The sequence below is a fragment of the Nocardia sp. NPDC056564 genome, assembly GCF_042793755.1.
Lineage (GTDB): Bacteria > Actinomycetota > Actinomycetes > Mycobacteriales > Mycobacteriaceae > Nocardia.
The window spans coordinates 1-55,554 of sequence record NZ_JBHTUR010000001.1 but is presented as its reverse complement, the minus strand read 5'-3'; the positions used below and the strand labels follow the sequence as shown (position 1 = coordinate 55,554).

General features: G+C 68.0%; 58 protein-coding genes and 1 rRNA gene (1 of these 59 only partly in view). 21 read left to right on the top strand and 38 right to left on the bottom strand.

Going from position 1 to position 55,554, the window contains the following annotated elements; all coding sequences use genetic code 11:
- On the top strand, positions 1-708 hold the 3' portion of the coding sequence (locus ACFQ9K_RS00295) for a TetR/AcrR family transcriptional regulator C-terminal domain-containing protein (protein WP_378718691.1). The gene continues 225 nt to the left of window position 1, outside the view; 708 of the gene's 933 nt are visible here — the last part of the coding sequence; the start codon falls outside the window, past its left edge; it ends in the stop codon at positions 706-708.
- A gap of 21 nt (positions 709-729) precedes the next feature.
- Here the strand turns inward: ACFQ9K_RS00295 and ACFQ9K_RS00290 are convergent, their stop codons facing one another.
- Positions 730-1,605 (bottom strand): haloalkane dehalogenase, encoded by an 876-nt coding sequence (locus ACFQ9K_RS00290; protein ID WP_378718689.1) that lies wholly within the window; start codon positions 1,603-1,605, stop codon positions 730-732.
- Between the two features lie 670 nt (positions 1,606-2,275).
- Here ACFQ9K_RS00290 and ACFQ9K_RS00285 point away from each other — a divergent pair.
- The gene (locus tag ACFQ9K_RS00285; protein WP_378718688.1) at positions 2,276-3,001 is read left to right on the top strand and encodes an HNH endonuclease family protein; all 726 of its coding nucleotides are present in this window, start codon (positions 2,276-2,278) and stop codon (positions 2,999-3,001) included.
- Here the strand turns inward: ACFQ9K_RS00285 and ACFQ9K_RS00280 are convergent, their stop codons facing one another.
- Positions 3,002-4,021, bottom strand: a complete 1,020-nt coding sequence (locus ACFQ9K_RS00280; protein WP_378718687.1) for an NAD(P)-dependent alcohol dehydrogenase — start codon at positions 4,019-4,021, stop codon at positions 3,002-3,004.
- Positions 4,018-4,464, bottom strand: coding sequence for a hypothetical protein (locus ACFQ9K_RS00275; protein WP_378718686.1), 447 nt, complete (start codon positions 4,462-4,464; stop codon positions 4,018-4,020). Before ACFQ9K_RS00275 ends, ACFQ9K_RS00280 begins: the two co-directional genes overlap by 4 nt.
- 129 nt (positions 4,465-4,593) lie before the next feature.
- On the opposite strand from ACFQ9K_RS00275, the gene ACFQ9K_RS00270 reads away from it, so the two are divergent.
- A complete protein-coding gene (locus tag ACFQ9K_RS00270) occupies positions 4,594-5,385 on the top strand; it encodes a helix-turn-helix domain-containing protein (RefSeq protein ID WP_378718685.1) in 792 nt (263 codons plus the stop codon).
- A gap of 91 nt (positions 5,386-5,476) precedes the next feature.
- On the opposite strand, the gene ACFQ9K_RS00265 is transcribed toward ACFQ9K_RS00270, so the two are convergent.
- From ACFQ9K_RS00265 to ACFQ9K_RS00230, 8 genes are all read right to left on the bottom strand, one after another.
- The gene (locus ACFQ9K_RS00265; RefSeq protein WP_378718683.1) at positions 5,477-6,400 is read right to left on the bottom strand and encodes a LysR family transcriptional regulator; all 924 of its coding nucleotides are present in this window, start codon (positions 6,398-6,400) and stop codon (positions 5,477-5,479) included.
- A gap of 111 nt (positions 6,401-6,511) precedes the next feature.
- A complete protein-coding gene (locus ACFQ9K_RS00260; RefSeq protein ID WP_378718681.1) occupies positions 6,512-8,077 on the bottom strand; it encodes a hypothetical protein in 1,566 nt (521 codons plus the stop codon).
- Entirely contained in the window at positions 8,062-8,829 is a 768-nt protein-coding gene (locus tag ACFQ9K_RS00255) for an ABC transporter ATP-binding protein (RefSeq protein WP_378718680.1), read from the bottom strand. The genes ACFQ9K_RS00260 and ACFQ9K_RS00255 overlap by 16 nt, the downstream gene beginning before the upstream one ends.
- Positions 8,830-8,902: 73 nt before the next feature.
- A complete protein-coding gene (locus ACFQ9K_RS00250; protein ID WP_378718679.1) occupies positions 8,903-10,108 on the bottom strand; it encodes an FAD-dependent oxidoreductase in 1,206 nt (401 codons plus the stop codon).
- A 183-nt stretch (positions 10,109-10,291) separates the two neighbouring features.
- A complete protein-coding gene (locus ACFQ9K_RS00245) occupies positions 10,292-10,951 on the bottom strand; it encodes a PadR family transcriptional regulator (protein WP_378718677.1) in 660 nt (219 codons plus the stop codon).
- 83 nt (positions 10,952-11,034) lie between these two features.
- Positions 11,035-13,068: a DHA2 family efflux MFS transporter permease subunit gene (locus tag ACFQ9K_RS00240; protein WP_378718675.1), complete on the bottom strand. Its 2,034-nt coding sequence runs from the start codon at positions 13,066-13,068 to the stop codon at positions 11,035-11,037.
- Positions 13,069-13,123: 55 nt separating this feature from the next.
- Positions 13,124-14,059, bottom strand: coding sequence for a sigma-70 family RNA polymerase sigma factor (locus ACFQ9K_RS00235; protein ID WP_378718674.1), 936 nt, complete (start codon positions 14,057-14,059; stop codon positions 13,124-13,126).
- 74 nt (positions 14,060-14,133) lie between these two features.
- The gene (locus ACFQ9K_RS00230) at positions 14,134-14,412 is read right to left on the bottom strand and encodes a hypothetical protein (RefSeq protein WP_378982619.1); all 279 of its coding nucleotides are present in this window, start codon (positions 14,410-14,412) and stop codon (positions 14,134-14,136) included.
- A 102-nt stretch (positions 14,413-14,514) separates the two neighbouring features.
- Here ACFQ9K_RS00230 and ACFQ9K_RS00225 point away from each other — a divergent pair, with 102 nt between their 5' ends.
- Positions 14,515-15,150 carry a TetR family transcriptional regulator gene (locus ACFQ9K_RS00225; protein WP_378720439.1) on the top strand — a complete coding sequence of 212 codons (636 nt, stop codon included), beginning with the start codon at positions 14,515-14,517 and terminating at the stop codon, positions 15,148-15,150.
- Here ACFQ9K_RS00225 and ACFQ9K_RS00220 read toward each other — a convergent pair.
- A complete protein-coding gene (locus tag ACFQ9K_RS00220; protein WP_378720438.1) occupies positions 15,135-15,779 on the bottom strand; it encodes a TetR/AcrR family transcriptional regulator in 645 nt (214 codons plus the stop codon). The genes ACFQ9K_RS00225 and ACFQ9K_RS00220 overlap by 16 nt on opposite strands.
- A 196-nt stretch (positions 15,780-15,975) precedes the next feature.
- Between ACFQ9K_RS00220 and ACFQ9K_RS00215 the strand changes: the two genes are divergently transcribed.
- The 4 genes from ACFQ9K_RS00215 (at position 15,976) to ACFQ9K_RS00200 (ending at position 19,404) form a co-directional block, all read left to right on the top strand.
- Positions 15,976-17,382, top strand: coding sequence for a lipase family protein (locus tag ACFQ9K_RS00215; RefSeq protein WP_378720437.1), 1,407 nt, complete (start codon positions 15,976-15,978; stop codon positions 17,380-17,382).
- 200 nt (positions 17,383-17,582) lie between these two features.
- Entirely contained in the window at positions 17,583-18,458 is an 876-nt protein-coding gene (locus ACFQ9K_RS00210) for an oxidoreductase (protein ID WP_378720435.1), read from the top strand.
- A 98-nt stretch (positions 18,459-18,556) separates the two neighbouring features.
- The gene (locus tag ACFQ9K_RS00205) at positions 18,557-19,012 is read left to right on the top strand and encodes a transcriptional regulator (RefSeq protein WP_378720434.1); all 456 of its coding nucleotides are present in this window, start codon (positions 18,557-18,559) and stop codon (positions 19,010-19,012) included.
- Positions 19,013-19,065: 53 nt separating this feature from the next.
- Positions 19,066-19,404 (top strand): DUF3817 domain-containing protein, encoded by a 339-nt coding sequence (locus tag ACFQ9K_RS00200; protein WP_378720445.1) that lies wholly within the window; start codon positions 19,066-19,068, stop codon positions 19,402-19,404.
- Between the two features lie 75 nt (positions 19,405-19,479).
- Here the strand turns inward: ACFQ9K_RS00200 and rdgB are convergent, their stop codons facing one another.
- The 10 genes from rdgB to clpS form a co-directional block, all read right to left on the bottom strand.
- Positions 19,480-20,091, bottom strand: a complete 612-nt coding sequence (rdgB, locus tag ACFQ9K_RS00195; protein ID WP_378720433.1) for an RdgB/HAM1 family non-canonical purine NTP pyrophosphatase — start codon at positions 20,089-20,091, stop codon at positions 19,480-19,482.
- Between the two features lie 2 nt (positions 20,092-20,093).
- The gene (gene rph, locus ACFQ9K_RS00190) at positions 20,094-20,864 is read right to left on the bottom strand and encodes a ribonuclease PH (RefSeq protein WP_150403632.1); all 771 of its coding nucleotides are present in this window, start codon (positions 20,862-20,864) and stop codon (positions 20,094-20,096) included.
- 42 nt (positions 20,865-20,906) lie between these two features.
- Complete coding sequence (locus ACFQ9K_RS00185) at positions 20,907-21,671, bottom strand: cyclic nucleotide-degrading phosphodiesterase (RefSeq protein ID WP_378720432.1); 765 nt, start codon at positions 21,669-21,671, stop codon at positions 20,907-20,909.
- Positions 21,672-21,740: 69 nt separating this feature from the next.
- The gene (locus ACFQ9K_RS00180) at positions 21,741-22,433 is read right to left on the bottom strand and encodes a rhomboid family intramembrane serine protease (protein WP_378720444.1); all 693 of its coding nucleotides are present in this window, start codon (positions 22,431-22,433) and stop codon (positions 21,741-21,743) included.
- A 132-nt stretch (positions 22,434-22,565) separates the two neighbouring features.
- Positions 22,566-23,528 carry a PLP-dependent cysteine synthase family protein gene (locus tag ACFQ9K_RS00175; RefSeq protein ID WP_378720431.1) on the bottom strand — a complete coding sequence of 321 codons (963 nt, stop codon included), beginning with the start codon at positions 23,526-23,528 and terminating at the stop codon, positions 22,566-22,568.
- A 7-nt stretch (positions 23,529-23,535) separates the two neighbouring features.
- Complete coding sequence (locus ACFQ9K_RS00170; RefSeq protein ID WP_378720430.1) at positions 23,536-23,808, bottom strand: MoaD/ThiS family protein; 273 nt, start codon at positions 23,806-23,808, stop codon at positions 23,536-23,538.
- Between the two features lie 33 nt (positions 23,809-23,841).
- Positions 23,842-24,264, bottom strand: a complete 423-nt coding sequence (locus ACFQ9K_RS00165) for a Mov34/MPN/PAD-1 family protein (RefSeq protein ID WP_150403637.1) — start codon at positions 24,262-24,264, stop codon at positions 23,842-23,844.
- Positions 24,265-24,364: 100 nt separating this feature from the next.
- Positions 24,365-25,429: a P1 family peptidase gene (locus ACFQ9K_RS00160; protein WP_378720429.1), complete on the bottom strand. Its 1,065-nt coding sequence runs from the start codon at positions 25,427-25,429 to the stop codon at positions 24,365-24,367.
- Between the two features lie 75 nt (positions 25,430-25,504).
- Positions 25,505-26,074, bottom strand: coding sequence for a DUF2017 domain-containing protein (locus ACFQ9K_RS00155; RefSeq protein WP_378720428.1), 570 nt, complete (start codon positions 26,072-26,074; stop codon positions 25,505-25,507).
- Positions 26,075-26,096: 22 nt separating this feature from the next.
- A complete protein-coding gene (clpS, locus tag ACFQ9K_RS00150) occupies positions 26,097-26,447 on the bottom strand; it encodes an ATP-dependent Clp protease adapter ClpS (protein ID WP_378720427.1) in 351 nt (116 codons plus the stop codon).
- Positions 26,448-26,678: 231 nt separating this feature from the next.
- Here clpS and ACFQ9K_RS00145 point away from each other — a divergent pair, with 231 nt between their 5' ends.
- Entirely contained in the window at positions 26,679-28,034 is a 1,356-nt protein-coding gene (locus ACFQ9K_RS00145; protein WP_378720425.1) for a nicotinate phosphoribosyltransferase, read from the top strand.
- A 4-nt stretch (positions 28,035-28,038) separates the two neighbouring features.
- Here ACFQ9K_RS00145 and ACFQ9K_RS00140 read toward each other — a convergent pair whose 3' ends face one another.
- Entirely contained in the window at positions 28,039-28,224 is a 186-nt protein-coding gene (locus ACFQ9K_RS00140) for a hypothetical protein (protein WP_378720424.1), read from the bottom strand.
- A 180-nt stretch (positions 28,225-28,404) separates the two neighbouring features.
- On the opposite strand from ACFQ9K_RS00140, the gene ACFQ9K_RS00135 reads away from it, so the two are divergent.
- The 3 genes from ACFQ9K_RS00135 to ACFQ9K_RS00125 all read left to right on the top strand — a co-directional run bounded on the left by ACFQ9K_RS00135 (position 28,405) and on the right by ACFQ9K_RS00125 (position 31,942).
- On the top strand, positions 28,405-28,971 hold the full coding sequence (locus ACFQ9K_RS00135; RefSeq protein ID WP_378720443.1) for an isochorismatase family protein: 567 nt from the start codon (positions 28,405-28,407) through the stop codon (positions 28,969-28,971).
- A 55-nt stretch (positions 28,972-29,026) separates the two neighbouring features.
- A complete protein-coding gene (locus ACFQ9K_RS00130; RefSeq protein WP_378720423.1) occupies positions 29,027-31,069 on the top strand; it encodes an ATP-dependent DNA helicase in 2,043 nt (680 codons plus the stop codon).
- Positions 31,070-31,246: 177 nt separating this feature from the next.
- Complete coding sequence (locus ACFQ9K_RS00125; RefSeq protein ID WP_378720422.1) at positions 31,247-31,942, top strand: methyltransferase domain-containing protein; 696 nt, start codon at positions 31,247-31,249, stop codon at positions 31,940-31,942.
- Here ACFQ9K_RS00125 and ACFQ9K_RS00120 read toward each other — a convergent pair whose 3' ends face one another.
- The 7 genes from ACFQ9K_RS00120 to glgP all read right to left on the bottom strand — a co-directional run bounded on the left by ACFQ9K_RS00120 (position 31,943) and on the right by glgP (position 40,587).
- On the bottom strand, positions 31,943-32,710 hold the full coding sequence (locus tag ACFQ9K_RS00120; RefSeq protein WP_378720421.1) for an ESX secretion-associated protein EspG: 768 nt from the start codon (positions 32,708-32,710) through the stop codon (positions 31,943-31,945).
- Positions 32,707-34,041, bottom strand: coding sequence for a hypothetical protein (locus ACFQ9K_RS00115; RefSeq protein WP_378720420.1), 1,335 nt, complete (start codon positions 34,039-34,041; stop codon positions 32,707-32,709). Before ACFQ9K_RS00115 ends, ACFQ9K_RS00120 begins: the two co-directional genes overlap by 4 nt.
- Entirely contained in the window at positions 34,041-34,451 is a 411-nt protein-coding gene (locus ACFQ9K_RS00110; protein ID WP_378720419.1) for a hypothetical protein, read from the bottom strand. The genes ACFQ9K_RS00115 and ACFQ9K_RS00110 overlap by 1 nt, the downstream gene beginning before the upstream one ends.
- Before the next feature lie 14 nt (positions 34,452-34,465).
- Complete coding sequence (locus ACFQ9K_RS00105) at positions 34,466-35,038, bottom strand: DUF3558 domain-containing protein (RefSeq protein ID WP_378720417.1); 573 nt, start codon at positions 35,036-35,038, stop codon at positions 34,466-34,468.
- A 793-nt stretch (positions 35,039-35,831) separates the two neighbouring features.
- Positions 35,832-36,371: a DoxX family protein gene (locus tag ACFQ9K_RS00100; RefSeq protein WP_378720415.1), complete on the bottom strand. Its 540-nt coding sequence runs from the start codon at positions 36,369-36,371 to the stop codon at positions 35,832-35,834.
- 148 nt (positions 36,372-36,519) lie between these two features.
- Positions 36,520-37,881, bottom strand: coding sequence for an NCS2 family permease (locus ACFQ9K_RS00095; RefSeq protein WP_378720414.1), 1,362 nt, complete (start codon positions 37,879-37,881; stop codon positions 36,520-36,522).
- Positions 37,882-37,998: 117 nt separating this feature from the next.
- Complete coding sequence (gene glgP, locus ACFQ9K_RS00090; RefSeq protein ID WP_378982615.1) at positions 37,999-40,587, bottom strand: alpha-glucan family phosphorylase; 2,589 nt, start codon at positions 40,585-40,587, stop codon at positions 37,999-38,001.
- A 224-nt stretch (positions 40,588-40,811) separates the two neighbouring features.
- Between glgP and ACFQ9K_RS00085 the strand changes: the two genes are divergently transcribed.
- Positions 40,812-41,009: a hypothetical protein gene (locus tag ACFQ9K_RS00085; RefSeq protein WP_378720411.1), complete on the top strand. Its 198-nt coding sequence runs from the start codon at positions 40,812-40,814 to the stop codon at positions 41,007-41,009.
- The gene (locus ACFQ9K_RS00080) at positions 41,003-41,329 is read left to right on the top strand and encodes a type II toxin-antitoxin system PemK/MazF family toxin (protein ID WP_378720410.1); all 327 of its coding nucleotides are present in this window, start codon (positions 41,003-41,005) and stop codon (positions 41,327-41,329) included. Before ACFQ9K_RS00085 ends, ACFQ9K_RS00080 begins: the two co-directional genes overlap by 7 nt.
- Before the next feature lie 165 nt (positions 41,330-41,494).
- Here the strand turns inward: ACFQ9K_RS00080 and ACFQ9K_RS00075 are convergent, their stop codons facing one another.
- Positions 41,495-42,070, bottom strand: a complete 576-nt coding sequence (locus ACFQ9K_RS00075; RefSeq protein WP_378720409.1) for a hypothetical protein — start codon at positions 42,068-42,070, stop codon at positions 41,495-41,497.
- 117 nt (positions 42,071-42,187) lie between these two features.
- Here ACFQ9K_RS00075 and ACFQ9K_RS00070 point away from each other — a divergent pair, with 117 nt between their 5' ends.
- Genes ACFQ9K_RS00070 through glgB form a run of 3 tightly spaced genes read left to right on the top strand, consistent with a single transcriptional unit; the run spans position 42,188 to position 47,038 of the window.
- Positions 42,188-42,829, top strand: coding sequence for a LysE family translocator (locus tag ACFQ9K_RS00070; RefSeq protein WP_378720408.1), 642 nt, complete (start codon positions 42,188-42,190; stop codon positions 42,827-42,829).
- 55 nt (positions 42,830-42,884) lie between these two features.
- On the top strand, positions 42,885-44,885 hold the full coding sequence (locus ACFQ9K_RS00065) for a maltotransferase domain-containing protein (RefSeq protein ID WP_378720407.1): 2,001 nt from the start codon (positions 42,885-42,887) through the stop codon (positions 44,883-44,885).
- Between the two features lie 14 nt (positions 44,886-44,899).
- The gene (gene glgB / locus ACFQ9K_RS00060; RefSeq protein ID WP_378720442.1) at positions 44,900-47,038 is read left to right on the top strand and encodes a 1,4-alpha-glucan branching protein GlgB; all 2,139 of its coding nucleotides are present in this window, start codon (positions 44,900-44,902) and stop codon (positions 47,036-47,038) included.
- Positions 47,039-47,059: 21 nt separating this feature from the next.
- Here the strand turns inward: glgB and ACFQ9K_RS00055 are convergent, their stop codons facing one another.
- From ACFQ9K_RS00055 to ACFQ9K_RS00045, 3 genes are all read right to left on the bottom strand, one after another.
- Positions 47,060-47,911: a tetratricopeptide repeat protein gene (locus ACFQ9K_RS00055; protein WP_378720406.1), complete on the bottom strand. Its 852-nt coding sequence runs from the start codon at positions 47,909-47,911 to the stop codon at positions 47,060-47,062.
- A gap of 61 nt (positions 47,912-47,972) precedes the next feature.
- Entirely contained in the window at positions 47,973-48,350 is a 378-nt protein-coding gene (locus ACFQ9K_RS00050; RefSeq protein ID WP_378720404.1) for a DUF3817 domain-containing protein, read from the bottom strand.
- A 161-nt stretch (positions 48,351-48,511) separates the two neighbouring features.
- Positions 48,512-49,690, bottom strand: coding sequence for an acetyl-CoA C-acetyltransferase (locus tag ACFQ9K_RS00045; protein ID WP_378720403.1), 1,179 nt, complete (start codon positions 49,688-49,690; stop codon positions 48,512-48,514).
- Positions 49,691-49,796: 106 nt separating this feature from the next.
- On the opposite strand from ACFQ9K_RS00045, the gene mce reads away from it, so the two are divergent.
- Together mce and ACFQ9K_RS00035 are read left to right on the top strand one after the other, a co-directional pair.
- Positions 49,797-50,258: a methylmalonyl-CoA epimerase gene (gene mce, locus ACFQ9K_RS00040; RefSeq protein ID WP_378720441.1), complete on the top strand. Its 462-nt coding sequence runs from the start codon at positions 49,797-49,799 to the stop codon at positions 50,256-50,258.
- 86 nt (positions 50,259-50,344) lie between these two features.
- Positions 50,345-51,343: a hypothetical protein gene (locus tag ACFQ9K_RS00035; RefSeq protein WP_378720402.1), complete on the top strand. Its 999-nt coding sequence runs from the start codon at positions 50,345-50,347 to the stop codon at positions 51,341-51,343.
- A 353-nt stretch (positions 51,344-51,696) separates the two neighbouring features.
- On the opposite strand, the gene ACFQ9K_RS00030 is transcribed toward ACFQ9K_RS00035, so the two are convergent.
- Complete coding sequence (locus tag ACFQ9K_RS00030) at positions 51,697-52,005, bottom strand: ATP/GTP-binding protein (RefSeq protein ID WP_378727011.1); 309 nt, start codon at positions 52,003-52,005, stop codon at positions 51,697-51,699.
- Between the two features lie 246 nt (positions 52,006-52,251).
- On the opposite strand from ACFQ9K_RS00030, the gene ACFQ9K_RS00025 reads away from it, so the two are divergent.
- The gene (locus tag ACFQ9K_RS00025; RefSeq protein WP_378727013.1) at positions 52,252-52,968 is read left to right on the top strand and encodes a rhomboid-like protein; all 717 of its coding nucleotides are present in this window, start codon (positions 52,252-52,254) and stop codon (positions 52,966-52,968) included.
- A 37-nt stretch (positions 52,969-53,005) separates the two neighbouring features.
- On the top strand, positions 53,006-53,692 hold the full coding sequence (gene nucS, locus ACFQ9K_RS00020) for an endonuclease NucS (protein ID WP_378727015.1): 687 nt from the start codon (positions 53,006-53,008) through the stop codon (positions 53,690-53,692).
- A 15-nt stretch (positions 53,693-53,707) separates the two neighbouring features.
- On the opposite strand, the gene rd is transcribed toward nucS, so the two are convergent.
- The 3 genes from rd to rrf all read right to left on the bottom strand — a co-directional run bounded on the left by rd (position 53,708) and on the right by rrf (position 55,392).
- Positions 53,708-53,920 carry a rubredoxin gene (gene rd, locus ACFQ9K_RS00015; protein WP_378727018.1) on the bottom strand — a complete coding sequence of 71 codons (213 nt, stop codon included), beginning with the start codon at positions 53,918-53,920 and terminating at the stop codon, positions 53,708-53,710.
- Positions 53,917-55,017, bottom strand: coding sequence for a fatty acid desaturase (locus ACFQ9K_RS00010; protein ID WP_378727020.1), 1,101 nt, complete (start codon positions 55,015-55,017; stop codon positions 53,917-53,919). Before ACFQ9K_RS00010 ends, rd begins: the two co-directional genes overlap by 4 nt.
- 258 nt (positions 55,018-55,275) lie before the next feature.
- Positions 55,276-55,392: ribosomal RNA gene (gene rrf, locus ACFQ9K_RS00005) — 5S ribosomal RNA — on the bottom strand.
- Positions 55,393-55,554 lie beyond the last annotated feature (162 nt).

The following is a 55,554-nucleotide window of genomic DNA, read 5'->3' as shown; positions in this document are numbered from 1 at the left end:
GTGGTGGACAGCTCACAGGGCGCTCCCGCGCGCGAGCCCGACACCGAACTGACCGCGGCGTCGATCGTGCGCGCGGGCATGGCGATCGCCGACGCGGAAGGCCTGCCCGCGCTGTCGATGCGCCGGGTCGCCGCCGAACTCGGCGTGCCGACGATGTCGCTGTATCGCCATGTGGGCGGCAAGGATCGGCTGGTGCTGCTGATGGCGGACGAAGCCTTCGGCGAGGCCGAACTGCCCGACCCGCCGCCCGCGGGTTGGCGGGCGCGCCTGGAAGTGCTGGCCCGCCTGCAATGGGCGATGTACCACCGGCATCCCTGGGTGGTCGCCGCGCTCTGGGTGAATCAGCCGAAGCCGGCGCCGAAGTTGCTGGCGCACACCGAATGGGCCGTGCGCGCGTTCGACGAGCTCGGCCTCGATCCAGACGCCATGATGTACGCGCACGTCTCGCTGTACAGCTACGTGCGCGGGATCGCGGTGAACCTCGAGCTGGAGGCCGGGATCCGGCGGGCGGGTACCCCGATGGAACCGTGGGACGTACTCGAGCCGGAGTACGCGCAGTTCCTGACCAGTGGCCACTATCCCACGCTGGCAAGCCTGAACGAGCGCAACGACTTCCAGTTCGACATCGACAAGCTCTTCGATTTCGGCCTGCACCGGCTGCTGGACGGGTTCGCCGCCTTCATCGCGCCGGGTGCGAGACCGGAGTAGCCCGGTCCCGCTCGCCGCCCGTCAGGAGATCGCGGCCGCTGCGTCGACCAGCGCGTGCCGGCGCGCCCAGTCGGCCACCGCGGCACCGATCTCGTCCGGCCGGTCCTCGGGCGCATGATGCCCGGCCGGACCGATCGACACGACTTCGGCACTCGCGAAAGTCGTTGCAGCCCAATCTATCGCCTCCGGGGAGCCGAGGCCGACGCCGTTCTCCAGGCCCATCACCAGCTTCGGGACCTCCGGGGATCGGGCGGCCCACTGCCCGTAGTTGTCCACGATCGCGACCACATCCGCGGGTTCGCCGTCGAGTGGGAACTCGCGCGGCCACACCAGCATCGGCTTGCGCGACTCCGGCGTCGGGTACGGCGCGCGGTACACGTCGTGATCCGCGGGCGACAGCTTCGCCACGCCCTTGGGCAGGTTGAACTCGATGAACATATTCTCCTCCAGCACCATTCGCTCCCCCTCCGCGCTGCGGAACTTGCGGAACAGCTCGGCGCCGAGCGGCGGCAGTTCGGTCCAACGCAGCGGCCGCAGGAACGTCTCGATCAGCGCGATGCCGCGCACCCGGCCCGGATGGCGTGCGGCCCAGTCCAGCCCGAGCGCGCCGCCCCAGTCGTGGCCGACGATCACCACCCGGTCCAGCTCCAGCGCGTCGAACCAGGCGTCGAGGTAGCGGGCGTGATCGACGAACCGGTAGTCGCCGTCCGGCTTGCCGGACTCCCCCATGCCGATGAGATCGGGTGCCAACGCCCGGGTTTGACCGGTGACGTGCGGAATCACGTTGCGCCACAGGTACGAGGAGGTGGGGTTGCCGTGCAGAAACACCACCGGCACCGCGCCGGTGCCCGCTTCGCGGTAGTAGATGAACGAGTCGAGGACGTCGACGGTGGCCATGATCTATCCTTCCGAGGTCCGGCTTGCTTGCCTTCACCCGGTTTGGACACGGGATATCACCGCACTGTGACCGCGCGGAGAAGTGACCCTCGCCACCTCCCTGGCCGCCCGTGCGCGCACTACACAAATCCCGCAACCGACCGGCACATCCGTAAGAATCCAGTAGATATAACTACCAGCCTGAAATGAACCTGAGAATACTCCCGAATCAGGCATATCTACTTGCCAAGATCAACGCCGGTTATCTACTGTCTCAATACGTAGCAACGAGCAGGATTCGGGACGGAGCGAAGCGGTGCAGCAGCGAGAGGCGAATTCCCAGTCGCGGGTAGCACTCTCGGCCGGCACCGATCGAATCCCGATCTGCCCCTAGTCATCACGAACGAGTACGCCCGGCGCGGCGCGACATCTCGGGTCCTCCCTCATCGGCCCTGCGGTGTCGGCGGGTGCGGTAACGGACTGGACAACCAGCCGCACCACCGCGCGACGGACGATCTCCTTCGTGATCTGCCACCCTCGAGTCGGCGCCGGCACGGCGACTCGAGGGTGGTTTCATATCAAGCCCCCTTGGCTGTGCGGAACGTCATACCCCGCAATCACTTCCGCGACCTCGGCCTCCGGATACGTTGGCGCCCGATATAGTTCAGGGTGGTTGGCGTTAGGAAGCTCGATGAAGTTCACAGTTCAGCGGCTCGCTCTGATCGGGCTGGCCATCGCGACATTCATCGGAGTGTCCTACTACTACGTGAACCGAGTCGAATCTCCCAGGGCGAACGCGGGCTGCGGCACCGCGCAGGTCTGCGCCAACGCACCGGCCAGCATGCCCAGCCACGACGCACTCACCCTGCTCGACACCATCCGGGTCGCCGGGCGCGCGGCCAAAACCGGTTACACCCGTGAGCAATTCGGTACCGCCTGGACCGATGACGTGTCGGTTCCCGGCGGCCACAACAAGTGCGACACCCGCAACGACATCCTGCAACGCGACATGACCGAGGTCACGTTCAAGGACAACAGCCGCTGCGTCGTCGCCACCGGCACGCTCAACGATCCGTACACCGGCAAGACGATCAAGTTCGTCCGCGGCCCGAAGACCTCCGACGATGTGCAGATCGACCACATCATCCCGTTGTCGGACGCCTGGCAGAAAGGCGCGCAACAGCTTTCCGCCGAGCGGCGCCAGGACCTGGCCAACGATCCGCTGAACCTGCAGGCCGTGGACGGTCCGACCAACCAGTCCAAGAGCGACTCCGACGCCGCCACCTGGTTGCCGCCGAACAAGGGCTACTGGTGCGCCTACCTGACCAGGCAGATCCAGGTCAAAGCGGCCTACCAGCTCTGGGTGACCCAGGCCGAGAAGGACGCCATGACGCGGGAACTCAGCGGCTGCCCCTAGTCAGGCCATGGTCACGACGACCTTGCCGAACGGGTTGCCGTCGCGGAAGTAGCGGTACGCGTCCACCGCCTGATCGAGCGGGAACACCCGATCGATGAGCGGCCGCATCCGGTGCTCGGTGATCGTCCGGTTCATCGCCTCGAAGTCGGTGCGGCTGCCGACGGCGATCCGGCGGATCGACACATACTGCGTGCCGAACACGTCGCCGACCGACTCGACCAGCGGCGTCCTTGCCGCTCCGATCATGGTGACCTGCGTGTTATATCCGCCGGAGCGAACGGATTTCGACAGGGTCGGCAGGCCGACCGCGTCGACCACGTGCTCGACGCCGAGGCCACCGGTCAGGTCCTGCACCGCCTGATCCCAGTCAGGTGTCTCGGTCGAGACGATCACCTCGTCCGCCCCGAGCTTGCGCAACCCGTCGGCCTTGCCCGGGCTGGAGGTGACGGAAAAGACGCGCGCGCCCAGCATTTTCGCGTGCTGCACGGCGAACAGGGCGACCGCTCCGCTACCGACGGTCAGCACCGTCTCGCCGGGCGCGACCGGCACCGGCTTCGTGAGTGCCGCCCACGCAACGACTCCCGCGCAGGTCAGCGTCGCCGCCTCCACGTCGGTCAGATGCGCGGGCACGTGCACCACCGAATCCTGCTCGACCACCGCGTAAGTGGCGAGCATGCCGTCGACATTGGCGCCGTACTGCTCGGCCGCCATGGCCAGCCGCTGCGGGCCGTCGACCCACCGGACGAAGTAACTGGCGGTGATCCGATCGCCGAGCGCGGCCCTGGTCACGTTCGCGCCGACCGCGATCACCTCGCCGACGCCATCGGAGAGCGGGACGATCCTCGGTGTCGCGGGCAGCGGGTAGACGCCGTCCATCAGCATCAGGTCGCGGCGATTGATCGAGGCCGCGCGCACCCGGATCACGACCTGATCCGGGCCGGGCCGGGGAATCTCCTGCGCGGCGGCGCCGAGTCCGTCGAGGCCGCGCAGCGGATCCAGATGGTAGGCAACGCCGTTCATCGGACACCCACGATGAACTGGTGATCGGACAGGATCCGGCCCTCGTCGTCGAGGCCGATGACGTCGAAGCCGCCGCCGGCCACCGTGCCGTCGGCCCTGGCCACCATCGTCCAGCTCACGCCGATCAGCCCGGCGGGCAACCGGACCGGCGCCGACTCGACCGCGAATTCGTATTCGCCCGACTCGATGAACATCTCGTAGGCCCGGGTCACCCTGCGGTCCAGCGCATCATGGCCGCGGACCTCCAACGGCGGCATCGGGAATTGCAGCCGTTCCGCCGCTTCGCGCAGCTCGACCGGCGGGTCGACCAGGGTCTGCGCACCGGTCGGCGCCCACAGTTCGCGGATCGCCTTGCCGCGTGCCGCCGGGTCGGACTCGTTCCACTGCGCCGCGTACTGCTCGGCGAAGCGGGCCAGTTCGTTGTCGTTCAGTTGCTTGCTCATGACCCAGAGTTTTGCGATCGCGGCGATTCCGCGCGATTCCCGGCAGGGAATAGCCGAATCGCGCCCCACCTGCGTGCTCATACCCTGCACGGAATAGCGCTGCTCCGCAGGTCAGATAAGAATGTGCACATGACAACGGCGATAGCGGCACCTGGGTTCGCCCGTGAGCTCAAGCACTGGCGGACCCTGCGTCGGGTCAGTCAGCTGGATCTGGCCATCCGGGCGGACACCACGCAGCGACATCTGAGTTTCCTGGAACAGGGGCGGTCGCGACCGGGTCGCACGATGGTGGTGCGGCTGGCGGAGTCGCTGGAGCTGTCGCTGCGGGAGCGCAACGATCTGCTGCTCGCCGCGGGCTACGCGCCCGCCTTCCCCGAATCCGATGTGGACGCACCGGAATTGGGGCCGGTGCGGGAGGCGTTGACGACGATTCTCGACGGCCACCTGCCCTATCCGGCGATCGTGGTGAAACCGCGCGGAGTGCTGCTCGCCGCCAACGCGGCGTTCCCGGTACTGACCGACGGCGCCGCCCCCGAGCTGTTGAAACCGCCGATCAATGTCTTGCGCCTCGCGCTGCATCCGGAGGGGCTGGCGCGCCGGGTGGTGAACCTGCCCGAGTGGGGCAAGCACGTGACCGAGGCCCTGCGCGGTCGGATGTCGCGCAGCCCCGACCCGGCGCTGGCCGACCTGATCACCGAACTGGAAGGCTATCTCCCGCAAGCGGATCCCGGACCGGACCACCTCGGCTTCGCGGTACCCCTGCGGCTGCGCAGCGACGACGGCGAACTACGACTGATCACCACCCTCACCTCGTTCGCCACCGCCACCGACATCACCCTCGCCGAACTGCACCTCGAGGCGTTCCTCCCCGCCGACGCGCAGACCGCGGAGATCCTGCGCAAGCGCGCGGCACGCGACTGACCGACCGCATCGGCAACCGACGCACCACTCCTGATTTCCCGCACCGAAATTCGCATGCGATTCTCGGTGCGGGAAATCAGACCTGGTGCGGCTACCAGGTTCGCGCGGCGCTGCGGAGGCGGGTGTGGACCAGGTCTACGTGGGGGCGGGTGTCGGTGCCCGCGCGGCGGACCAGGAATCCGGTGTTGATCGGCGGGTCCGGTGGGTCGAGCAGGGTGACCAAAGCACCCGAATCCAGTTGGGGCGCACAGAGATAGCGCGGTAGCACGCTGATGCCCGCACCCGCGACGACCGCGCCGGCGACCGCACGCAGGTCGGCGACGATGACGGCCGCTTCACCGGTCAACCGGATCCCGAAGACGTGCCGCCAGTACCGGCGCAGAATCGGCAGGTCGGGTGCGTAGCTGACGAGCGGCACCGTGGCCAGCGCGACCGGGCCTTCGGTGCGCAGCCGCGCGGTATCGATCCGGCCTGCCACGGCGGGCGCGGCGACCAGCACGAACTCCTCGTCGGACAGCGCCTCCGCGACCACGGTCCGGCCGCGCGGACGCACGGTCGACACCACCAGGTCGTAGTGCCCCGCACGCAGCCCGGTCAGCAGATCCTCCGAGAGCCCGGAACTCACGGTCAGCCGCACGCCGTGCACGATCAGCGGTGCGAGCGCCGGAAGCGCCTGTACCGCAAGCAGTTCCGCGGGGCCGGCCAACCGGACCGGCGGCTGCGGTTCGTCCGCATCCGTGATCGACCGCCCGGCGACCGCACTCAACGCGTCCAACGGTTCGGCGATCCGCGCGGCCAGCTCCGCGGCGGCCGCGGTCGGCGTCACCCCGCGCGGCAGCCGCTCGAACAACCGCTGCCCGAGCCGCTTCTCCAACGCCTGCAACTGCGCGGTCACCGTCGGCTGCGACAACCCGATCAGCCGCGCCCCGCCGGTAATCGACCCCGCCCGATGCACGGCCAGGAACGTGCGCAACTGATTCAGATCCAAACTGCCATCGGAATCCCTATCGCTCACCCACCTAGTCTATTGCCCCGCCGATACAACCGCCGCACCACTTCTGATTTCCCGCACCGAAAATCGCATGCGATTCCAGGTGCGGGAAATCAAGAGTGGTGCGGGGGCCGGTCAGCGGGGGCGCACCGCGTCGAGGAGTTCGGGGCCGTGGGTGGTGAGGCGTTTTTCGGCGACGTGGGCGGCGATGATCGCGGCGGCGACGCCGGTGGCGATGCCGATCGGGACGGCGAGCCATTCGACTGCCTTCAGTTCGGTGAAGTGGCCGATCAGCAGGACGGCCAGCACCGGAAGCACCGCGAACAGCTGGCCGAAGAGCACGACGAACTGGAGCAGCACCTTCGCGCAGCCGGGGTTGCCCGAACCGGAGAATGGATTCCCGGTGCGCTGCGGAACCGGATACGGCGCGTGCGTGGAGATGAACATGGCCGCGCCGACGCCGACGCCGAGCGCGGCGAAATACAGCGCGAGCACCCAGGGGTACTGGTCCGCGTGGCCGAACGCACCCGGCAGGATCAGCGCGAGCAGCAGCGTGGGCAGCCCGAGCACGATCCCCAGCGCCAGCAGGCGGCCGCGCACGTCCGCGCGCACCGCGCCGGGGGTGACCAGGGCCTGCCAGACGGCGGTGCCGTCGTAGCCGTACAGGTTGGCCCCGGCGAGCGCGGCGAACGAGACCGAGGTGACCCCGGCGAACGGCACACCGCCGGTGCCGCCACCCTGGAACGCCGGGAAGACCGGCATCAGGATGCCGACCACCAGCACCGGCAGCAGCGCGGCGCGGCGGCGACTGTCCCGCGACCAGGTGCGCAGTTCCTTGATCAACACGGCGCCGACCGGCCCGCGCTGACGGACCCGGCCGAGCACGCCGCCGCCGGTGCCACCGGCCACGGAGTTCATCGGCGCGGCCAGCCGCCGGGCCAGCAGCACCGCCCAGGCCTGCCACAGCCCGAGCGAGACCACCACCAACCCGGCCAGCGGCAGCAGCGCGAGCAGCCAATTCCCCTGTGCCGCACCCTCTACCGCGACCGGCGCCCAGCCGGACGGAATCCAGCGCACCCCCGCGGACGCCCAGGGCGGGAGGTCGCGCAGCGCGCTCACGTGCGACATCAGCCAGCTCATCGGGTAGTAGGCGACGCCGAGCAGCCCGGCCAGCAACACGCCGATGTCCCGGCCCCGCCGCGACCGCATGGCCGCGCCGATCCAGGCGAGCACCACCCGGGACAGCAGCACCACGAACACCAGCTGCAACACGATCCCGATCACCGCGACCAGCGTTGCCGCCCAACCCAATTGGGCCGCAAGAAGGATCAAACCGCCGAAGGCGACCAGGTTGATCACCGGCGCGGGCCCGGCGAACGCCGCGGCGAGCAACCCGCCGGCCAGCTGCCTGCTGCTGATCGGCAACAGGCGCAGATGCTCCGGCTGAATCGTCTCGTCGCTGCTGCCGATCAGCACCGGGCCGCACATCCAGCCGAGCGTCCAGATCCCGAAAATGGTTGCGGCGATGGTGATTCCGTTAGCGACGTCACCATCGCGCACGGCGAACCCGATCAGTGCCGCGGTGATGACCGCGAACACGGCGCCGAACAGGACACCGATCACGAAGCTGAAACCCTGCCACCCGTTGCTCAGCGCGCGCCGGGTCAGCAGCAGCCGCATGCGGATCAGGATGCCAGCCACGACAATCCGTCCTCTCCGCCGACGCGGCCGCCGACCAGCCGGACGAACGCCTCCTCCAGGGTGGTCTCGCCGCGCACCTCGTCCACCGTGCCCGCCGCGACCACGCGCCCGCCGGTGATCACCGCGACCCGGTCGCACATGCTCTGCACCAGCGCCATCACGTGACTGGACAGCACCACCGAGCCGCCGGCCGCGACGAAGCGTTGCAGGATGACCCGGATCGTGCTGCCGGACACCGGATCCACCGCCTCGAACGGCTCGTCGAGCACCAGCAGTTTCGGCGCGTGCAGCAGCGCGGTCGCCAGGCCGATCTTCTTGCGCATGCCCGCGGAGTAGTCGACCACCAAAGTCTTTTCCGCGCCGGTCAATTCGAAGACGCCGAGCAGTTCGTCGGCGCGCTCGGCGACGGTGGCCTCCGGCATGCCGCGCAAAAGGCCGGTGTAGGTGAGCAATTCGCGGCCGGTGAGCCGCTCCGGCAGGGCAAGACCGTCCGGCAGCACGCCGACCAGGGTCTTCGCCCGGATGGGGTCGGCCCACACGTCGGCGCCGAAGATCTCGGCGCGGCCGGCGTCCGGTCGTAGCAGTCCACAGGCCATCGACAGGGTGGTCGTCTTGCCCGCCCCGTTCGGGCCGACCAGGCCGAAAAAGGAGCCCGGCGGTACCGCCAGGCTCACGTTGTCGACGACCCATGGTCCGCCGAAGCGTTTACACAGGCCGGTCAGGTGCAGTGCGGGCTGATGGTCTGGTCGCATGTTCCCCCGGAGTCCTTTCGGATCGATGTTTCTCCAAAGGGTACGGACCATCAGCCCGCGCGGTTCGAGCGAATCAGGCAGCTACCGCGAGTTCTTTCTGCACGGGGGCGTCCCAGTCGATCCGGTAGCGCTGCTCGGTTCCCATGCTCTTCTCCGGGTTCATCAGCTTGACGAACATCGGCGCCATCAACTGCATCAGCTTGCGCCCGACCGGCCCGAGGGTCTTGCTGTGGTTGGCCTTGGCGGCGCGCGCCGCGACGGCCTCCACCCGTGGCCTGCGCAGCTGCTCATAGGTGGCGAAGGCGGCCTCCGGCGTCGGCAGATCGCGCAGGCAGCGGGCCACCTGGATGGCGCTCTCGATGGCCAGCGAGGCGCCCTGCCCGGAGCTGTTGGACGGCGCGTGCACCGCGTCCCCGATCAGCGCCATCCGGCCGCGGAACCAGTGCGGCACGGACGGCATGATGTGCAGCGCGCCGGACACTTCCAGCTGTTCCTCGGTGGTGCGCCGAGCGAATTCACCGCCGGGCGTGTCGTCGGCATAGGTCTCGCGCAGGATGCCGAGCCAGTGCGCCTTCGGGATCGCGCGGGCCGCGGTGAGCGACAGGTACTCCTTGTGCGGCAGGTTGGCGCCCCACATCACCCGGCCGTCACCGGTCGACCCGTACAGGTAGTAGGCCTTCTTCCCGAACGCGAAGGTCATGGATTCCGGCTCGACGTGGCCGTCGTAGTCGATGATCGCGCCGAAGCCGAGCATGCCGAGGTACTCCGGGCCCGGCGCGTCCGGGTCGATCAGGCCGCGCACCGTGGACCGGATGCCGTCGGCGCCGATCAGCACGTCGGCGGTGGCGGTGCTGCCGTCGGTGAACCGGGCGGTGATGCCCGAATCCGACTCGACCACATCGACCAGGCGCTTGTTGTATTCGAACGGCACACCGGCGGCGACCGCGTGGTCGTGCAGGGTCTGGTGCAGCTCGCCGCGATCGACCATCTGCAGCGGCGGCAGGCCAGCCAGTCCGCGCATGAACATGTCCTTGCCGCCGATGGACAGGCCCATCTTGGCGATCGGCTCGGCGATATCCCGGACCGGGTCGCCCGCGCCGATGATGTCCAGGGCGGCAATGCCGTTCGGGGCGAGCGCGAGCCCGCTGCCGATGTTGTAGGACGAGCCGGGGTAGGCCTCGTAGACGCGGGCGTCGATGCCTGCCTTCAGCAGTGCGGTGGCGGCGACGGGTCCGGCGATGCCGCCGCCGATGACCAGTGCGGTTCTGACTTGTGACATGGGTGTCTCCAGGAATTGGTGTTTCGGGTTCTTCGAATCCCCGAACCGACCCGTGCACCACGCACCCAGTTATCCTGTGGTTGCCAGCCTTGTAGCCGGGTGCGCGCATGCGGGCGCGGTTCGAGACTGTTCAATCGGGCTCGGCGGCGGTGTTGCCGCACCCCGCCGAGCCCGGTCTCGTTATCAGGACGATTCCGGTTGGGCCATCCTCTCTTCCACGGCCGCGACGACCTCGGCTGGTGGACGGTTTTCGGCGTGTATCCGCCGCCACCACTCCACCTCGGGGAAGGTGCCGTCGACGAGCTCGTCGCGCAGCGAACGGGCCCAGGCCGCTTCGGCTTCCAGCATCGCCAGCCCGAATTCGGATTCGATGATGAACAGCCGGGGCAGCTTCATGCCGGCGACCTTGTCGAGTTCGGCGCGCACACCGTCGATGGTGTGGCCGAGCGCGTCGATGCGCCGGCCGAGCAGTTCGATGACTTCGTCGGGCGGCAGCACCGAGAGCACGGACAGGCCCGCGACGAAACGGTACTGTTCCGGCTCCGGCACGGCGACCAATTCCCTGGTCCAGTCGACGAGTTCGGCGCGACCGGCGTCGGTCAGCCGGTAGATCACCCGTTCCGGCCGCGCGCCGTCGCGCTCGCTGCCGAGGATCTCCAGATAGCCGACCTTCTCCAGGTTCTGCACCACCGTGTAGAGCGAGCCCCACTTGATCGCCATGTCCTGGTCTTTGCCGCGTTCGCGCAGCGTCTGCGCGATCTCGTAGCGGTGCTTGGGCCGATCGATCATCACCGAGAGCACCGCCAGGGCGAGCAGGTTGTTCACCTTGCGCTTCGTGGCCATCCGCACCTCCTTACTCGTCCACGAATATACGTGTACGAGTATTTGCGCCGCAAGGGTGTGATCCGGGGTGGGTGCGGATGGGATCAGGCGCGGGCGGGTTCGTGCTCGCCGGCCTCCTGCTCGAGCAGCTTGGCGGCGAGGTTGTCCAGGGCCTGGTCGAACAGCGCGCGATCGGCGGGGTCGTCGTTGTTCCAGTCGTCGAGCCTGCGGTCGAGCCAGCGCCGCCACGCGGCCTTGACCCGGTCCAGCTCGGCCTGGCCCTGATCGGTCAAGCGCAGCTCGTGGCCGTCGTCGACGAGGTAGCCCTTGTCCTCGACCCGGCGGTAGATCGGCGCGAGAACGTCGTCGGGCAGCTTGTGCGCCCGGGCGACGGAGTCGAGGGTGGCGCCACCCTGGACGCGGTCGCGCAGGTAGACCTGACCGAGCGCCCAGGCCTCGCCGCGGCTCAAGGTGCTGCCCGCGTCGGCGAGGATGCGCGGGCCGATCGGCCCCTCGTCGTGTTCCTTGCGCAGGGTTGCCGCGATGGCGCGTTCCAGCTGCACCACCCGGTCCGCGGAATCCGGCACCGAAAAGCCTTCGCCCACATCACCCGCGCTGGTCCGGGCGCTGTCGCGCAGCGGCACCTCTTTGAGGAACCAGGCGACCACGAAACCGACCAGCGCGACCGGGACCACCCAGACGAAGACGTGGTCGATCGTGTTGGCGTAGGCATCGATGATCGGCGCCGCCACCTCTTCCGGAACCTTTTGCAGCGCTTGCGGATTCGCCGCTACCTCCGGCGGCACCACCTTCACCCGGACCAGCGCCTCGCGCAGATTCGGACCGATCTCGTTGCTGTAGAGGGTGCCGAAAATAGCTGTGCCGAAAGTACTTCCGAGCGTGCGGAAGAACGTGACACCGGAGGTCGCGGTGCCGAGTTGCGCGTACGGCACGGTGTTCTGCACGACGATGGTGAGCACCTGCATGGTCAGGCCGATGCCCAGGCCGAGCACCAGCATGTACAGCGACTCTTCCCAGAAACCGGTGTCGCGGCCCATGGTCGACATCAGATACAGCCCGAGCGCCATCACCAGCGTGCCGACGATCGGGAAGTACCGGTAGTGGCCGGTCTTGCCGACCACCTGGCCGGACAGGATCGAGGTGACCAGCAGCCCGGCCACCAGCGGCAGCGAGCGCACGCCGGACATGGTCGCCGAAACCCCGTCCACGTATTGCAGATACGCGGGCAGGTAGGTGATCGATCCGAGCATGGCGAAGCCGCAGATGAAGCTGAGGATGGAGCAGACCGTGAACACTCTGCTGCGGAACAACCCCATCGGCAGCATCGGTTCCTCGGCCCGCAGTTCGACCACCACGAAGGCCGCGAACAGCACCGCCGACGCGGCGAACAGCCCGAGGATCATCGACGAACCCCACGCGTATTCCTGCCCGCCCCACTCCAACCCGAGGATGAGCGTGGACACCGCGACGGCGACCAGGCCGATGCCCGCGTAGTCGATGATCGGCTTGATCGCCGCGCGCACCCGCGGAATGGTGCGGGCGGACATGACGATCATGACGATCGCGACCGGCACGTTGACGTAGAAGCACCAGCGCCAGCTCGCGTGGTCGGTGAACAGGCCGCCGAGGGTCGGCCCGATCACCGTGGTGACGCCGAAGACCGCGCCGAGCGCGCCCTGATACTTGCCGCGCTGGCGCAGCGGGATGGTGTCGGCGATGAGCGCCATCGCGGTGACCATCAGCCCGCCGCCGCCGAAACCCTGGATGCCGCGGGCGATGATCAGCAGCGTCATCCCGTTCGCCAGACCGGCGATCATCGAACCGACGATGAAGATCAGCGCGCTGAGCTGGAAGATCAGCTTGCGGCCGAACAGGTCGCCGAGCTTGCCGGCCAGCGCGGTCGCCACCGCCTCGGCGAGCAGATACGCGGTGACCACCCAGGCCATGTGCCCGGCCTCGCCCAGATCCGCGACGATCGTCGGCAGCGCGGTGGACACGATCGTCTGATCGAGCGCCGCCAGCAGCATGCCCAGCACAATGGTGGCGAACACAAGGTTGATCTTCGCCCGGCTCATCGGCTCGGGGGCTTTCTCGGCGACAGCGACTGCACCGGTCATTGAAACAGTATGGTCTTGTTCCGCCGGGCTGTCTGTCCAGCGACACGGCAGCGACTCAGCCGAGCAAGCCTTCCAGCGCTTTCACGGATCCGGGTCGACGTAGCCTGGCCATGCCCTTGGCCTCGATCTGGCGCGCGCGTTCGCGGGAGAATCCGTAGGCCTTGCCGACCTCGTCGAGCGTCTTCGGATCGCCGCCGTCGAGGCCGAAGCGCAGCGCGATCACCCGGGCCTCGCGGTCGCTCAGCCCGGCAAGGACTTCGGCGAGCCGGCGTCTGGTCAGCGTCGCGAGGGCCGTCTCGGCCGGGTCGGGTGCGGTGTCGGCGAGGAGCTCGCCGAACTCGGCGGTGTCGTCGGCGCCGACCGGGGTGTGCAGCGAAATCGGTTCGCGCGCATGGTCGAGCACCTCACGCACCTTGTCCGGAGTCAGGTCGAGTTCGGCGGCCAGTTCGGCGACGGAGACGTCGCGGCCGAGTCGCTGGGTGAGCGCCCGGCGGGTGCGGGTCACCCGGTTCAGCACCTCGACGACGTGCACCGGGATGCGGATGGTGCGGCCCTGGTCGGCCAGGGCGCGGCTGATGCCCTGCTTGATCCACCAGGTCGCGTAGGTGGAGAACTTCAGGCCGCGGTGGTGATCGAACTTCTCCACCGCGCGGATCATGCCGAGGGTGCCCTCCTGCACGAGGTCGAGCAGCGAGATGCCGACCGGTGTCGGGTAGCGCTTGGCGATCGAGACGACCAGGCGCAGGTTCGCCTCGATCATGTGGTCCTTGGCGCGCCGGCCGTCGGCGATTCGGCGACGCAGCGCACGCTGATCCGCGGGCGCGGCCGTGGCGAGTTCCTCGGCCGCGAGCACGCCCGCCTCGATGCGCTCGGCCAGCTCGACCTCCTGGGTGGCGGTGAGCAGCGGGGTGCGGGCGATGAGCCGCAGGTAGTCGCGGACCGGGTCGTCGCTGACGGTGCCGGCGACGCGGGCGGTGCAGAGCTGGGTCACGGGTGAGTCCTTCCGAAGGGAGCGAACCGGGCGCCGGCCGGTGGCCGACGCCCGGCGGATCGGGCACTCGACGATCAGCCGCGGCCGGGGATGCGCAGCGGGCGCCGCGGCGCCGCACGGAAGGCGGCGGCCCGGCCGCGGGACCGTCCCGCACTCGTGCGGTCGAGCCGAGGCGTGCCCGGGAATCCGTTGCTGCGCTGCTTCTTTCGCTCGGGCGCAGGCGGGGCGAAGCGGTTCAGCACTGCGTCGATGGTGGTCTGCGCGGTGGTCTTGTCGGCCATGGCGGCTGGTCCCTTTCGGTCGGTGGTGGAGATGGTGCGGGCCGGGGTCGCTTCGACAAGTCCGTGGTTCATACGCGGTGGCGCTCCTTCGCTCTCGATGACGAGGACAAAATTAGAACAGACCTAAAAATATGTCAAGCATAAATTTTGGTCGGTATCAGATATGGTGGACGCATGAGCACAGAGACGTTGGGCCTTCGGGACCGGAAAAAGGCGCAGACCAGGGAGAACATCTCCCATCACGCGACCGTGCTGTTCCTCGAGCACGGCTTCGACAAGGTGACGATCGCCGACGTCGCGGCCGCCGCGCAGGTCGCCAAGATGACGGTGACCAACTACTTCCCGCGCAAGGAGGACCTGGCGCTCGATCTGCACGACGTGTTCGTGGATCAGCTCGCGCGGGTCGTCCGCGAGCGCGAGCCGGGCCAGTCCGCCCTGGCGGCGCTGCGGGCGGCCTATCTGACGGCGGCGGCCGAGCAGGACCCCGTGGTCGGCTTCTCCGGGCCGGAGTTCGCCAAGCTGATCCATGAGAGTCCGGCGCTGGTCGCGCGGCTACGGGAATTTCACGACGAGCGCGAGCAGGCGCTCGCCGAGACGCTGGCCGGCGAAACCGGCTCGGCGGCAACGGATATCACGCCTCGCGTGGCGGCGGCACAGATGGGCGGGGTGCATCGGGTGCTGTTCGACGAGACCATGCGCCGCACCCTCGACGGTCAGCCGAACGACGAAATCGCCACGGCCATCATCGAATACATCGGCACGGCGTTCGACGCGCTGGCTCCTTCGCTGAACGACTACGCCGTGCGCTGATCGGGAACCTCCAGCAGCGACAGCGCGATCGGCACCAGCAATTCCACCAGCTCGCCGACCGACGGGCGCGGATCGGCCAGCACCCACTCGTGCGCGAGTCCGTTGATCGCACCGATGAGCGCGCTTGCGCCCCAGGCACTTCCGCCGCGGATCCGAGCGCCGGGCGCCACCGTCGGCACCAGGCTGGTGTCCAGCAGCGCGGCCCACGCGTGCCGCCGCTCCCGGCGGTGCCGCTCCATCCGGTCGCTGACGCCGACCACCTCGACGAAGGCGACCTTGGCCCGATACGGGTCGGAGCCGATCGAGCCGAGGTAGGCCGAGACCATGGCGGTCATCGCCGCGGTCATGTCGACGTGCGGATCGAGTTCGGCCAGCGCCGCGACCAGCACGCCCGCCGCGTCGTCCTGGATCCGGTCGTAGGCGGCGACCAGCACGTCCTCCCTGGTCTGGAACTCCTCGTAGAACTGCCGCTTGGACAGCGACGCGGCGGCACAGACGTCGGCGAGCGAGCAGTTGGCGTAGCCGCGTTCGGCGAAGATCCGGGTCGCGGCGTCGAGGAAGCGCTCGCGGCGTTCGGCCTTACGCTCCGTGACGGCGCGCCCGCCGTATTGCCTGCCCACAATGGTCACCGGTCCACCGTATCCGAGCCGCCGCGGCAACCCTGGTGACCAGGCATGTTTCCGCCCGGCGCGAACCCTCGGCAACAGACCGCGAGGCAGGTCGCACCGCCCGGCATTTGTGATCCGCGTCATGGCGTTGCATACTCGACGAAGTCTGAAACCAACTGGGCTCACATGTGCGTCCGGGCAACAAAGAGGTTGATCTGTGGTCACTCCGCACAAGCACGCATCGAAGCTGCTCGTCGCCCTCGCCGCACTGGCGATCGGGCTGCCGCTCGCCCTCGCCGGGCAGGCCGGCGCCTCGCCGGACACTCCCCCGGTGCAGCCAGCGCTGCCGTTCCCGATTCCGCCCATGCCGCCCGGTTTCGACCCGGCGTTCTACCGCCCGGCGCCGGAGACCTACGCGAATCTCGAACCGGGACAACTCATCGCGGCCCGGCAGGTGAATGTGGCGAACCTGTCGCTGATCCCGGTCAACGTCGATTCCTGGCAGCTGTCCTACCGGTCGACCAACACCAGGGGCGAGCCGATCGCCGCCGTGGCGACCGTGCTGAAGCCGCGCGGTTACGTCGCGGATCGGCCGCTGTTCTCCTATCAGATCGCCGAGGACTCCACCGGCAACTACTGCATGCCGTCCTATCAACTCCAAATGGGTTCCATACCGGCGACATTGACCGGCTCGGTCCTGGTCGCCGCGCAGTTCCTGGAGGTGCAGGCGGCGCTGGCGCAGGGCTGGGCGGTGGTCGTGCCCGATCATCAGGGTCCTGATTCCGCTTATGCCGCAGGACCTTTGGCCGGACGGATCACCCTGGACGGCATCCGCGCGGCGGCGCACTTCGAACCGATGCAGTTGTCCGGCAACAACACTCGGGTGGGGATGATGGGCTACTCCGGCGGCGCCATCGCCACCGGCCATGCCGCCGAACTGCGGCAGAGCTACGCGCCGGAACTGAACGTCGTCGGCGCCGCCGAGGGCGGCATCCCCGCCGATCTGTCGGCCGCGCTGAAGATGGCCAACGGCAATCTCTCCGCCGGGCTGATCTTCGCCGGCGCGCTCGGCGTCTCGCGCGAATACCCGGAGCTGCGAAACTTCCTGGACACCAACATGAACGGCCTCGGCAAGCTGATGATGGCGGCCAAGGATCAGCTCTGCGCGAGCTATCAGTCGATCTTCTTCCCGTTCGCCGACAACGTCGGCATGCTGGCGAAGAATCCGTTCACCGATCCGACGGTGGCCTCGGTGCTGGACAAGACCAAGATGGGCAAGGCGGTGCCGGACATGCCGATGTTCATGTTCCAGGCGAACCCGGACTGGCTGATTCCGGTCGGCCCGGTGAACGAGCTCGTCGCCTACTACGCGCAGGACCCGAACGCGCGGGTGGAGTACGTCCGCGATCACTTCAGCGAGCACCTGACCCTCGACCCGATCGGCGCACCCCGCGCGCTGCGGTGGCTCGCGGATCGGTTCGCCGGCAAACCCGTGGCGCCCGGCGTCACGACCACCGATGTCGGCTCGATGATGCTCGACCCGGCGACCTGGCAGGTGTGGGGCGAGACGGTCGGCACCACGCTCGCCGCCGCGTTTCAGCAACCAATCGGCAGCGGACGCTGAGTGAACTTCGGGTGGGAGAACTGTGATCTGTAGCGAGCGCCTGGCGGCCCGCCCGACGCGCTGTTGTTATCGCATACGACTGTGATCTCTCCCGGCTGTGCGCTCGACCGAGGGACAGCCACGACTTCCGTCTGAGACACTTGTCGACAGATCGCGGGGAACCCCTTCCCCCAGAACTTACTCCAGAGTAAGGTTGATTCATGGCGTGGAAACCTTCTGAAATCCCGGATCAGACCGGACGCACCTTCGTGATCACCGGCGCGAACGGCGGGTTGGGCGCCGTGACCACCGAGGTCCTCGCGGCCAAGGGCGCGACCGTCGTCATGGCCTGCCGTAACGCGGCCAAGGCCCAGGCGGTCGCGGACGGCATCACCGGCGACGTCCGGGTGGCCGAGCTGGACCTGTCCGACCTGGCCTCGGTGCGCAAGTTCGCCGACGAGCAGGCCGAGTTCGACGTGCTGATCAACAACGCGGGCCTGATGAACGTCCCGTTCTCCCGGACCAAGGATGGCTTCGAGACCCAGTGGGGTGTCGACCATCTGGCCCACTACGCACTCACCGGCCTGCTGCTCGACCGCATCCGCGATCGGGTGGTGACGCTGGCCAGCATCGCGCACAAGCAGACGCCGAAGCTGTGGGTGGACGATCTCAACTACGAGCACCGTCGCTACCAGCGCAACCTCGCCTACGCGCAGGCCAAGCTGTCGAACCTGATGTTCGCCAGGGAACTGCAGCGCAGGCTGGCCGAATCCGGTTCGAGCAAGCGGTCTTACGCGGTGCACCCCGGTGTCTCGGCCACCGATCTGTTCGCCCGGACCGAGACCCCGATCGACCGGATCATCAAGCCGTTCGTGGCGATCATCGGCCATCCGCCGAAGAAGGCCGCGCACTCCTCGCTGTTCGCCGCGACCGTGCCGGACGCCGATCCCGAGGTCTACTGGGGTCCGCGTCGGTTCTTCCAGACCCAGGGCCCGGTGGAGGCGTCCCCGTCGAGCCGGTTGTCGAAGAACAAGGAGCTGTGGAAGCGCCTGTGGGAGGAATCCGAGCGGCTGACCGGCGTCACCTACAAGTTCTGAGCCCGACGACCCGCCCGCTGACCGCAGGCGGGTCGTTGCGCGTTCCGACCGTCGACCTGCTCCTACGGACCGTGTAGTAGACGGGTACCGTGGTAGCCGTGTCCGCTTCACCCCGCCGCTCGGCACACAATCGCCCGGCCCTCATCGTGCTGGTGATCGTCGCTGCGCTCGGTTGCCTGGGTCTGGCCTGGTGGCAGTGGCAGCGGTTCGAATCGACCAGCGGCACCGGCCAGAATCTGGGGTACGCGCTGCAATGGCCGTTGTTCGCGGCGTTCGCGGTGTTCGCCTACTTCCGGTTCGTCCGGCTGGAACGCGAGGCCGAGGAGGAGAGCGAGCACCCCGGCGCCGACCAGCCCAGGCCCACGCCGAAAGCCGTTGCGCCGCGCGAGATCCCGGCCGGCCTGCTGCCGGAGCGGCCGAAGGCGGTGCGCGACGAGGACCCGGTGCTCGCCGAGTACAACCGGTATCTGGCCGCGCTGCACGCCCAAGACATCGATGATCAGGTCCGCGAGGCGGGCCTGCATGCCCGCGACACCGAGAGGAGCGCCGGTTGACCGCCAGCGAGAATTCCACCGAGAGCACCGCGGCGCCGGCCACCGAGAGCGCCCTGGCGCCGAAGCCGATCGGCGGGGCGAACACCGCCAAGATCAAGTCGGCGCTGCTGCGTTACCGCACGCTGGCCTGGATCACCGGCCTGTGGCTGCTGCTGCTCACCGGCGAGATGATCGCCAAGTACGGCTTCCACGTGCACACGCCGAGCTGGATCGCGGTCGTGCACGGGTGGGTGTACTTCGTCTACCTGCTGGTCACCGCCGATCTCGCGGTGAAGGTGCGCTGGCCGGTGCTGCGCACCGTCGGCACGCTGCTCGCGGGCACCATCCCGCTGCTGTCGTTCTTCGTCGAGCACGTGAACGCGAAGCAGGTCAAGCAGGACTTCGGCGTCTAGCCCCGCACCACTTCTGCTTTCCCGCACCGAGAATCGCATGCGAATTCCGGTGCGGGAAGCCAAAAGGCGTGCGGCTCAGCTCTCCGCTAGCTCGGCGAGCGCGGGGAGCAGCTGGGTGAGGGCGCGGCCGCGGTGGGAGACGGCGTCCTTCTGGGCGGGGGTCAGCTGGGCGGCGGAGGTGTCGCCACCCTCGGGGATGAACAGCGGGTCGTAGCCGAAGCCGCCGTCGCCCAGGGGTTTCCGGCCGACGACGCCCGGCCATTCGCCGCGCACCACGATCTCCGCGCCGTCGGGCACCACCAGCGCACAGGTCGAGACGAACCGAGCCCCGCGCCGCTCGTCCGGCACGTCGCCGAGCTGGGCCAGCAGCAGGGCGTTGTTCGCCGCGTCGTCGCCGTGCCGTCCCGACCAGCGGGCGGAGAGCACGCCGGGCATGCCGTTGAGCGCGTCCACCTCGATCCCGGAATCGTCCGCGACACAGGCCAATCCGGTGGCGACCGCGCCGTCGCGGGCCTTGGCCAGCGCGTTCTCCTCGAACGTCGCGCCGGTCTCCGGCGCCTCGTCGTAGGCGGGCACATCGTCCAGCCCGACGATCTCGATCCCCGCGATGCCCGCGTCGGCGAGGATGCGGCGCAGTTCGTTCAGCTTCTTGGCATTGCGGCTGGCCACCAGCACACGACGGGCCATGGCTACTTCTTCTTCGACTCGGACGGCTCCGGCAGCACGCCGGGGTAGGGCAGCGCCAGCGCTTCCTTCTGGATGGCGAAGATCTGCTCGCAGCCGACGACCGCGGAGTCGAGCATCTTGTCCAGGGTGGAGCGCGGGAAGGTGGCGCCCTCGCCGGTGCCCTGGATCTCGACCAGGGTGCCGGTGTCGGTGGCGACCACGTTCATGTCGACCTCGGCGCGCGAGTCCTCCTCGTACGGCAGGTCGAGGCGGACCCGGCCGTCGACGACGCCGACGCTCACCGCGGCGATGGCGCAGGAGATCGGCTGCGGGTCGGCCAGCACGCCCTTGGCGGCCAGGTAGGTGATCGCGTCGACCAGCGCGACGTAGGCGCCGGTGATGGCGGCGGTCCGGGTGCCGCCGTCGGCCTGCAGGACGTCGCAGTCGATCGCGATGGTGTTCTCGCCGATGGCGGCCAGGTCGATGCAGGCGCGCAGCGAGCGGCCGATCAGCCGGCTGATCTCCTGGGTGCGGCCGCCGACCTTGCCCTTCACCGACTCGCGCCCGCTGCGGGTGTGCGTGGCCGCGGGCAGCATGGCGTATTCGGCGGTGACCCAGCCCAATCCGGAGTCACGCCGCCACGGCGGCACGCCCTCGGTCACGCTCGCGGTGCACATCACCCGCGTCTGACCGAATTCGACCAGCACCGAACCGGCTGGATGCGTGGTGAATCCACGGGTGATCTTTACCTCGCGGAGTTCGTCGTCCGCCCTGCCATCGGCTCGTCTAGACACGCGCACAGCCTAGTCACACGAACCGTCCGGGCGGGGACCCGGTCAGAGATCGAAGGTCTCCCCCGGTGCCACGGCGTGGACCGGCCCGGAGAACTGCGCCTTGGCCTCGGCGATGACGTCCTCGCGCGAGGTCCACGGCGGGATGTGGGTGAGCAGCAGTTCCCGCACGCCCGCCCGCGCCGCGATCTGGCCGGCCTCGGTGCCCGAAAGGTGAATGCCGGGCGGCCGATTCGCCGGATCGTGGGTCCAGGACGCCTCGGCCATCAGGATGTCGGCGCCCTGCGCGAGTTCGTTGACCGAGTCGCACATCGCGGTGTCACCGGTATAGACGAAGGTGCGCCCGGCGGCGGTGACGATGCGCAGGCCGTAGGACTCCGGGGGGTGGAACATCCGGCGCGCGGACACGGTGTGGCCGGGCCCGAATTCGATCTCCTCGCCCTCCGCCCACGGCCGGTGATCGATCACGTCGGACCAGTCGTCGCATTCGCCGCCGACCTCGGCCGAGGCATTGCCGATGCGCAGCGCGCTGTCCGACGGGCCGCGCACGATGGCCCGGCCGACCGGCGGGGTCGGGTGGTAGCGCCGCCAGACCAGCAGGCCCGGCAGATCCAGGCAGTGATCGGCATGCAGATGGGTGAGGAAGATGTCCACCTCACCGGGATCGGCGTAGCGCTGCAGCGCGCCGAGCACGCCGGGGCCGAAATCGATCACCACGGGCGTCATATCCGGCCCGGTCAGCAGATAGCCCGACGCTGGGGAATCCGGGCCGGACACGCTGCCCGAGCACCCGAGGACGGTGAGGCGCATTCCCCCATGCTCCCACGACGAATTCTCACTCAAGAACCGATCCCCCACATTTCGTTCCGAGCCCCAGAATCACCGTGCCGACGCAATGATTCCGGCCTGATCCCCGCGACGATTTCGGCGTGCATCACCAGAGAGTACCCAGCCGGCGAGCAGTCCACCCACCGCCCCGAAAAGATGGCCCTGCCAAGAGATTCCAGCTTGGCCGGGTAATACACCCCACAATACAGAGCCGTACAGGGCCAGCACCACGAGTCCTAGGATGATCTGACCGAGATTGCGGGCGAACCAGCCGCGCGAGATCAGGAAGGTCAGCCAGCCGAAAACCAGGACCGACGCGCCGAGGTGCACGCTGCCGGAACCACCGGTCAGCCAGGTGCCGACGCCGGCCACGATCCAGATGATCGCGGTGGCGGCCAGACCGCGCCCGATGCCCGCGAGCAGGGCGAGGAAGCCGAGGACCAGGACCGGAACGGTGTTGCCGATCAGGTGCGGCCAGCCGTGATGCAGGAGCGGGGCGAACAGGATGCCCCAGAGTCCGTCGGCGGATCGGGGATGGATGCCCGCGTTGTCGAGTTGGTTGTCATCGAGGGTGTCGACGCCCTCGATGCCGTAGAGCAACACCACGAAGCCCGCGATGAGCACGCCCGCGCGCAACCACAACTGCCGGACGACGGCGAAATTGTTCGGCCGCACCGGGGCACCCGCCGCGGTGCGCGGCGCCGACGCGCCCGAATTCCCCAACTGGGCCCGGATCGCCGCGATCCGGTCGGGGTCGAATGACGAACCGATTCCCGAACCGCCGGTCACCGCAGCCTCCTCGTCGAGCGGGCGGACGACTCAGGTGCGAGCCGTGATCCCGCTATGTCGAGGGTACCGGCGCGCCGCCGTCGAGTCCTATGCCCAGAGCTGGCCGTCGAGCCGTTCTTCGGCCTCTTCCAGCGTGCCGTCGTAGGCGCCGGTAGACAGGTATTTCCAGCCGCCGTCGGCGACCACGAACGCGATGTCGGCGCGCGTGCCCGCCTTCGCCACCTTGCGGGCGATGCCGAGCGCCGCGTGCAGGATCGCGCCGGTCGAGATGCCCGCGAAGATGCCCTCCTCGGACACCAGCTCGCGGGTGCGCTTGACCGCGTCGAACGGGCCGACGGAGAACCGGGTGGTCAGCACCGACTCGTCGTACAACTCGGGGATGAAACCCTCATCGATGTTGCGCAGCCCGTAGACCAGCTCGCCGTAGCGCGGTTCGGCCGCCACGATCTCGATGCCGGGGACCTTCTCGCGCAGAAAACGCCCGGTGCCCATCAGCGTTCCGGTGGTGCCGAGACCCGCGACGAAGTGCGTGATCTCGGGCAGGTCGGCCAGGATCTCCGGGCCGGTGGTCTCGTAATGCGCCAGCGCGTTCGCGGGATTGCCGTACTGGTACAGCATCACCCAGTCCGGGTTCTCCTCGGCGATCCGCTTCGCCTGCGCCACGGCCTGATTCGACCCGCCCGCGGCCGGCGAATCGATGATCCGCGCGCCGAACATGGTGAGCAGCTGCCGCCGCTCCACCGAGGTGTTCTCCGGCATCACACAGACCATCCGGTAGCCCTTGAGCTTGGCGGCCATGGCCAGCGAGATGCCGGTGTTGCCGCTGGTCGGTTCCAGGATGGTGCAGCCGGGGGTCAGCCTGCCATCGGCCTCGGCCTGCTCGATCATGCGCAGCGCCGGGCGGTCCTTGATCGAACCGGTCGGGTTGCGGTCCTCCAGCTTGGCCCACAGCCGCACGTGGTTCTCGCCGTCCCACTGCGGGGACAGGGTGCGCAGACCGACCAGCGGGGTGTTGCCGAGGGTCGCGATCAGCGATTCGTAACGCGCCACGGGTCGGTCAGCCGCCGGCGACGGCGGGCAGGATGGTGACGCTGGCGTCGGCGGGCACCTCGGCGTCCAGGCCGCCGGAGAAGCGCACGTCCTCGTCATCGACGTAGATGTTGACGTAGCGGTTCAGCTTGCCGTCCTTGAGCAGCCGTTCGGCCAGGCCGGGGTGGTTCGCGTCCAGGTCGGTGATCAGCGCGCCGAGCGTGGCGCCCTGCGCCTGCACGCGCTTCTCCCCTCCGGTGAGGCCACGCATGATGGTCGGGATGGACACGGTTACCGGCATGAGAACTCCTCGGTTTCACGAACAAGCATCGGTTCAGGCGGTTTCGTACGCGTCGACGATCTGCACCGGTTCCTCGGTGACCTCGCCGTCGACGATCCGGTAGCTGCGCAGCTCGTGCTGCTCGGGGTCGCGGGTGGAGATCAGCACATAGTGCGCGAACGGCTCGGACGCGTAGGACACGTCGGTGCGGCTCGGGTACGCCTCGGTGGCGGTGTGCGAGTGGTAGATCACCACCGGGGTCTCGTCGGCGTCGTCCATCGCGCGCCAGACCTTCAGCTGCTCCCCGGAATCGAAACGGTAGAAGGTGGGCGAGCGCTCGGCGTTGACCATGGCGATGAAGCGCTCCGGCCGGTCCGAATCCTCCGGTCCGGCGATCACGCCGCACGCCTCGTCGGGGTGATCGGCGCGCGCGTGCGCCACCATTGCCTCCACGAGGTCGGCCCTGATCACCAGCACGAGTAAAACCTTTCCGCAATGCCGACCTGTCGCTGTCGACAACGAGTCAGAATATTCGGCTATTCCCGGGACGCTTCGGCTGGTCCGGTGTTCTCCGCGGCTAGCGGGGAAATAGGTCGCTGTACGCGGGGACTTCCCCGACCGACACGGCGGACAGGATCGCGTCCACGATCGCGCGTTCCACGCAGAGCGCGGCGGCGGTGCCGAGCAGATCGACCATCAGGATGTCCGGCGGGAACGCGGGCGGCAGCTCGAAGGTCGCGGCAGGCGGCTGCCAGGTGCCGGTCGACAGGGCGAAGAACGCGTCACCGTCGAACGGCCCGTGCGCCGGGCGGATCGCGCGGGCGAGCCCGTCGTGGGCGGTCATGGCCAGCCGCTGACAGCCGATCGGATCCAGCGGCGCGTCCGTCGCGACCACGCCGATGGTCGTGTTGAGCCGCATGCTCTTGGCGGGCAACGCATTCGCCTTCGCCAGCTGTTCGGCGGTCGGCGGCCGCAGGCCGAAGTGCTCCGGCCCGTCGGTGCCGACGCCCCACGGCAGCCCGGTGCGCGGGTCGAAGACCGAGCCGGCCGCGTTCGCCACGACCAGCGCGGACACCGTGGCCCCGGCCGCGAGCCCGTCGCCGAGCACCACGCTCGCCGTGCCGACGCCGCCCTTGATCGAGCCGGCGCGCGCACCCACGCCGCCGCCGACCACGCCGCGCTCGAAGTCGAGCGCCGCGGCGGCCGCGGCCTGGTAGCCGAACTCGGCGGTGGGCCGAATGTCCCACGCGCCCAACGGAAGGTCGTAGATCACCGCGCCCGGCACGATCGGCACCACCCGGCTCGGGTTGGTCGGGTCCATCGGGATGCCCTCGCGCCGTTCCTCCAGCCAGCGCATCACGCCGTCGGCCGCGGCGAGGCCGTAGGCGCTGCCGCCGGTGAGCACGATCGCGTTGGCCCGGCGCATGGTGCGGGCCAGGTCGAGCACGTCGGTTTCCCTGGTGCCCGGGCCGCCGCCGCGCACGTCGACCGCGGCGGTCGCGCCGCCCGGCGCGTAGACGACGGTGGTCCCAGTCGCCGCCCCGGAGCCGAGGGTCGCGTCCTGATCGAGCGCGGTGTGATGACCGACCAGCAGGCCGGACACATCGGTGAGCGAATTACGTTGCCCGGCTTGCACCTTCACACTTGCTCCTGACGCTCGGTCGCGGCGATGGTCGATCTACGCGCATTCAGGTTCTGTTCTACCCGGTTCGCCGGATCAGGGGGCAAGGGCCTGCAGCAACGAGTCCTGCATCCAGGTGAGCCAGTGGTAGACGTCCAGGTGCGGTGCGCGCGGATCGTCCGGGCCGAGATGGTCCGGCGTATCGGCGTCGATGCCGAGCACCGTGCCCAAGGCCAGCCGGACATCGGTGAGCGCGGTCAGCCAGGCGTCGGCCTGCTCGGGGGTGAGCACGATCTTGCCGCCGGAGGTCGGCACGGTGTCCAGGATGACGCTGCCCGCGGCCAGCTTGGCGTCGATGATCTCCGGCTCGTGCAGCCCGCGCAGCGCGCTGTTGAGGTCGGCGCGGTCGGCGTCGGGGGAACCGGGTTCGCTGCGATGGAAGTCCGGCAGCAGGCGGCGCAGCCGCGGATCGTCGGGCGCTGCGGTGTTTCCGGTGCGCAACCCGGTCAGTGCGGCCAGGTCGTCCTCGGGCGCCGACTCGGCTCGTTCGGTGAGCAATCCGGAGACCGCACCGACCAGCGAACGCAGCACGTTGGCCTCACGTGCGTCCATCTCGGATCGCAGTTTGAGGCCGCTCAGCGAGTTTTTCCTGCTCCACTTCCGCACGGCGCCAGGGTAGTCGTCCTGATCAGTTGTCCCGCTGCATGGTCGCCCAGAGTCCCGCCGCGTGCAGCCGCTGGACATCATGTTCCATCTTGTCCCGCGAACCCGACGAGACCACCGCTTTGCCCTCGTTGTGCACGCAGAGCATCAGCTCGTTCGCCTTCGCTTTGCTGTAGCCGAACAGCTTCTGGAAGATGTAGGCGACGTAGTGCATCAGATTGACCGGGTCGTCCCAGACCACAGTGACCCACGGGCGATCTTCCGCCTCCAAGATCTCGGTGTATTCGACCGCCTCGGGGGTCGCCTGTGCCGCTGACAGTGTCGCGTCCACGGCGTCCACCACGACGCCACCTCGGACTGTGTTGCACAAGGCCATGACGTCAAGGGTACGACTCGACTCCGATTCGGCAACACCCCACTGAGCACTGTTTCGAGCATTTCCTGGCTCATCGAGCGGGCATCCGCCTATCATGCGGCCTCGCGCATCCGCGCTCGCAAGCGCTCCAAGCGGCCTGGCGCATCCGCGCTCGCAAGCGCTCCGAGGCCCGCGCGCATTCAGCGGGCTTGCGCGAGCTCAAAGCCGACCGCCCTGTCTAAAGTTGGCAGCGTGGACATCCGCGACGGCGTCACCAGCACCGCACTGCTGACGGACCAGTACGAACTGACCATGCTGGCCGCCGCGCTGGCCGACGAATCCGCGCATCGCCGGTGCACCTTCGAGGTCTTCGCCCGCCGGCTGCCGCACGGCCGCCGCTACGGCGTGGTCGCGGGCACCGGGCGGCTGCTCGACGCGCTGGAGCGGTTCCGCTTCGGCGCGGCGGAACTGGAAGTGATCGCCCACTTCCTGCCCGCGCAGACGGTGGAGTGGCTGCGCGAATATCGGTTCACCGGTGACATCGACGGCTACGCCGAGGGCGAGCTCTACTTCCCCGGCTCCCCCGTTCTTTCGGTGCGCGGCACCTTCGCGGAGTGCGTCGTGCTGGAGACGCTGGTGCTGTCGATCCTCAATCACGACAGCGCGATCGCCTCGGCCGCCGCCCGGATGGTCAGCGCGTCGGGCGGGCGCCGGATGATCGAGATGGGGTCGCGGCGCACCCACGAGCTGGCCGCGCCGGACAGCTCGCGGGCCGCCTACCTGGCCGGCTTCGACGCCACCTCGAATCTGGAGGCGGTGCGCCGCTACGGCGTGCCGGGCGCGGGTACCAGTGCGCATGCGTTCACCCTGTTGCACGCGGGGTCGGCAGCCGGCGGAGCCGACGGGGTGGGTAAACACAGCGGTTCCGACGGAGAACACGAGGCCGCGGCGTTCCGCAGTCAGGTCGCGGCGCTCGGCATCGGCACCACGCTGCTGGTGGACACCTACGACATCACCCGCGGTGTCGCCACGGCGATCGAGGTGGCCGGGCCGGAGCTAGGCGGCGTGCGCATCGATTCCGGTGATCTCGGCGTGCTGGCCAGGCAGGTGCGCGACCAGCTGGACGCGCTCGGCGCGACCAAGACGCGCATCGTGGTGTCCGGCGATCTCGACGAATACGCCATCGCCGCGCTGCGCGCGGAACCGGTCGATGTGTACGGCGTCGGCACCTCGCTGGTGACCGGGTCGGGCGCGCCGACCGCGGGCATGGTCTACAAGCTGGTCGAGGTCGAGGGCGTGCCGGTGGCCAAGCGCAGCAGTCACAAGGAGTCGCGGGGCGGGACGAAGAAGGCGATCCGGTTGTCCCGGCAGACCGGCACGATCGTCGAGGAGATCGTCTACCAGGCGGCCGGGCCCGCGCCCGCGGTGAACGGATTCGAGGCGCGGGAGCTGCTCGTTCCGCTGGTGCGCGGCGGCAAGCTGGTCGACGACCTGCCGACGCTGTCGGACAGCCGCGACCATGTGGCGAACGGACTGATCAGCCTGCCGTGGGAGGGACTGAAGCTCTCGGCCGGTGAGCCGGCCGTGCCCACCACGTTCGTGAACTGAGCGCTCAGCGCCTGGCCAGCCGGAGCAGCAACAGCAGAGCGGCCGCGAACAGCATCGCGAACAAGACGCCGCTGGCGGCGAAGCGGACCCAGTCGGCCTCGCTTTCCGGGCGGTTGCCGAGCAGGACCGTGGTCGCCAGGTAGGCGATGGTGCAGGTGAGGACGCTGGTCGAGAGTCTGGTGCGGGTCATGGATGCTCCGTGCGCTGAGTCGAGGTGTTGCCCAGGAAAATAGGGGCACCAAGTAATCAGCGGGCAGGTTCGCGATGTTTACAGGGTGGGCAAGGCGTTACCGCAAGCCCCCTGGTTCGATGATCGGGCCGAGCGGCACAATGCACCACAGGTATTCAGTTCACACCGCGGGAGGTCATGATGACCCGGGCCCTGATCGTCGTCGACGTGCAGAACGATTTCTGCGAGGGCGGGTCGCTCGCCGTCGCGGGTGGCGCCGCGGTCGCGTCCCGGATCAGCGAGCACATCGCGGCGTCGGATTACACCGCGATCGTCGCGACCCGCGACTATCACATCGATCCCGGCGCACACTTCTCCACGCATCCCGATTTCATCGATTCGTGGCCGCCGCATTGCCGGGTCGGCACGCCGGGTGCGGATTTCCATCCGAACCTCGATACCGCGCCCGTGCAGGAAATCTTCTCCAAGGGCGCGTATTCCGCCGCCTACTCCGGATTCGAGGGCGCCGCCGAGGACGGCACCACGCTGGCCGACTGGCTGCGCGAGCACGACGTCGACGCGGTGGACGTGGTCGGCATCGCCACCGATCACTGCGTCCGCGCGACCGCGCTGGACGCCCGGATCGAGGGCTTCGACACCCGCGTCCTGCTCGACCTGACCGCCGGGGTCGGCGGCGACACCACCGCGGCCGCGCTGGACCGCATGCGCGCCGCGGGCGTCGACCTCGAAGGAAGCGTTTCCGGGTAGCCGGATCGGCGCGACGGCCGCCATCGATGTCGGTGCCGGGCAGTAGTCTGCTCGGGTGCCCGAACTCCCCGCCGTCCCCGAACTTTTGACCACTGCCGTGCAGGCGCTCGGCGGGAAAGAGCGCGTCGGGCAGGTGACGATGGCAACCGCGGTGGACCACGCGATCGACACCAAGGAGCACCTAGCCGTGCAGGCGGGCACCGGCACCGGCAAGTCGCTGGCCTACCTGGTGCCGAGCCTGCGGCACGCGGTGCGCACCGGCCGCACGGTGGTGGTGTCGACCGCGACCATCGCACTGCAACGCCAGCTCGTCGACCGGGACCTGCCGCGGCTGTCCGAGGCGCTGAGCAAGCCGCTCGGGCGCGCGGCGAAGTTCGCGATCCTCAAGGGGCGCAACAACTATCTGTGCCTGAACAAGATCAACAGCGTGATTCCGGAGGAGCCGGAGGCCGAGCTGTTCGACGCGTTCGCCATCTCCCGGCTCGGGCGCGAGGTGCAGCGGCTCAACGAATGGGTCTCCGACACCGAGACCGGCGACCGGGACGAGCTCGTGCCCGGCGTGACCGACCGCGCGTGGAAACAGGTCAGCGTGTCCTCGCGCGAGTGCCTCGGCAAGTCGCGCTGCCCGTTCGGCCAGGACTGCTTCGCCGAGAAGGCCCGCGCCGAATCCGCGCAGGCCGACGTGGTGGTGACCAATCACGCGCTGCTGGCCATCGATGCGATCAGCGGCATCCAGGTGCTGCCCGAGCACGACGTGGTGGTCATCGACGAGGCGCACGAACTGGTCGACCGGGTCACCGGCGTGGCCACCGCCGAACTGGCCTCGTCGGCGATCAGCGCGGCCGCGCGCCGCTGCGCCAAGCTGATCGACGACAAAGAGGTGGACCGCCTCGAGGGCGCGGCCGAGGCGTGGCACGACGTCCTGGCCGAGCTGCCCGCCGCCCGCTGGGAACGGCTGCCCGACGGCGTCGCGCCGGCTTTGGCCCTGGTCCGCGACGCCGCGTGGAACGCCCGCACCGCGCTCGCGCCGCAGGGCGGCACCACCCAGCAGGGTGACGTCGAGACCGCCGCCGCGCGCACCCAGGCACTGGCCGCGATCGACGAGATCCACGACAGCGCGGTGCGCGCGCTCACCGCGTTCGACGAACCGGATCCGGCGAAACGCCACGACGTCATCTGGCTGTCCGCCGAGGAGATCCGCGGCGTCGCCCGGCGCTCGCTGCGGATGGCGCCGCTGTCGGTGGGCGGGTTGTTGCGCAGCAGGCTGTTCGGCACCGCGACCGTGGTGCTCACCTCGGCGACACTGCAGATCGGCGGCTCGTTCGACGGGCTCGCGGTCACCTGGGGTCTGCCCGCGCAGTCGTCGAACCAGTCCGACCCCGGTATGGCCAACGGCGCCCAGGCGCCCGCCGACGCCGACAAGGTGCGCTGGAGTTCGCTCGATGTCGGGTCGCCGTTCGACCACGCCAAGTCCGGCATCCTCTACGTCGCCAAGCATCTGCCCGCGCCGGGCCGCGACGGCCTCGCGCCCGCCTACCTGGACGAGATCGAGCGGCTCATCAAGGCCGCGGGCGGACGCACGCTCGGACTGTTCTCCTCGATGCGCGCGGCCAAGGCGGCGACCGAGGCCTTGCGCGAACGGCTGGACACGCCCGTGCTGTGCCAGGGCGACGATTCGACCGGTGCGCTGGTGCGCAAGTTCGCCGACGACCCGGAGACCTCGCTGTTCGGCACGCTGTCGCTGTGGCAGGGCGTCGACGTGCCCGGTCCCTCGCTGAGCTTGGTGATCCTGGACCGGATTCCGTTCCCGCGCCCCGACGATCCGCTGCTCACCGCGCGGCAGCGCGCGGTCGAGTCGCGCGGCGGCAACGGGTTCATGGCGATCGCGGCCAATCACGCGGCGCTGCTGCTGGCTCAGGGCACCGGCCGACTGCTGCGCAGCGTCGACGATCGCGGCGTGGTCGCCATCCTCGACTCCCGGCTGGCCACCGCCCGCTACGGCGGCTACCTGCGCGCCTCGCTGCCGCCGTACTGGGAGACCTCCAACCCCGAGGTCGTGGTGAAAGCGCTGAAACGACTCACCGAAAACGCGGTGTGAAACAGCGCACATTGGCGCGCATATGCTTCCGGACAGAAGTAAATTAAAGGTGGTACTTCGGTGAACCCCCAATTCCCACACCGAATGTATCGGCGGTCCCCGCGCCAAGCCCTGCACGCGGCGCGGGGACACCACAAATTCCTCCGCGCGTCGGCCCGCGCATGAGACCGTTTCCAGATGAAGCACCCTTACGACAGTGACGTCCTAGGCGAATTCCTGGTCAGCTCAAGATCATTGGCCGAGTATCGCGCGATATTCTCTCTCTCCGACGCCGATCTGCGCGGCCGAATTCTCGACTGCCCCGGCGGCGCAGCGAGTTTCACGGCCGAGGCGAGCGCACTCGGCGCCCGGGTCACCGCCACCGATCCGGTCTACCGCCGCCTACCCGATGACCTGCGCAGACTCGCGATCGCCGAGACCGATCGCGGAAGCGATTGGGCCACCGCGCATTCGGAAAGATACCGGTGGGATTGGTACGGCGGCCCGCGTCAGCACCGCGCGATGCGGCACGCGGCGGCCCGCCTATTCGGCGCCGATGTGCTCGCCGATCCTGGACGGTATGTCGCCGCCGAACTGCCGTCACTCCCCTTTCCCGACGACAGCTTCGACCTGGCGCTCAGTTCCCACCTGCTGTTCACCTATGCCGACCGGCTCGACGCCGATTTTCACCTCGCCGCCCTGGTCGAGTTGGCGCGGGTCAGCGCGGGCGAGGTCCGCGCCTATCCGCTGGTCGACCACCTCGGCAATGCGCAGGACGAGCTCGTCGCATATCTCCGAAAGGAATTGGAAGACAAAGGTATTCGCACGGATCTTCGGGAGATCGATTACGAATTCCATCACGGCGCGAATACCGTGCTGGTGTTGCGTCCGTGATCACCAGCTGTGCGCCACCGCACGGTAGGTGGTTTCGATGAGCGAGCGCAGTTGCCGCTGGATCTCCTCGGCCGAGCCCGGGACCAGGGTGAACTCGTCGTCCCCGTGATTGTGCAGCAGGTAACGGCCATCGGCGGGCAGGTAGTCCATCCAGTGGAAGCCGCGGCCGTCGGTGGTCGGCCTGCTGTCGATCGCGCCGCCGGCGAACACGCCGACCTCACCCAGCCCCGAGCGGGGGCGGCGGACGATGCGGTTGAGTTGCTCGGTGTGTGAAAGGCGCGTCGGATGCTTGGCGTATTCGACCCTGGTCAGATCCGAGCGGCGGCCGCTGATCGTCGGGTACTTACCCGGCGCGCAATTCGGCAGCTGCGCCGCGACATGCGCGGCCAACGCCTGCGGCGGGCAGCGGGTGAGCAGGATATCGCGGCCGTATTCCTGTGTCGGACCGGGCAATTGGACGGCGACCGTCGCGGCGCGGCCGGTCATGCCCGCGTGCACGCGCACCACCTGATTGAAATCGCGTCCGAAGAAGCCGTGCACCTCGACCCGAACCTGCGGTTCCAGCAACACATTCAGCGCGGTGAACAAATCCGGGCCGGCGAAACCCGCCAGCTGTTGCCGCGCATTCGCGCGCAGCCGCTGATAGTCCTCGTAGGCCTCGACGCCTTCGATCGTGTAGCGCAACGGATACGGCAGGCGGTCCCGGCCGAGCGCCTCCAGCGCCAGCTCGAACATCAAACCGTCCAGGCGCCAGCGAGATTCGTTCATCCGCCGATGACCCCGCCCGGCGGCAGCGCGGGTGGCTGCGTGCCCAGCAGTTCCGAACCACGGTCGTAGATCAGGTAGTCCGGGGTCTTGTGCTCCCCGTCCTCGTCCCCCTTGCCGCGCCCAGCGCCCGCGCCCATACCCGGCGCACCGGCCGTTCCCGGCTTGCCGGACGACGCGGCACGGGCGGCGGTCGACGCGGCGGTGGTGGCGGGGGTTCCCGGCTTGCCCGGGATGCTCTTGCCCGGAGACGGAGTGGTTGAACTCGGGGTGCCCGGCGTGCGCGACGGCGAACCCGGGAACGTCGTGGTCGGGTGATTGGTCGACGGGGTCGACGGGGTCGAAGGCGACTTGGTCTTACTCGGATCGTCGGTCGGCGTGTTCGCCGGGGTGGTCGACGCCGGCGTCGTACTCGCCGCCTTCTTATCCGTGGTATCGCTCGGATCCGTACTCGCCAGCTGCGTAGCCGGATCGACAGCACTGTCCTGCTTCTTCGAATCGTCCGTGGACTTCTTGTCCGTCGTATCCGGCGACCCGGACGGATTGTTGCTGCTCGGACTACCCGGCTGATCCGGATTCGGATTGCTGTTCGGACCACCCGGGTTGTTCTTGTCCACCGTGCTGGTGGGCTCGGGGAGGATGGGGGTGATCTTGTCGACGTCGTTGACGCCGGGCCGGTAGTACTGCGTCATCACATACCGCGCCTCGCTCTCCGCCTCCTGCGCGCGGTGCGTAGGGCCTTTGAGCACGTTCTGCAACGGCAGCGCATCGAGGAACTTGTCGCCGAGGGTGTAGCTATCCGGTTTTCCCACACTGGATTTCGCCTGCGCCAGGTGCCCCTGGGTCAGATCGAGTCCGTGCCCGACCATCTGGAACGTGGCAGCCAGTTTGGAGAACGACGTCGAGAATTCGCGAGTCGCATCGATCGCACTGCTACCTGATTTTCCGTTCCAATGTTGCGTAATGTCCTGCTCGACACCCTTTTTGAACTCGTCGACCGCGTTCCGTGCATCGGTGGACAGATTCCGCCAGCCATCAGCCTTGGCGTTGATCTCGCTCTCTTGCACCCCTTCGAGTGCGTTGTAGATGGCTTGATGCGACATGGTCTCGAAAGGATCCTGCGCTTTGATCGCCGGCGCGTCGAAAGCGCCACTCCCATACTCCGACAACAAGTTTGACCACTCGTTGTTGACGATGGCGCGGTCTTGGTCCCACTTTGCCTTCTGATCGGCGGCCCGCTGCTGATCGTCCTGCTTGTTCTTGTCGGCCTCATGCGAGGACCCAGTAATACTCCCCGCGCCGATCGCAATCATCCAGTCGTTGAAAGATGCCATCAGGAATCCCCCACACCCAGTCCAGCGAGCCTGTCCGCAGCAGCCTGATCAGAATCGACGATCTTGCCGATGGCAAGTTTATAGGTGTCGCTCATCAACTTCACCACCTCAATGCTCTGCTGAAGTCGTTTGACTGCGGCGTCATCGCCGCCGTCTGCCTTCTTCGAGAACTTGGCTTGGAGTGCTTCTGCGGAGGCCAGGGTGCCGAACCCGCTGATGTGCGAAAGGTCACCAGCCTGATCCACCATCGTTTGAAGCTTGGTGCGCATCTGGTCGGCACGGCTCGCGAGCAAGGTACCGATTTGCTCGTCGAGGCGAAGCTCACCGCCTTCAGCCTGCTTTTTCAAGGCCTGCCAGCGGGTCACCATCGCCTGCATTTCGGCACCATCACCCGCCCCGGAATCCGACATCGCTCTCCTCCCCGCTACTTCGGCAGAAACGGTTCTAGTTGCTTGGCATGCTCGACGGCAAGCTCGCAGCGATCGCGCGTGACGGGTTCCCCGTATCGCCAGCCGACTGTCACCTCGAACATTCCTTCCGCAGTAGGCAGGCTGACATAGCACCGCAGCTTTTGTTCATCCGTTTTGTCCTGGTAGGTCAGACCCGCGCGCGGGCCGATCTTCACATCTCGGAACCCGGTAAGCTTGTCGTTCTTTCGAGAGTCATCCTGGGTGAAGAAAGTGGAAGAGACTGTCACGAAGTACGGTCCGCCTGTGGCATTCCATTTGCAGATTCGCCATGCCGAAGGCCCGCTGGTCGGGTCGATGACGACCGTCTTCGAGGCAGGATCCACCTGCATGGCTCGCAGTGCCTCGTCGGACAAGTCCTTACATGGATTGAAGCTGACCGTCCGCTCACCGCTAGTGGGACTACCGTTCGTGCTCTGGGGTGTTGGTGTTCCATCGTTCGGCGAGCACCCCGCGACCAGCCCGACCACCGCCATCCCGGCCAGGATCGTCCGCGCGGCGACCTTCGGCGACACAATGGCGGTTCGCATATCTCTCCTGACTTCGGCCCAGACACCCCGACACAGGATAAGACGCACTGGATCTCCCCCTGGTTCCACTCCAAACTAGAGCAATCCAACTGGATCGTTCCAGTCCGGCGGCAGAATCGGGTGCACGCCCACCCACCAGATCAACCTACTTCGGCGGGTAGTCCTCGGGTCGGGAGGCATGCCGAACTACGAGGTCACACGGCTGGAGCGCGGAGGCCGAGCACCTTCACCGTGAACGTCGACCCAACACCCCACGTTGCCGAGTCGCCTCGAACTCAGATCCGCCGATCGTCCAGTTCGGCCGCCGCCCCGGCGGCCGACCGGATCAACCGCGCACTGTTACCGCATCCACCTTGAACAACATCCCCGGCAACGCAAGCGCGGCAACGCGATTCAATGTCTGCACCAACAGTGGCTCACCCCCAGATCTCCCAGATCTTCGTGCCGAGAACCGCAAGCTTGTCGAGATTGTGATCGACAATGAACGTACGCAATTGCGCAACATCCCCTGACCCAAACCTACTGAACGCAAAGCGATTCCGAGATTCGCGAAAGCATTGCCGACCTGAACCGCGAAATCATCACTCGTCGTACGCCGGTAACGGTCACATGCGACCGAGAATGCCTGCTGGGCCGCGGCCGCAGAGGAGATTGGCGAGATCCCGCGCACATCAACTACTCCTGCGGGCTCACCCAAAATGATGGCTGGGCCCTCTGGATTTGGTGAAAGCAACGCGGGCCGCTCCGCCATGTGAAGCGGCCCACGTAACCGATCAGCTCGTCGGCAGGACGCTTACAACGTCCACTTCAGAATCAGCGTCAGCACCGCCGCGACAACCGCGAGGACCACGGCGCCTGCGCCCCAGACGAATCCGTGCCGCTGCCACGGACGGCCGTGATCGAGCGAGAATTTGCCGGGTCCGGTGAAGGCGATACCCGCGCCGACCACGGCGAAGAGCAACGGCAGCTCATAGTTGTCCTTGCCGAACAGGCCGAGACTCCACAGCGCATTGACCGCGTTGATCATGGTGCCCAGCACGATGGCGCCTGCCAACGGCGTCACCAGACCGAGCGCGAGAAGCAGGCCGCCGCCGAACTCGCACAGCCCGGCCAGGGTGCCGAAGAATTTGCCCGGGTTGTATCCCATGCCGTCGAAGCCGGCGGTGGTGGCATCCCAGCCCGGCCCGCTGAACCACCCGAAGAGTTTCTGTGCCCCGTGCACGGCGAGCAATGCGCCGAAAACGGCCCGGATGATCAAGAGGCCGATGTCGGCGGATATGCCGTCGAGTTCGGTGTTGGTGGTGGCTCGTTCCAGAGCAGATTTCGTGGTCATGCTGGTCCTCGTCCCTGCAAGTCAGATTCCAAACAGCTGGTCATGGCCTCGGCGCTGAAGCGGACTGCGGTCCGATTTTTGCACAGGGCACCCTAACTTTCCAAGAGCCGTTCTTTATTCTGAGCTACGTTTCGCCGCGGCGCAGGGTTCATTCCGCCAGGAAGAAGAAGTAGCCGAGGAAGATCACCAGCAGGGCCCACATCGCGGGGTGCACGTCTTTGATCCGGCCCTTCGCGACCATCACGATCGGGTAGAACAGCATGCCCATGGCCAGGCCGTTCGCGATCGAGTAGGTCAGCGGCATCATCACGATGGTGATGAACGCGGGCACGGAATACTCGAGCCGGTTCCAGTCGATCTCGCCGAGCGACCGCGCCATCAACACGCCGACCACGATCAACGCGGGCGCGGTCACCTCCCCGGAACCGGCGATGACGGCGAAGATCGGATAGCAGAACATGGCGAGCAGGAACCAGCCTGCGGTGGTCACGGCGGTCAACCCGGTGCGCCCGCCCGCCGACACACCCGCGGTGGATTCGACATACGCGGTGGTGGTCGAGGTGCCGATGACGGCACCCGCCATGGTGCCCACGGAATCGGCGGCCAGCGCGCTCGCGGCCCGCGGCAGCTTGCCGTCCTTGTCGAGCAGCCCGGCCTGGTTGGCGACGCCGATCAGCGTGCCCGAGGCATCGAAGAAGTCGACGAACAGCATGGTCAGAATGACAACGGCCATCTGCCCGGTGAACGCGTCCGGCAGATGAATGACCGCCTGCCCGAACGTGTGCTCGAGCCCCTTGGGCGCCGAAACGACCCCGTTCGGCAGATCGACCAGCCCGCTCACGATGCCGACGCCGGCGGTGAGCACGATCCCGTACAGCACCGCGCCGTGCCACCCGATGACCAGGAAGACCACGGTCACGACGAGCCCGAACAGCGCGAGCAGCGTGGTGCCCTTGGTGAAGTCGCCCAGCGTGACCAGCGTGGCGTCGCTGTTCACCACGATGCCCGCGTTCTTCAATCCGAGAAACGCCACGAACAACCCGATGCCCGCGCCGACGGCCAGTTTCATCTGCATCGGAATCGCGTTCAGGATCCGCTCGCGCACCTTGGTGACCGCGAGCAGGAAGAAGATGATCCCGGACAGCAATGTCCCGGACAGCGCGACCTGCCACGGAATGCCCATGCCGAGCACCACCGAGTAGGCGAAGAACGCGTTGAGCCCCATGCCCGGCGCGAGCGCGATCGGATACTTCGCCCACAGCCCCATGACCAGGGTGCCGAACACCGCGGCGACGGCGGTCGCGGTGAACACCGCCTGCATCGGGATGCCCTTGGCGCCGAGCGCGCCCTCGTCGCCGAGCACGGACGGGTTCACCGCGAGCACATAGGACATGGCCAGGAACGTGACCGTGCCCGCCATCAGCTCGCGTTTCATGGTCGAACCAGTCGCGCTGATGCCGAAGAACGCGTCGACGCGACCTCGGGGCTCGGTCGGTACGGCGGTGGCCATGGGCGGTCTCCAGTCGGGGAGTGGTACGGGCGTGCCCAGGCACGTTAGCCGACGATTCACCGAATCGTGGAACCCGACCCGAAGGGTATGGTCCAGCTCAGCCCGGATCGGTAGCGCTCACGCGCTCGGCGCGGCGACCAGACCGAGTTCGGCGTCGCCGGCGAGCAGCTCGTTGTGCGGCAGTACCCGCACGGTGAAGCCGACCGCGCCGGACAGCGGGACCGGCGTGTCCACCGTGAAAAGCTCTGCGCCGGAATCGGATCCGGTGTGCGTCATGGCGACGGTGGTGACGTCGGACAGGTCGTCGGCGGTCGACACCCGGCCGAGCACCGCCTGCACGACGACGTCGGAGACCTGGAGGCCGCCGAGGTCGATGCGCGCGGTCAGCGACAGGGTGGCGCCGATGATCGGCGTGTCCGGCAGGCCGGCGCTGTCCACCTGGATCACCTTCACCGACGGCCACGCCGATTCGACGCGCCGCCGGTAGTCTGCGACGGAGCGGGCCACGGCGAACTCGTCGGCGGTCGCCTTCTGGTAGGCGACCGCGGCCGGCGCGTAGTACTCGACGGCGTAATCGCGGACCATGCGCGAGGCGAGCACCTTCGGGCCGAGGGTTTGCAGCGTGTGGCGAACCATCTCGACCCAGCGCACCGGCAGGCCGGCGGCGTCGCGGTCGTAGAAACGCGGCGCGACGGTGCGTTCGAACAGGTCGTAGAGGGCCGCGGCCTCGAGGTCGTCACGACGGTGCTCGTCGCGGACGCCGTCCGCGGTGGGGATGGCCCAGCCGTTCTCGCCGTCGAACATCTCGTCCCACCAGCCGTCCCGGATGGACAGGTTGAGGCCGCCGTTGAGCGCGGACTTCATGCCGGAGGTGCCGCACGCCTCCAGCGGGCGCAGCGGGTTGTTCAGCCAGACGTCGCAGCCCCAATACAGGTAGCGGGCCATCGACATGTCGTAGTCGGGCAGGAAGACGATGCGGTGACGCACCTCCGGGTCGTCGGCGAAGCGGACGACCTGCTGGATGAGCGCCTTGCCGCCGTCGTCGGCGGGGTGGCTCTTGCCCGCGACCACCAGCTGCATGGGCCGGTCTGGGTCGAGGAGCCGGGCGCGCAGGCGTTCCGGGTCGCGCAGCATCAGCGTGAGGCGCTTGTAAGTGGGGACGCGGCGGGCGAAACCGACGGTCAGCACGTCGGGGTCGAAAACGCTGTCCACCCAACCCAGTTCGGCCTCCGCGGCGCCCCGGTCCAGCCAGGACGCCCGCACGCGGCGGCGCACCTCGGCAACCAGGATGCCGCGCAACTCGTTGCGCGTCGACCACAATTCGCCGAGGTCGACGTCGCGCAGCCGTTCCCAGCCGCGCGCCTCCTCGACCAGGTCGGCGCCGATGTGCTTGCGCGCCTTGTCGAACCACTCGCGCGCGGCCCAGGTGGGGGCGTGCACGCCGTTGGTGACCGAGCCGATCGGCACCTCGGCCGCGTCGAAACCCGGCCACAGTGCGGCGAACATTTCCCGGCTGACCTCGCCGTGCAGTTTCGATACCCCGTTGGCGCGCTGGGCCAGCCGCAGGCCCATGTGCGCCATGTTGAAGACCGACGGGTCCGCCTCGCGGCCCAGCGCGACGATCCGATCCACGGAAAGCCCTGGCAGCATGGCGGATTCGGACTCGCCGTGCGCGCCGCCGAAGTAGCGGCGCACCATCGGCATCGGGAACCGGTCGATGCCGGCGGGGACCGGGGTGTGCGTGGTGAACACCGTGCCCGCCCGCACCGCGGCCAGCGCCGTGTCGAAATCCTGTCCGGTAGAGACGAATTCGCGGATGCGCTCGACGCCGAGGAATCCGGCGTGGCCCTCGTTCATGTGGAACACGTCGGGATCGGGCAGGCCAGTGGCGTTGGTGTAGGCGCGAACCGCGCGCACGCCGCCGATGCCGGCCAGGATCTCCTGGCGGATCCGGTGCTCCTGATCGCCGCCGTAGAGCCGGTCGGTGACCGCGCGCAGCTCCGGATCGTTCTCCGCGATATCGGAATCCAGCAGCAGCAACGGCACCCGGCCGACCTGCGCGATCCACACCCGCGCGCGCAGCACCCGCTGATCCGGCATCGCGACATGGATCAGCACCGGCGCCGTATCCGATTCACCGTTGTCGGAGGTGAGCAGCCGCAGCGGCAGCCCCTGCGGATCCAGGTCCGGGTAGTGCTCGGTCTGCCAGCCGTCCGCCGACAGCGTCTGCCGGAAATAGCCTGAGCGATACAGCAATCCGACGCCGATCAGCGGCAGCCCCAGATCCGAGGCCGCCTTCAGATGGTCGCCGGCCAGGATCCCGAGCCCACCCGAATAGTTCGGCAGCACCTCGGTGACGCCGAACTCCATGGAGAAGTACGCGATCCCGCGCACCCCCTCCTCGCCTGCCCGCCGCTCGAACCAGCTCGGCGCGGCCAGATAGTCGCGCAGATCCGCCGCCGCGGCATCCACCCGGCGCACATACTCCGGGTCCGCCGCCAGCTCGTTCACCCGCGCGGCCGGCACCTCCCCCAGCATCCGCACCGGGTCGTGCCCCATCTCCAGCCAACGCTGCGGATCCAGCTCGGCGAACAGATCCTGCGTCGGCGGATGCCACGACCAGCGCAGGTTCGTGGCGAGCTCGCCGAGCGCGGCCAACCGCTCGGGCAGATGGGCACGGACGGTGAATCGACGAAGTGCCTTCACCCGCCGAACCCTACCGAACGCCGCAGGTTCCGGCCGCCCCGGCGGCGTGGCTCACAGCGCGCGCGAATTTCCATCCGGCGGGATCTCGACGTCGAATCACTTCGTGTCCGACGGCGAACTCGGTCGTGTACCCGTGCCGAGTTCGTCACCAACCAGTTCAACCGGAGGAGTTCATGACAATCACAGCCCCAGCGCTTGTCTTACAGATGTCCTACACTTGTCGTATGGCGACCATAACCTTCCGCCCAACGGCCAACGATGAGCGCATCATCAACCGTGCCCGCCGTGACGACGAGACCACCACCGAGGTCATCCGCCGTGCCCTGCGATTGCTGGATCGCGAGGAATGGCTGGCTCAATTCCATATCGATGCACTCGCGCTGCAGGACGAGGACCTCAACGCGGAGCCTGACGCATGGTGAGGGTGATTCGTGGCGCCGTTCACCGTGTCGACCTCGGCGATGCCAAGCGCGGACACGAGCAACGCGGTCGCCGGTTGGGCTTGATCGTCTCCCCCACCGATACCCCGCTGTCGGTGGTGACGATCGTGCCGACATCGACCAGCGCGGGGACCGCGATCAACCGGCCCGCGATCAAGATCGATGGCCAGGAGACGATATTGCTCGTCGATCAGGTCCGGACCATCGATCGCGACTATCTCGGCAAGTTCGTCGAGATGCTCAACCGGACCGATATGGCCACGCTGGAAAACACGTTGGGCCAGTACCTCGGAATCAGTTGATCTACAACGCAATCCGATCTGATAAGCCTTTGAATACATACAATATGTGTGATTGAACTTGCCTGGCACTGCGCCGTACTACGCCGCGTGCCCTTTGCGTTGACGGTGGTAGCGGGCGGACAAGCTGCCCGCCCGCTATCAACCGCTCCCCCTCGACGCCACCCCTCAGCGGAGGGTGAAGGTCGCGTCTCCCGACAGATGTTCCATCTCCCGGTGATCCTCGGTGGTGGTGACGATATGGGCCTCTACTCGCCCGACGCCCGGCGCGGTGCCGAAGCCGGTGATGATGTTGTCCTTGGCGTCGATGACGGTTCCGGTGACGCGGTGGGATTGGCCGTTCTCGATGCCGGTATCGAGGTTCCGCCAGCGCACGGCGACGCGATAGGCGCCGCAGCGCTCGCCGGTCTGGGTGATCTTCAGGCGGACGCCGAACGTGCCGGCCTGCGGCTGAGGCACCGTTTCGGCGTTGATGATCGCGGCACAATCGCCGCCACCCGGCATGGCGCGGGTGAGCGTCGGGCTGAAGTGGACGACCGGGTCGGTGGGTGAGGCGTTGGACGGGGCGGCGAGCCCGACCAACGCGGCACCGGTCACAGCGGCGATGACAACGGAACGACCCGAGAACCGTTGAACCTGCTTGCTTTTCAGCTTCATGTCTAGATTTTCGAGATCCGGCCATGGCCTGTTATCCGTACCCTTGCCCCCAAATCCATTGGCAGAGAAGTTAATCGATGCCGGCACCGGCGATCGCGACCTGGCACCGCTTTCCGGAGGCCTGCCACACCCCCGCCGATTGATCCGAGGTCAGCGTCCGAAATTCACTGGCGGGATCGCCGACCGGAATGTCAGCATCGGCGGATGCCGCACTGGGTCGCCGTTCTTCCGCAATTCCTGCTGGCCTCGCTGATTCTCGCCGCGCTGCCCGGACCCGCGACGGCCCTGTTTCTGCAACGTTCGGTGCGGGACGGCCGCGCGGCGGGGCTGGCCGCGGTCGCCGGGAACGAGATCGGCGTGCTCGGCTGGAACATCGCCGGTGGCGCGGGGCTGTCGGTGCTGCTGGTGGCCAACCGGTACCTGAACACCGCGATGCACGTGGTCGGCGCGCTGGTGCTGATCTGGCTCGGCGTGCAGGCGTGGCGTGGCGCGCGCGACGACGGGGAGTTCGGCAGCACCATGACGAAGATGCTGCCGTCGGGCCGGACCCCCGGTGCGGCGTTCCGCGCCTCGCTGGTGTCGATCGCGGCGAATCCGAAGGCGGCGGTGTTCGGGTTGACCATCCTGCCGCAATTCCTGCCGTCCAGCGGACCGGTGCTGCCGACCGTGTTCGCACTCGTGATCATTCAGCTGGTGGTCGATACGGCGTGGTGCGTGGGCATCGTGCTGGCCGCCGACCGCGCGGGCGACTGGCTGCGCCGCACCGGCGTCCGGCAGCGAATCGAACGCGCGCTCGGCGCGATCCTGGTCGCGCTGGGCCTCGGTCTCGCGGTGGACGCCCGCTGACCCTCGTTCCCGCGCTGATCCCGTGCATCCCCCCGGCTGCCGGTAGGTTGGTTCCGTGACCGGCCGCATCGCAATCGATGACACTGCCCCGTCCATCGCAGGCGGTCGGCCTGCCAAGGCCGTCGTCGGGGAGGTTTTCCCGGTACGCACCGTGGTGTGGCGGGAGGGACACGACGCGGTCGCGGCGACGCTGACCGTGCGCGGGCCGAACTCGGCGCGCCCGATCCGGATCCGGATGACGCCCGATCTCGAACCGGACGTGTTCAACGCCACCTTCACCCCGAACCTGCCCGGCGCGTGGACCTACCGCATCGAGGGCTGGAGCGATCCGATCGCGACCTGGCGCTCGGCGGTGGAGGCGAAGCTCGCGGTCGGCCAGAACGCCGCGGACCTGGACAACGACCTCGAACTCGGCGCCCGCCTGTTCGACCGGGCCGCACAGGCGGTGCCGAAGAAACAGTTCGAGCGATTGCGCGCGGCGGCCGCCGCCTTACGCGGCAACGAGCAACTGCCCGCCAGGGTCGCGCCCGCCTTCGCCGAGGAGATCGCCGAGATCCTGCGCGCGACCCCGTTGCGCGACATGGTGACTCGCGGCCCGCAGCACACCGTGCTGGTGGAACGGCAGCGCGCGCTGTTCGGCTCCTGGTACGAATTCTTCCCCCGTTCCACCGGCGGCCGGGACGAGTCGGGCACACCGATCCACGGCACCTTCGCCACCGCCGCGAAGGAGTTGCCGCGCATCGCGGGCATGGGTTTCGACGTGGTCTACCTGCCGCCGATCCATCCCATCGGCGAGGTGAATCGCAAAGGCCGCAACAACACCCTGGTCGCCGAGCCGGGCGACGTCGGCTCACCATGGGCCATCGGATCCAAGGACGGCGGACACGACGCCGTGCACCCGCTGCTCGGCACCGCCGCCGACTTCGCCGCATTCGTCGACACCGCGGCGCAACTCGGCCTCGAGGTGGCCCTCGACCTGGCCTTGCAGTGCGCGCCGGACCATCCGTGGGTGGCCGCCCATCCGGAATGGTTCACCACCCTGCCCGACGGCACCATCGCCTTCGCCGAGAACCCGCCGAAGAAGTACCAGGACATCTACCCGGTCAATTTCGACAACGACCCGGACGGCCTGTACGCCGAGGTGCTGCGCGTGGTCCGGCACTGGATCGGGTTGGGCGTCAAGATCTTCCGCGTCGACAACCCGCACACCAAACCCGCCGACTTCTGGGAGTGGCTGATCGCCACGGTCCGCCGCACCGACCCGGACGTGCTGTTCCTGTCCGAGGCGTTCACCCGCCCGGCCCGGCTGTACGGGCTCGCGCGCCGCGGTTTCAGCCAGTCCTACACGTACTTCACCTGGCGCGTGGCGAAGTGGGAGCTGGCCCAGTTCGGCGAGGAACTGGCGGCCAAGGCGGACGAGGCCAGGCCCAACCTGTTCGTCAACACCCCCGACATCCTGCACGAGAGCCTGCAACACGGCGGCCCGGGCATGTTCGCCATCCGCGCGGCGCTCGCCGCCACCCTCGCGCCGACCTGGGGCGTGTACTCGGGATTCGAGCTGTTCGAGCACCAGGCGGTGCGCCCCGGCAGCGAGGAATACCTGGACTCGGAGAAGTACGAGTTGCGCCCGCGCCCGTTCGCCGAGGCGCTGGCGCGCGGGGAATCGCTGGAGCCGTGGATCACCCGGCTCAACGAGATCCGCCGCGCGCACCCGGCCCTGCAACAGTTGCGCTGCATCCACTTCCACCACGTCGACAACGACGCGCTGATCGCCTACTCGAAGGTCGATCCGGTCAGCGGCGACGCGGTGCTGGTGGTGGTGAACCTGAACCCGTTCGCCCCCGAATGGGGCATGGTCTCGCTCGACCTGCCCGCCATCGGCCGCGAATGGCACGACCACCCGGTAGTGTTCGACGAGGTCAGCGGCGAGGAATATCACTGGGCCCAAACGAATTACGTGCGCCTGGACCCGTCCGTCGCGGTCGCGCACATCCTCACCCTGCCCCCGGTCGCGCAGCAGGCCCGCACCGAACTCGCCTATCGGAGCACCCTGTGAAACGCCGCGATCTGATGCTGCTGGCCGCGGGCACCCACGGTGACCCGCACACCGTGCTCGGCGCGCACCCGCATCCGGACGGCACGGAGATCAGCGTGCTGCGCCCGCACGCGGAAACGGTCGCCGCCCGCATCGGCGGCACCGATCATCCGCTGAAGTCGTTGGGGCACGGCGTCTTCGCCGGTGTGGTCCCCTACCCCGACCTCATGGACTATCGCATCGTCACCGCCTATCCGGGAGGCCAGACCATTCTCTCCGCCGACGGCTACCGTTTCCTGCCGACGGTCGGCGAACTGGACCTGCACCTGATCGGCGAGGGCCGCCACGAACGGCTGTGGGACGTGCTCGGCGCGCACCCGCGGCACTACACCACCCTCGACGGCGAGGTCGACGGCACCTCGTTCGCCGTGTGGGCGCCGAATGCGCGCGGCGTCACCGTGATCGGCGACTTCGACGGATGGAGCGGTAGCACCGCCCCGATGCGCGCGCTCGGAGCATCGGGCGTCTGGGAGGTTTTCGTGCCCGGAGTCGGGCCGGGCGCCCTCTACAAGTTCCGCGTGCACGGCGCCGACGGCCGCACGGTCGACCACGCCGACCCGATGGCCTTCGCCACCGAACTGCCGCCGGCTACCGCCTCGGTGGTCACCGAAAGCCACTTCACCTGGGACGACCAGGCCTGGCTCGACACCCGCGCGCGCACCGACCCCACCCAGGCGCCGATGAGCGTCTACGAGGTGCACCTCGGTTCCTGGCGCCCCGGCCTCGGCTACCGCGAATTGGCCGACCAGCTGGTCGATTACGTGCGGGAGACCGGCTACACCCACATCGAACTGCTGCCCATCGCCGAGCACCCGTTCGGCGGTTCCTGGGGCTATCAGGTCACCTCGTACTACGCCCCCACCGCGCGCTTCGGCACGCCGGACGACTTCCGCGCCTTCGTCGATCGACTGCACCGCGCGGGCATCGGCGTGCTGCTCGACTGGGTCCCCGCGCACTTCCCGCGCGACGAATGGGCGCTGGCCCGCTTCGACGGCACCCCGCTCTACGAGCACGCCGACCCCCGCCGCGGCGAGCAACTCGACTGGGGCACCTACGTTTTCGACTTCGGCAGGCACGAGGTGCGCAATTTCCTGGTGGCCAACGCGCGCTACTGGATCGAGGAATTCCACATCGACGGCCTGCGCGTCGACGCCGTCGCCTCCATGCTGTACCTGGATTACTCACGCCCCGAAGGGGGTTGGGAGCCGAACGTATACGGCGGCCGGGAAAACCTGGAGGCCGTGGACTTCCTGCAAGACCTGAACAACACCGTGCACCGCCACCATCCCGGCGTGGTCACCATCGCCGAGGAGTCCACCAGCTGGCCCGGCGTCACCCGCGGCACCGACGTCGGCGGCCTAGGTTTCACCATGAAGTGGAACATGGGCTGGATGCACGACACCCTCGGCTTCCTGCAACGGGACCCGATCCACCGCTCCTGGCACCACAACGAGATCACCTTCTCGGCCGTGTACGCGTGGAGCGAGAACTTCGTGCTGCCGATCAGCCACGACGAGGTGGTGCACGGCAAGGGCACGCTGTGGACCAGGATGCCCGGCGACGACTTCGCCAAAGCCAGTGGGGTGCGGGCACTGCTGGCCTACATGTGGGGCCATCCCGGCAAGCAGCTGCTGTTCATGGGCCAGGATTTCGGCCAGTTCCGCGAGTGGTCCCACGATCGCGGGCTGGACTGGGCGGAGCTGGACAACCCGTTGCACCGGGGGATCACCACCGCGGTACGCGACCTCAACGCGGTCTACCGCGCCCACCCCGCGCTGTGGACCCAGGACACCACCCCGGGCGGCTACTCCTGGATCGAGGCGAACGACCAGGCGAACAACGTGCTGGCGTTCCTGCGCTACGGCTCGGACGGATCCGTGATCGCGTGCGTCTACAACTTCTCCGGGTCGCTGCACGGCGAGTACCGGGTCGGCCTGCCCTTCGCCGGGCAGTGGACGGAGATCCTGAACACCGATGCCGCCGAATACGGCGGCTCCGGCATCGGCAACCTGGGCGCGGTCAAGGCCACCGACGAGGGCTGGCACGGTCGTCCCGCGTCAGCCACCATCGCGTTGGCCCCGAACAGCGCCGTCTGGCTGGCCCCGAACAGCTGAACCGGTCGCCGGACAGCTGAATCAGTACAGCGCGGCGGCGAGCTTGCGGCGCGCGGCGACCACGAACGGCTCGGCCTGGTCGAACAATTCGAAGAGTTCGAGCAGACGGGTGCGCGCCTTGGTGCGATCGTCGCCCGCCGAACGCTTGACCACGGCGATCAGCCGGTCGAACGCCGCTTCCGGCTGCTGGTTGAGCATCTCCACGTCGGCGGCGTCCAGCGCGGCGTCCACATTGCCGGGATCGGCGTCGGCGGTCGCGATCGCGGACTCCGGGAGCACCTGCGCGCGCACCAGGAAGCGCAGCTGACGCAAAGCGCCCTTGGCCTCTTCGTTGCCCGGCTCCGCGGCGATGATCGCCTCGTAGGCGGCCTCGGCGCCGGCCATGTCACCCTGTTCCAACGCGGTCTCCGCGGCGACGAATCGGGGATCCTCGGGCGCGTCCTCGGGCTCCTCGCCGCCGGGCAGCTTGCCTGCCACCGCGTCGATGACCGCGCTCAGCCACTGCCGGACCTGTGGCTCGGGCTGAGCGCCCTGGAAGTCGGCGAGCGGCTGCCCGCCGGCCACCGCGATCACGGTAGGAATGCCCTGCACGCCGAACGCCTGCGCGATCCGCATGTTCGCCTCGGCCTCGACGGTGGCCAGATCCCAGGCGCCACCGCTCTCGCCGACCAGGCGCTCCAGCGTCCGGACCAGCTCGACACTGCCCGGGCTGCGCTGCGAGTACAGCGCGACGACCACCGGCACCTGCACCGAGCGGCGTAGCACCTTGGTTTCGAAGTTCGCCTCGTTCACCGCGTAGTCGCCGCCCCCGGCCGCACCGGGTGCGTTGGCGGGCGGTTGCTTCAAACCGGAGAGATCAACTGCCCCGGACATGGCGGCGACAGCGGCTGGCGAAGGGCGGCGTGCGGCAGGTCGAGTCACGGTTTCCAGTTTGTCACGACGTGGCGGCGGCCGGGGCTCCGGAGTCGGCAGAAACCGCGTTGCTCAGCTCACCGAGCTTGCCCGAACGGACGGCCCAGATCTCGAACACCACGGTGAAGAACGGCGGGATGCTGGACAGCAGCGCGAGCACCGTGGTCTTGGCGTTCCAGCCCAGCTCACGCGCGGCCACGATGGCGGCGATCACGAACAGCACGAAGATGATGCCGTGCGTCATGCCGAACACCTTGACCGGCCACAGCACCGGTTCGGGGAGGCGCTTGAACACCATGCCGACGATCAGGAAAACCCAGGAGATCGCCTCGAGCACCGCGATGAAACGAAACCGCTTCGCGACGCTGCTCAGGTCGAAGACATTGCCCATGCGCACCATTGTGCCGGATGCACTACGACGTGTCGTAGTGGGGCGAGTCACAGTCACCCCGCGCAATTCCGGCATCGACGCCGCGAAAGCCGGGTCCGGAGTGCGGCTTTCGTCCGAATACACCACAGCCCCCGCGGCGCGTGTCCGCGGGGCTGTGGCGAGAAACTCGGTTACACGCGCACGATCAGCGCGTCGCCCTGACCACCGCCGCCGCACAGCCCGGCCGCGCCGATGCCGCCGCCGCGCCGCTTCAGCTCCAGCACCAAGTGCAGCAGGATGCGCGCGCCGGACATGCCGAGCGGGTGCCCGATCGCGATCGCGCCGCCGTTGACGTTCACCTTCGCCGGATCGATGCCCAGCTTGCGGGTCGAGGCGACACCGACCGCGGCGAACGCCTCGTTGATCTCCACCAGATCCAGGTCGGCCGGCGAAATGCCTTCGCGCGCACAGGCCTTCGCGATGGCGTTGGCCGGCTGATCCTGCAACGTCGAGTCCGGGCCCGCGACCACGCCCGCCGCGCCGATCTCCGCGATCCAGCTCAGGCCCAGCTCCTCGGCCTTGGCCTTGCTCATCACCACGACCGCGGCCGCGCCGTCGGAGATCTGCGAGGCGGTGCCCGCGGTGATGGTGCCGTCCTTGCGGAACGCGGGGCGCAGCTTGGCCAGCGACTCCGCGGTGGTGTCCGCGCGGATGCCCTCGTCGGCGGCGACCACCAGCGGGTCACCCTTGCGCTGCGGCACCGAGACCGGGACCACCTCGTCGTCGAACACGCCGTTCTTCCACGCCGCCGCCGCACGCTGATGCGAGGCCGCAGCGAACGCGTCCTGCTCTTCGCGGGCGACCGGCTCGGTGTCGTTGCGCTGTTCGGTCAGCGCGCCCATCGGCTGGTCGGTGAAGATGTCGTGCAGGCCGTCGTAGGCCATGTGATCGCGCAGCGTGACATCGCCGTACTTGAACCCCTCGCGGCTCTTCTCCAGCAGATGCGGGGCCTGGCTCATCGACTCCTGGCCGCCCGCGACGACGATCTCGTACTCGCCGGCCCGAATCAGCTGGTCCGCCAACGCGATCGCGTTGATTCCGGACAAACACACCTTGTTGACCGTGAGCGCGGGAACGTCCATCGGAATGCCGGCGGCCGTCGCCGCCTGCCGGGCCGGGATCTGCCCCGCACCCGCGGTGAGCACCTGGCCCATGATCACGTAGTCGACCTGCTCGGGCGCGACGCCGCCCTTTTCCAGCGCGGCCTTGATGGCGAAACCGCCCAGATCGGAACCGCTGAAGTCCTTGAGGCCACCGAGCAGCCGACCGACCGGGGTACGTGCACCGGAGACGATCACGGAAATGGTCACAGCAGCCTCGCTATCTTGTTTCGCAGGATTCCGTACTCCACGGTAACCGCTGTGCCCAAGTTGCCGGTACGCAGGTAACGGCTACCTTCGAGTAGTGAGCAACGTTATGGATTCGGCCGATTTCATCCCCGCGGACTACGTCGTCGCCGTCGATCACGTCGGTGTCGCCGTGCCCGACCTGGATGTCGCGGTTGCCTGGTATGCCGAGAATCTCGGCATGATCGAGACCCATCGCGAGGTCAACGATGCCCAGGGCGTGCACGAGGCGATGCTGTCGCTGCCCGGCGCCCCCGATCGCGGCACTGCCCTGCAGTTGCTGGCTCCGCTCAACGAGGAGTCGACCATCGCCAAGTTCATCGACCGTAACGGGGCCGGCCTGCAGCAACTGGCCTACCGCGTGACCGACATCGATGCGGTCTCCGCGCACCTGCGCGCGCGGGGCCTGCGTTTGCTGTACGCGGCGCCGAGGCCTGGAACAGCGGATTCGCGCATCAACTTCATCCATCCCAAGGATGCTGGCGGTGTGCTGATCGAGTTGGTCGAGCCGAACGCGAATGTTACGCACTAGTATCAAGATCGGGCGGGAAAAACTCTTCGGAATCACATTCGCGGTCGAGTCACCATCAGGTCTCTGTAGGCTGTAGTTTGTGTGCCATGTCGTCACCTGAGTCCGATCGCAATCGCTTCGTTGCACTGCCCTTCACCGTTGTGCGCAAGGGTTATGCGCAAGACGAGGTACGCAACTACTTCGACCGCTTCGACGCCGAACTAAGGGTCACCGCTACCGACCGGGATGCTGCTGCGGCACAAGCCCGTAACCTCGCGAGCCAGCTCGAGGATGCGCGTGACGAGATCGACGAGCTCCGCAAGGAGGTCGACCGACTCTCGGTGCCGCCCACCACCGCGGAAGGCATGTCCGACCGCATCTCCCGCATGCTGCGGCTGGCCTCCGACGAGGCCTCCGAGGTTCGTGCCCTGGCACAGGCCGAGGCCGCGGAAATGGTGTCGATCGCGGAGCAGCAAGCCACCGAGATGCGTGGCAAGTACGAGTCGTTGCTGGCCGAAACCAAGGAAAAGCGCGAGGCGCTCGAGATCGAGTTCGAGCAGACCCTGGCCAACGCGCGCACCGAGTCCGCCAAGATCATCGAAGCCGCGCAGGCCGAGGCCGACCGCCTGGGCAAGGAAGCCGATGCCAAGCGCAAGGCGACCCAGCAGGACTTCGAGGTCACCATGGCCGAGCGGCGCACCAAGCTCACCCGCGCCATGGAGGAGCTGGAGGCCACCAGCCGCGCCGAGGCCGCACAGCGGATCAAGGACGCGACCGACGAGGCCAACCGCCTCATCACCTCCGCGACCCAGACCTCCGAGCGCAAGATCGCGCACGCGAAGGAACTGGCCGAGGAAATGCGCGTGCTGCGTGGACGCGTGCTCGCCCAGCTGCTCGGCATCCGCGGCCAGCTCGACTCGGTCCCCGCGATGCTCGCGGCGGTCAACCGGGAAAGCGAACTGCTGGACGGTGTTCCGGATCAGCGCAAGATCGGCAACAACACCAAGCAGGTCGCCGGCTCCAGCCGCAAGGCCATCTCCGAAGTTGCCTCCGAGGAAGACGACATCGTCGACGAGGAGCGCGAGAACGCCGACATCAGCAACTAACTCGGCGGGCCACGCGGCGACTAGCGCAGTACCCCAACCGAATTCACTCCAAGGCCGCCCCGGCACCGGGGCGGCCTTCCTAATTTCCGGCGCCCGGCGTGCGTTGCTTACCCGGAATCACCTGCGCCAAGCCGACATTGAACAACAACGTCGCGTATCGGAGAAATCTCTTCGCCGGCGGGCCTCTGCCTGAGGCGGATCACCGGCCGCGACAATGACATTCGACACCAACGGCGCCATTCGGATGAATCGCTCACTACCGCAAATACATTCGAGGCAAATGCGACGATTCAGAAGAACCTTCAGCGGTGCCGGAATTCGGGTCGGCACCCGACTCCCGCACCAGGGCGCCGCTAGGACCAGCGCCGAGTGATTCCCCGGGTCCGGCGACCGTTCCAGCACCCACTGTGCCAGTGCCTGCGATCGTCCTCACCGCCGTCCGCGGCCCAGGCGACGATGTGCGCCACGCCGAGCGCGATTTCGTGATCACACCCCGGGCAGCGGTAGGTCTTCACCGCACGGACCCCAGGGATGGTGCGAACGACGTACGTCTCGTCGCCGTCGGGCCCCGCCTCGGTCCGGCCGAAGACATCACCGAGCGGCGCGCCGCCCGTGCGCGAGCGGCCCGTGTGACCGTCTGCGCGCGGTTTCCGACGAGGCATGCTCCCAGACTATTACCCGGACCAGAGCTGCCCCGAACGGCCGGTGCGCCGCCCGTTCGGGAGACGCCCAGGTCAACTGATTCGCCCTGCCGAGATCGGTATCCTGTGGCACAGTGGGGCACCGCCGGAATGCCGCTCACGTGCCCACCGGCGAACGGTTTCGCAGCATTTTCACAGGGAATACCCGGATCGAGCGCAGCGGAGAACTCGATCATGGAGAGATACCGCACAGACACGGAGGTACGCATGGCCGTCGCCACGATCACGGACGACCGCACAACGGTCGTCGGTCCTCGCTGGTGGCGACTGCGGGTGCCCGCGACCGTCGGCTATCTGGCCGCGCTGGTCATCGTCACGTCGATCTTCTCCGCGCTGAGCGACTCCGCCCAGTCGAAGGTCGTGCTGCACGCCAGCACCAATCTGCACAACCTGCTCCAGGGCCGGGTGGTCACGCTGCTGTCCAGCGCGCTGGTCATCGGCGACGTCGGCACCGCGTGGCTGATCATGCCGCTGCTGGCCTGTCTGCTCGGGCTGGCCGAGCTGCGCTTCGGCGCGCTGCACATGGTGCGTGTCTTCCTGGCCGGGCACATCGGTGCGACGCTGCTCGTGGCCGGCGGGCTCTGGGTGGCCGTCGAATTCGACTGGCTGCCCGCGAGCGTGCGCTGGAGCGAGGACGTCGGCATCAGCTACGGCTCCATGGCGCTGATCGGCGCCTTGGTCTTCGTCGTGCCGAACCGGCTGCGGATCGCCTGGGCCGCAGTGTGGTTCGTCGCTGCGGTCGGCGGCGTGCTGCTCGGACAGACCTTTACCAACGTCGGTCACCTGCTGGCCTTCTGCATCGGCTCCGCCGTCGGCTACGGCATGATCCGGACCAAGACGCCGGTCACTCGCCGATTCACCAGGGTCGAACAGGCGCTGCTCACCACCAGCGCGATCCTGGCCGCGGCCATCCTGCTGGGCTGACGACAAGCTCCCGCACCCGGTCACCTACAGTGCTTGGGTGCGCCTAGTGATTGCTCGCTGTCAGGTCGACTACGTGGGGCGACTCACCGCCCATCTCGCGATGGCCCGCCGCTTGCTCTTGGTGAAAGCGGACGGCTCCGTCCTCGTGCACTCCGACGGCGGCTCGTACAAGCCGCTGAACTGGATGAGCCCGCCGTGCTGGCTGGAAGAGCGCGGCGCCGCCGACCTTCCCGAGGGCGCGAAGGCGCTCTGGGTGGTCACCAACAAGGCCGGCGAGGAACTCCGCATCACCATCGAGGACATCGAGCACGACTCCTCGCACGAGCTGGGCGTCGACCCCGGCCTGGTGAAAGACGGTGTGGAGGCCCACCTTCAGGTCCTGCTGGCCGAACATGTCACGAACCTCGGCCCCGGCTACACCCTCATCCGCCGCGAATACATGACGGCCATCGGCCCGGTAGACCTGCTCTGCCGCGACGCCGACGGCGGCACCGTCGCGGTCGAGATCAAACGTCGCGGCGAGATCGACGGCGTCGAACAACTCACCCGCTACCTCGAACTCCTCAACCGCGACCCGCTGCTCGCGCCGGTGGCCGGCGTCTTCGCCGCCCAGCAGATCAAGCCGCAGGCCCGCACGCTCGCCGAAGACCGCGGAATCCGCTGCCTGGTACTCGATTACGACGCCCTGCGGGGCACGGAGAGCACCGAGTTCCGGTTGTTCTGACGGCCTCCTTCGCGATCACTCCGCGTACGGGATGAAGTCCGCTTTCCGTGCGCCACACACCGGGCACACCCAATCGTGCGGGATGTCGGCGAAGGCGGTGCCGGGCGCGATCCCGCCATCCGGATCGCCCTCGGCCGGGTCGTAGATCATCCCGCAGGTCACACAGATCCACAGTTCGGCCACCAGGTCGACAGCCGGATTCCGGTCGACGCCAACCCGTTCGGTCATGGCTCGACCGATCCCGCGGTCGAGGCGGCGAAGCCGAACCGGTTCGCCCGGCGGAACGTGCCGAAATCGTTGAACCGGACGCCGTGCTCGCGCAGGACCACCCGGCATTCGGCGCTGATCGCCTGGCGGATGTAGAACGGATCACGCACCAGGAAGTGATGAATGGCGTGCGTACCGCCGAAGTTGAAACACAACGCGTGCACCGGCCACAACCATTTGGCGGTCCAGACCTGGGTCTGCTGCAACACATTGTGCGGCTCGACGTCGCCGAAGTAGTGCATGTTCGAGCTGACGAAATGCAGGCAGAACGTACGGATCATGTTGGGCGCCAACAGGGTCACCGCAACGACGTCCAACGCGTGCCGCGCGCCGGAGTAAGCGATGTGACCGCCGGACAATTCGTAGAGATGCAGGCCGATCGTCAGATACCAGAGGCCGTAGTGCACGGCGCTGAGCGGGAAGTAGCCGAGCGGAGTCGTCACGGAAAGGCGACGGGCCTCCTCGGGATCCCGAGCCACCTGCGCGACATAGGCGTGAACCAGCCTGCGCATCTGGAACGGCCGAAAGGCGTATCCCAGCACCGTGTCCAGCAATCCGAGCACTCGATGACCGCCCCACCGCTGCCCGTTGGTGATACCCCGCTCCTCCAGATCGGAGTCGGTGCCCGACCTTTCGTGATGATGCAGATGCAACCGGCGCCGCACCCAGGGATTGATGGTGCTCGGCCGAAACAGCCAGACACCCAACATCATCGAGTTGTGCACCCACTTGTTCGTGCGGAAATACATCGAATGGATGAGGTCGTGCTCGATCTCGTGCAGCAGCGACAACCAGAACGCCGTCATCGGCACGGTTGCCCACCAAGGCAGTATGCCGCCGGCGTAGAGAACCGCGTCGCCGATGACGCCGGCGATGGCCACCGTGAAGATCGCCAGCCCGATCGTGTTCTGCCGCCCGGCGATCCACGGATGCCCCGCCCGCCAGCGATCGCCGATGCCCATGATCTCGCCCCGGATCGCGGCGATCCGGTCCGCGTCGGCCTTCGCGAGCCCGCGTTCGCCGGGCAGACGAGTCGCCAGCCGCATCACGCGACCCACGCCGCACACCCGGTCGCTTCGGTTGCCGAATAGCCGCTCATGTCAGTCCTAACTCCAGAATGCCGGGACAAGATTTGCTACGAGTTCGGAGCGCGCATGGCCGGTCAGGAAGAGACGGGGAGCAGACCTACCATTTGGAACAGTCATCTGGAATTCGTTGCGGCGGCGGAGCCGGATGGGCACCCGATGGTGCGGATGTAGTTCTGTCCCTAAACGCAAGAAGACCCCCAACAGTGTTGGGGGTCTTCTGCAATGATGTTCCGGCGGTGTCCTACTCTCCCACACCCTGTCGAGTGCAGTACCATCGGCGCTGGCAGGCTTAGCTTCCGGGTTCGGAATGGGACCGGGCGTTTCCCTGCCGCTATGGCCGCCGTAACTCTATGAAACTATCCACAGAGAGCACACACAACACCCCGAGGGATGACGTGGCGCATCTGTATCTGTGTGTTGTTTCAGATACTGCACAGTGGACGCGTAGCTTCTTTGTTGGTAAGTCCTCGGCCGATTAGTACCAGTCACCTGCACCCGTTACCGGGC

What these genes read in the sequence shown, in the direction of transcription:
- ACFQ9K_RS00280 (WP_378718687.1), bottom strand. Translation starts at nt 4,021, where the DNA reads ATGAACGGCGTTGCCTACCATCTGGATCCGCTGCGCGGCCTCGACGGA.
- ACFQ9K_RS00245 (WP_378718677.1), bottom strand. Translation starts at nt 10,951, where the DNA reads ATGGCCACGAAGCGCAAGGTGAACAACCTGCTCGCCCTGGCGGTGCTC.
- ACFQ9K_RS00025 (WP_378727013.1), top strand. Translation starts at nt 52,252, where the DNA reads ATGGCCGTCGCCACGATCACGGACGACCGCACAACGGTCGTCGGTCCT.
- ACFQ9K_RS00170 (WP_378720430.1), bottom strand. Translation starts at nt 23,808, where the DNA reads ATGCCGGTAACCGTGTCCATCCCGACCATCATGCGTGGCCTCACCGGA.
- ACFQ9K_RS00050 (WP_378720404.1), bottom strand. Translation starts at nt 48,350, where the DNA reads ATGGTGCGCATGGGCAATGTCTTCGACCTGAGCAGCGTCGCGAAGCGG.
- ACFQ9K_RS00250 (WP_378718679.1), bottom strand. Translation starts at nt 10,108, where the DNA reads ATGTCACAAGTCAGAACCGCACTGGTCATCGGCGGCGGCATCGCCGGA.
- ACFQ9K_RS00185 (WP_378720432.1), bottom strand. Translation starts at nt 21,671, where the DNA reads ATGCGCCTCACCGTCCTCGGGTGCTCGGGCAGCGTGTCCGGCCCGGAT.
- ACFQ9K_RS00115 (WP_378720420.1), bottom strand. Translation starts at nt 34,041, where the DNA reads ATGGCATCTTTCAACGACTGGATGATTGCGATCGGCGCGGGGAGTATT.
- ACFQ9K_RS00140 (WP_378720424.1), bottom strand. Translation starts at nt 28,224, where the DNA reads ATGACCCGCACCAGACTCTCGACCAGCGTCCTCACCTGCACCATCGCC.
- clpS (WP_378720427.1), bottom strand. Translation starts at nt 26,447, where the DNA reads ATGGCCTTGTGCAACACAGTCCGAGGTGGCGTCGTGGTGGACGCCGTG.
- ACFQ9K_RS00100 (WP_378720415.1), bottom strand. Translation starts at nt 36,371, where the DNA reads ATGACCACGAAATCTGCTCTGGAACGAGCCACCACCAACACCGAACTC.
- rdgB (WP_378720433.1), bottom strand. Translation starts at nt 20,091, where the DNA reads ATGGCCCGTCGTGTGCTGGTGGCCAGCCGCAATGCCAAGAAGCTGAAC.
- ACFQ9K_RS00110 (WP_378720419.1), bottom strand. Translation starts at nt 34,451, where the DNA reads ATGTCGGATTCCGGGGCGGGTGATGGTGCCGAAATGCAGGCGATGGTG.
- ACFQ9K_RS00080 (WP_378720410.1), top strand. Translation starts at nt 41,003, where the DNA reads ATGGTGAGGGTGATTCGTGGCGCCGTTCACCGTGTCGACCTCGGCGAT.
- ACFQ9K_RS00225 (WP_378720439.1), top strand. Translation starts at nt 14,515, where the DNA reads ATGAGCACAGAGACGTTGGGCCTTCGGGACCGGAAAAAGGCGCAGACC.
- ACFQ9K_RS00270 (WP_378718685.1), top strand. Translation starts at nt 4,594, where the DNA reads ATGACAACGGCGATAGCGGCACCTGGGTTCGCCCGTGAGCTCAAGCAC.
- ACFQ9K_RS00085 (WP_378720411.1), top strand. Translation starts at nt 40,812, where the DNA reads ATGGCGACCATAACCTTCCGCCCAACGGCCAACGATGAGCGCATCATC.
- ACFQ9K_RS00055 (WP_378720406.1), bottom strand. Translation starts at nt 47,911, where the DNA reads ATGTCCGGGGCAGTTGATCTCTCCGGTTTGAAGCAACCGCCCGCCAAC.
- ACFQ9K_RS00105 (WP_378720417.1), bottom strand. Translation starts at nt 35,038, where the DNA reads ATGCGAACCGCCATTGTGTCGCCGAAGGTCGCCGCGCGGACGATCCTG.
- ACFQ9K_RS00135 (WP_378720443.1), top strand. Translation starts at nt 28,405, where the DNA reads ATGACCCGGGCCCTGATCGTCGTCGACGTGCAGAACGATTTCTGCGAG.
- ACFQ9K_RS00035 (WP_378720402.1), top strand. Translation starts at nt 50,345, where the DNA reads ATGTCGTCACCTGAGTCCGATCGCAATCGCTTCGTTGCACTGCCCTTC.
- ACFQ9K_RS00120 (WP_378720421.1), bottom strand. Translation starts at nt 32,710, where the DNA reads ATGAACGAATCTCGCTGGCGCCTGGACGGTTTGATGTTCGAGCTGGCG.
- mce (WP_378720441.1), top strand. Translation starts at nt 49,797, where the DNA reads ATGGATTCGGCCGATTTCATCCCCGCGGACTACGTCGTCGCCGTCGAT.
- ACFQ9K_RS00030 (WP_378727011.1), bottom strand. Translation starts at nt 52,005, where the DNA reads ATGCCTCGTCGGAAACCGCGCGCAGACGGTCACACGGGCCGCTCGCGC.
- ACFQ9K_RS00210 (WP_378720435.1), top strand. Translation starts at nt 17,583, where the DNA reads ATGGCGTGGAAACCTTCTGAAATCCCGGATCAGACCGGACGCACCTTC.
- ACFQ9K_RS00255 (WP_378718680.1), bottom strand. Translation starts at nt 8,829, where the DNA reads ATGCGACCAGACCATCAGCCCGCACTGCACCTGACCGGCCTGTGTAAA.
- ACFQ9K_RS00070 (WP_378720408.1), top strand. Translation starts at nt 42,188, where the DNA reads ATGCCGCACTGGGTCGCCGTTCTTCCGCAATTCCTGCTGGCCTCGCTG.
- ACFQ9K_RS00095 (WP_378720414.1), bottom strand. Translation starts at nt 37,881, where the DNA reads ATGGCCACCGCCGTACCGACCGAGCCCCGAGGTCGCGTCGACGCGTTC.
- ACFQ9K_RS00285 (WP_378718688.1), top strand. Translation starts at nt 2,276, where the DNA reads ATGAAGTTCACAGTTCAGCGGCTCGCTCTGATCGGGCTGGCCATCGCG.
- ACFQ9K_RS00125 (WP_378720422.1), top strand. Translation starts at nt 31,247, where the DNA reads ATGAAGCACCCTTACGACAGTGACGTCCTAGGCGAATTCCTGGTCAGC.
- glgB (WP_378720442.1), top strand. Translation starts at nt 44,900, where the DNA reads ATGCTGCTGGCCGCGGGCACCCACGGTGACCCGCACACCGTGCTCGGC.
- rd (WP_378727018.1), bottom strand. Translation starts at nt 53,920, where the DNA reads ATGACCGAACGGGTTGGCGTCGACCGGAATCCGGCTGTCGACCTGGTG.
- ACFQ9K_RS00240 (WP_378718675.1), bottom strand. Translation starts at nt 13,068, where the DNA reads ATGACCGGTGCAGTCGCTGTCGCCGAGAAAGCCCCCGAGCCGATGAGC.
- ACFQ9K_RS00275 (WP_378718686.1), bottom strand. Translation starts at nt 4,464, where the DNA reads ATGAGCAAGCAACTGAACGACAACGAACTGGCCCGCTTCGCCGAGCAG.
- ACFQ9K_RS00230 (WP_378982619.1), bottom strand. Translation starts at nt 14,412, where the DNA reads ATGAACCACGGACTTGTCGAAGCGACCCCGGCCCGCACCATCTCCACC.
- ACFQ9K_RS00290 (WP_378718689.1), bottom strand. Translation starts at nt 1,605, where the DNA reads ATGGCCACCGTCGACGTCCTCGACTCGTTCATCTACTACCGCGAAGCG.